Consider the following 53,417-nt stretch of genomic DNA (forward strand, 5'->3'; position numbering starts at 1 on the left):
TGGGCGTGCCCGGGCGCTCGGTGAGGAGGCACCCGACCCGGCCGACCGCCATCCCGAGCGCGATGGCGGGCGCGAAGAGGTCACCGGTGCGCGGGCGGTAGCCGCTCAGCCGCTTGCCGACGTGGACCCCGAGCCAAGCCCCGACGAGGCCGCCGAGGATGCTGCGGTTGCCGTAGGCCCACTGCTCGGCCAGTGAGGCGTTCTCGCGTAGGTCGACGTGCTGCAGCCACGTGCCGAGGCGCATGAACAGGGCGCCCCCCACGAGGGCGGCCGTGACGACGACGTAGAGCCGCTCGTCGGTGTGCCCCCGCCGGCGCGCCTCGAGGACGAAGACCACCGCCGCCACGAGCGCACCGAGGGCGACGAACGCGTCGTGGGTGGGGACCGGCCCCAGCAGCGGCAGCATGCGGCACAGCATGCCAGCCGCGGGCGCGACCTGCCGGGGGACGGGACGCGCGCCGGGCGCGCGTCAGAGCCGGATGCCGAGGAGTGCGTCGAGGGTGCGGGCGAGCAGGCCGGGGGCGCCGGGGTCCTCGCCCTCGCCGGCCAGGGTCCGCTCGCACCACGCGTCGACCGCCTCGAGCGCGCGCGGCGTCGACAGGTCGTCGGCGACCGCGGCCCGCACCGCCGCGACGGTGTCGGTGGCGTCGACCCCGCCGTTGGTCGACAGGGCGGCACGCCACCGGTCGAGGCGCGTCTGCGCCTGCGCGAGAAGGGAGTCGGTGTACTCCCAGTCCGTGCGGTAGTGCTGGGCGAGCAGGACGAGGCGGATGGCCATCGGGTCGACGCCGTCGGCACGAAGCCGGGAGACGAGCACGAGGTTGCCCTTGCTCTTGCTCATCTTCTCGCCATCGAAGCCGACCATCGCCTGGTGCACGTACAGGCGCGCGAAGACGGGGTCGCCGGTGAGGGCGGTGGCCTGCACGGCGGACATCTCGTGGTGCGGGAAGACGAGGTCGGTGCCGCCGCCCTGGACGTCGAACGGGTGGCCGAGGTGGTTCAGGGCGATGGCCGTGCACTCGACGTGCCATCCCGGGCGGCCCGCACCGAGCAGTGCGTCCTCCCAGGACGGCTCGCCGTCGCGGGCCGCGCGCCAGAGGAGCGGGTCGAGGGGGTCGCGCTTGCCGGCGCGGTCGGGGTCGCCGCCGCGATCGGCGAAGACGGCCGACATCTGCTCGCGGGTCCAGTGCGAGACCTCACCGAAGGAAGGTGTCGTGGCGAGGTCGAGGTAGACGTCCGCGCCGTCCCCCTCCCCCTCCGGGACCGGGACGCGGTACGCCGCACCGCAGTCCACGAGGCCGCGCACGGCCGTGACGATCTCGTCCATCGACTCCACGACACCGCGGAACGCGTCCGGGGGCAGGACGGCCAGGGCGGTCATGTCCTCGCGGAAGAGGTCGATCTCGGACGTGGCGAGCTCGCGCCAGTCGCGGCCGTCCCGGGCGGCCCGCTCGAGCAGCGGGTCGTCGACGTCGGTGACGTTCTGCACGTACTCGACCCGGTGGCCGGCGTCGCGCAGCGCGCGCTGGACGAGGTCGAAGGTGACGTAGGTGGCGGCGTGGCCGAGGTGCGTGGCGTCGTAGGGCGTGATGCCGCAGACGTAGAGGCGGGCGACCTCGCCGGCGTCGACGGGGACGACGGCGTCGCGGCTGGTGTCGTGGAGCCGGAGCGGCTCACCGTGACCGGGGACGGCAGGGACGAACGGGGTGGGCCACGACTTCACCGGGCAAGACTACGGGGCGGCACTCACAGCGCCGGCCACGGGATGGCGGGCCAGCCGCCGCGCGGTCGAGGGTGCTCCCGGCGGCGCAGCAGCGCGGCCACCCGACGGCCCAGGGCATCGACCTCGTCCTCGGTGAGCAGCGCCCCGAGCTCGTCGCGCAGGCGGCCCTCGAGGGCGCCGGCGAGGCGCTCGAGCCGGGCGAGGTCGGCCTCCGGGATCGGCTCGCCGGACCACCCCCAGAGCACCGTCCGCAGCTTCGGCTCGACGCCGAGGCTCACGCCGTGGTCGCAGCCGCGGACGGCGTCGCCGTCGCGCATCAGGTGGCTGCCCTTGCGGTCGGAGTTGTTGAGCGCGGCGTCGAGGACGGCGACGGTGCGCAGCGCGGGCTCGGCGCAGTGCGCCACCACGACGGCCTCGCCGAGGGGGGTCTCGCCCTCGAGGACGACGTGCCAGCCGTCGGGCACCTCGTGAGGGGCGACGACGTCGACGAGCGGGTCCTCCTCCCCCGTCGTCGGGCCGACCCACTGCTGCACCGACCCCGGACCGAGCGGTCCGTCGCGCAGGACCGTGGGCGGCACGACGCCGAAGCCGCCGGCCTCGCTGACCAGCCAGGCGGCCCGCTCGCGCTCGACGAGCGTGCCGTCCGGGTAGTCCCAGAGACGGCGCTCGGTGGCCTCGGGCTTGTGGATGACGAGGAGCTCGTCGGCCGGGTCGCCGACGAGGCAGAGCAGCGCACCGTTGCTGGACCCCGAGATGCGCCCCACGGGCGTGAGGTCCCCGCGGGTCAGCAGCTCCTCGAGCTCAGCGCCGGTATCCGTTGGCACGCGGGCAGATGTGGCCGGTGGGGTCGAGCGGCTGGCCGCAGAACGGGCACGCGGGCCGGCCGGCGGAGACGACCTTGCCGCAGCGCCGGGCGAACGCGCGCGCCGCGGCGGGGTCGAGGACCACGCGCATCGTGAGGAGCGAGGACTCCTCGACCTCCTCGGGGTCCTGGTCGTGGCACTCGATGACGAGGACGAGGCGCTCGGGGTCCCAGGCCAGGCTCAGGGTGTCGACGCGGAACTCGTCCTCGATCGGGGTGGTGAGCGGGGCGGTGTCGCCGTCCCCCAGCGGCTCGGTGGCGGTGCCCTCGGCGTGCGCGTCGAGGAGGTCGTTGACGCGGTCGGCGAGCACGCTGACCTGCACCTTCTCGAGCGAGACGGAGACGACCCGGCCGCCGCCGCTGGCCTGCAGGAAGAACGTGCGGCCGCCGGGCGGGCCCACGGTGCCGGCGACGAAGCGCTCGGGCGGGTCGAAGACGGTGGCTGGCATGGAACCCACCCTAGATCGAGAACCCCACGGGCAGCTCCAGGCGGTGGCGGGCCATGAACGCGCTGTCCGAGAGCAGGCCCCGCGTCTCGCCGTCGGCGACCACCGCGCCCTCGGAGAGGACGACCGAACGGGGGCACAGCTCGACGGCGTAGGGCAGGTCGTGGGTGACCATGAGGATGGTCACGTCGAGGGTGCGGAGGATGTCGGCCAGCTCGCGGCGCGAGGCCGGGTCGAGGTTCGAGGAGGGCTCGTCGAGGACGAGGATCTCGGGGCGCATCGCGAGCACCGTGGCGATGGCCACGCGCCGCCGTTGCCCGAAGCTCAGGTGGTGCGGCGCGCGGTCGGCGAGGTCGGCAACGCCCACGGCGTCGAGCGCCTCGACGACCCGGGCGTCGAGCTCCGGGCCGCGCAGGCCGAGGTTGGCCGGCCCGAAGGCGACGTCGTCGCGGACGGTCGGCATGAAGAGCTGGTCGTCGGGGTCCTGGAAGACGATGCCGACCCGCCGGCGCACCTCGAGCAGGTTCTCCTCGGAGACCGGCAGGCCGGAGACGGTGACCGAGCCGTGGCCCGGGGTGAGGACCCCGTTGAGGTGCAGGACGAGAGTGGTCTTGCCGGCGCCGTTCGGGCCGAGCAGCGCCACCCGCTCCCCCGGGTGCACGTGGAGGTCGACGCCGAAGAGCGCCTGGTGGCCGCCGGGGTAGGCGTACGCGACGTCGCGCAGGTCGAGGACGGGGGTGGTCACCCGACCATCCTCGCGCCCACGGAGACGAGGACGGCCACGAGGGCCGGGGCCAGCGCCAGGACCCACTGCCGCGAGGTGGCGCTCAGCGGTGAGGTCATCGGCATCGAGCCCGTCCAGCCGCGGCTGACCATCGCGAGGTGGACCCGCTCGCCGCGCTCGTAGCTGCGGATGAACAGGGCCCCGGTGCCGGCCGCGAGCACGGGCCAGGCGCGCACCGACCGGGCGTCGAACCCACGGGATGCGCGAGCCACCTTCATCCGGCGCAGCTGGTCGGCGACGACGTCGAGGTAGCGCACCATGAACGAGGCGATGAGGACGAGCGGGTCGGGCACCCGGAGGTGCTGGAGCGCCCGCACGAGGTCGCGGGGGCGGGTGGTGACGGCGAAGGCCACGGCCGTCACGACGCCCGTCGTGCCCTTGAGGAGCAGGGCGATGGCGGCGGTGAGCCCGGTCTGCGACACCGAGACCGGGCCGAGGCTGACCTGGGGGCCGACCGCGACGAAGGGCAGCACGACGGCGAAGACGGCGAACGGCGTCTCGACCGCCAGCCGCGGGAGGAGGTGCCGGGCCGGTACCCGGGTCGCCAGGAGCACGGCGACACCGATGGCGAGCAGCCCGCCGAGGGCGAGGTGGGCCTCGGACGGCACCGAGACCACGGCCAGCACGAACCCGAGGAGGCCGACGAGCTTGACGTGGGCCGGCAGGTCGTGGAGGACGGTGTGGCCCTCGACGTGCAGGTGGGCCCCGGGGCCCGAGCCCACCTCAGCCGCGCTCGGAGGGTCCGCGCCGGCGCACGACCCGCACGAGGCCGAACATCAGCAGACCGACCACGAGCGCCCCGACGATGCCCGCCAGGCCGCCGGAGAGCCGGCCGTCGGACACGCCCTTGACGGCGTAGTCGGCGAAGGGCGAGCCCGCGGTGGCCGATCCCTGTGCGGCGGTGTCGAAGCCGAGCGAGCCGGCGACGTACTCGAGGCCGTCGGGGTGGCCGGAGGCGTAGAACGAGACGACCCCGGCGATGACCAGGCAGACGGCCAGGCCGCCGCCGACCAGACGACGGGTGGACACGCGCGGGCGGTCGGTGGAGGTGCTCATGCGACGGGCTCCGGGGTGCGCAGCTCGAGGGCGGGGAGTCTGCCGCGGGCCGCGTGGACGAGGTCGGGACGGGCCGCGACGATGCTCGAGACCGCGAGGAAGGTGATGACCGCCTCGCCGAGGCCGATGAGGACGTGCCAGCCGACCATCGCGGTGACGAGCTGTCCGAGCGGGATGGGGGCCGCGCCACCGACCGAGTAGAGCCCGACGAACGCGAGCGCCGCGGCGGGGACGCTGACCAGCGCCCCGACACCGGCGGCCACCGGCACGCTGGAGACGCGACGCGGGAGGACGGCGAGCAGGCCCTTGGCGACGCCGTAGCCGACCCACACGCCGACGACCCCCATGAGGAGGACGTTCGTGCCGAGCGCGGTGACCCCGCCGTCGGCGAAGAGGAAGGCCTGCACGGCGAGGACGACGGTGAGGCAGAGGGTGGCGGTGGCCGGTCCGACGAGGACGGCCGCCAGGGCCGCCCCGAGCAGGTGTCCGGAGGTGCCGGCGCCGACCGGGAAGTTGACCATCTGGGCGGCGAAGACGAAGACCGCGACGAGCCCGGCCAGCGGGGCCGTGCGCTCGTCGAGCTCGCGGCGGGCGGCGCGCACGAGGGAGGCGCCGACGACGCCGGCGGCCACGACGCCGGTGGCGACCGAGGTCGGGGCGTCGAGGAACCCGTCTGGGACGTGCATGGCGGCCTCCGGGGGTCGATGGGCGTTGTTGCGAATACTTTGCAACAACTCCTGCACCCTAGGCGCCACTGCCGCAGGGATCAACAGTGGGTGCGCGATCCCCTCCGACCGGTCAGCCCGCTCCCCCACCCACCGTCGAGTCGCCGGCGGCGTGCGCCTTCGGGACCGCGACGAGCGGTGCGAGGTCGCCGGCGTGGGTGTTGCTGGCGAGCAGGACCATCCGGCTCTCGGTGACGAGGACGGCGGTGACCGACCCGGGGTCGACGCGGACCCGCTGGAGCCCGGCCACGCCGGCGCCCACCGCCTCGGCGACGACGGCCTTGATCGGGTCGCCGTGGCTGACCGCGACCCAGACCGCGTGCTTGCCGTGGGCGGCCTCGACCTCGGCGTCCAGCGCGCGCACCCCGCCGACGACGCGCTCGGCCATCTGCCCGAGCGACTCGGCCCGGTGCTCCGGGGACTCGGGGAAGGTGGCCGAGGCGGGGTCGTCCTGGATGACCCGCCACAGCGGGTCCTTGGCGGCCTCGCTGAGCCGGCGGCCGGTCCAGTCGCCGTAGTGGCACTCCCCCAGCCGCTCGTCCGTGCCGGCCTCGAGGTCGGGCAGCGCCAGGGCCACCGTCTCGCGGCAGCGCTGGAGCGGGCTCGTCACGGCGCGCACGACGTCGAGGGGCGCCAGCCGCTCGCGGGTCCGCTCCGCCTGCCCCCGACCGGTGTCCGTCAGGCCGACCCCCTCGGTCCAGCCGGCGAGCACCCCCTCGGCGTTCGCCGTGGAGTGCCCGTGCCGCAGGAGCAGGACGATGGCCACGAGAGGACATGCTAGGCGCACGGGGATGCGCCACCGCCGGGCCGACCTCGGGGATGATGACCGACGTGATCGTCGACCGCGCCATCTACGAGGACGGACACCGCCGGGCGTGCGGTGACCTGTCCGACGAGCTCGCGGGCCTGCGGGCCGGCAGCGACCCCACCGCCTTCCTCTGGATCGGTCTGAAGGACCCGACGCAGGAGGAGTTCGACGAGGTCAACGAGGAGCTCCAGCTGCACCCGCTGGCCGTCGAGGACGCCGTCAAGGGCCTCCAGCGCGCCAAGGTCGAGCTCTACGACGACACCGTCTTCGTCGTCCTCAAGCCGCTGCGCTACATCGACCGCACCTCGGACATCGAGACCGGCGAGGTGATGGTCTTCGTCGGCGACCGGTTCGTCGTCACCGTCCGGCGCGGCGAGCTGACGCCGCTGCACGGCATCCGCGCCGAGATCGAGGGTGACCCGGAGGCGTTGCGGCTGGGGCCGATCGGCGTCCTGCACCGGGTGCTGGACCGCGTCGTCGACGGCTACGTCGAGATCGACGCGGAGGTCGAGACCGACCTCGACGAGCTGGAGACGGCCGTCTTCTCCGACGAGCGCACCGACACCGGGTCCATCTACCGCCTCAAGCGCGAGGTGCTCGAGTTCCGCCGGGCCGCGATGCCGCTCTCCGAGCCGCTGAAGATGCTCCACGCCTCGCCCCGCAGCCCGGTGCCCGAGGGCGAGCTGCGGCTGCTGCTGCGCGACGTCTCGGACCACCTCCAGGGCGTCATCGACCACGTCGAGTCCTACGACGACCTGCTGTCCGGCATCCTCTCGGCGCACCTGGCCCAGGTGTCGGTGCAGCAGAACGACGACATGCGCAAGATCTCGGCCTGGGTGGCCATCGCCGCGGTCCCGACGATGATCGCCGGCGTCTACGGCATGAACTTCGACTACATGCCCGAGCTGACGTGGCACTACGGCTACTTCATCGTGCTCGCCGTGATGGCCGGGGCGTGCACGACGATGTTCCGGCTCTTCAAGCGCGCCGGCTGGCTCTGACGCCGGCGGGAGACGGTGGCCGCTGCGTCGACGGCCTCGGCGTCAGGTCGCGGTGATGAGGCCCGCGGCGAGGGCGCCGGCCAGGACGAGCCCGAGCGCCACGCGGTACCAGACGAAGGGACGCAACGAGTTGCTCGCGACGAACTTGAGCAGCCACGCGATGGACGCGTAGGCGGTGACGAAGGCCACGACGATGCCGACGAGCATCTGGCCGGGGCCGAGGATCTTCAGGTCGTCCCAGGCGTCGACGAGCTCGAAGAGCCCGGCGGCGGTGAGCGCCGGGATGGCCATGAAGAAGGACAGCTCGGTGGCGGTGACGCGGTCGATGCCGCGGGCCAGCCCGGCCGAGATGGTGGCGCCGGAGCGCGAGACGCCGGGGATGAGGCTGAAGCACTGGACGAGGCCGATGACGAGACCGTCCTTGAGCGTCAGCTCCTGCTCACCGCGCTGGGTGCCGGCCGCCTCGAGCCGGTCGTGGCGCGCCTCGGCCCACCAGATGACCGCGCTCCAGAGGACGAGCGCGGCGGCGACGACCCAGAGGCTGCGCAGCGGACCGCTGATGACGTCCTTGAGGGCGAACCCGACGAGGCCCACGGGGATCGAGCCGACGATGACGACCCAGGCGAGCCGGTAGTCGCGGTCGTCCCGTGCCGTGCTGTCGCCCAGTCCCCGCACCCAGGCGGCGAGGAGCCGGCCGATCTTGCGGGCGAAGTAGAGGAAGGTCGCCGCGATGGCGCCGATCTGGATGATCGCGGTGTAGGCGGTGACCGCGTTCGCGTCGACCGGCAGGCCGAGCAGGTGCTCGGCGATAGTCAGGTGTCCGGTGGAGGAGATCGGGAGGAACTCGGTGAGTCCCTCGACGATCCCGAGGACGACGGCCTGGAAGTAGCTCAGCTCGATGGGCACCGCCCGAGCCTAGGGCGTGACCACCTCGGCCATCAGACGCAGGGTGGCGAGCCGCTCCTCGGGGGTGCGGGCGTAGGGGGCGACCGACAGGGTGGTGACTCCCGCGTCGGCGTAGCGGCCGACGCGCTCGGCGATCCGCTCGGGCGGGCCGAGGAGCGCGGTGGCGTCGGCGAGCTCCATCGGGACGGCGGCGGCGGCGTCGCGGGGCCGACCGGCGAGGTAGAGGTCCTGGATGGTGTCAGCGGCCTCGTCGAAGCCCATCCGCCGGGCGAGGCGGTTGTAGAAGTTCTGCTCGCGGCTGCCCATCCCGCCGATGTAGAGCGCGGTGTACGGGGCGACGGCGGCGCGGGCGGCCTCGAGGTCGTCGGTGACGACGACGGGCACGGTGGCGACGGTGTCGAAGCCGGCCATCGGGTCCTCGGGGGTGCCGCGACCGGCGGCGGCGCGGGCCTCGCGGACCGAGGCGAGCTGGTCGGCGGAGTGCTCGGGCGAGAGGAAGATCGCGAGCCAGCCGTCGGCGACCTCGCCGGTCAGTCGCAGGTTGCGGGGGCCGACCGCGGCGAGGTAGATCGGCAGGTCCGGGCGCGGCGGGTGGATCGTGAGCCGCAACGACTTCCCGGGGCCGTCGGGCAGCGGCAGGGTGAAGTGCTCACCGTCGTGGGCGACGCTCTCGCGGCGCAGGGCGCTGCGGACGATGTCGACGTACTCGCGGGTGCGGCCCAGGGGGTCCTGGAAGCGCACGCCGTGCCAGCCCTCGCTCACCTGCGGGCCCGAGACGCCGAGGCCGAGCAGGAAGCGGCCGTTGCTCAGGGTGTCGAGGGTGGCCGCGGTCATCGCCGTCATCGCCGGGGTGCGGGCCGGGATCTGCATGACGCCCGCGCCGAGCCCGATCTGCTCGGTCTGGGCGGCGAGCCAGGCCAGGACGGTCGGGCTGTCCGAGCCGTACGCCTCCGCCACCCACACCGACGCGTAGCCGAGCCGGTCGGCCTCCTGCACGAGCGGGAGGAGGTCCTCACCCATGCCCATCCCGGCGTACCCACCGGCCAGTCCCAGACGCATGGTCGAAGGCTAGCCCCTGCAGGTGCTGGCGGTCCGGTTCGCGTTCGTGCGGGGGCCACGTCATGGGATGGAGTGGTGGGTCTGATATGACGAAAGAGGTTGTCCATGAGCCGTATTCGAATGGTGTGATGCTTGCCGCTGTCGGTGGGTCGGAGTAGGATCGGGGGTACGAGGGGAGGGGGAGCCGATGGCCATCACAGCCGCACCGCAGGACGTGCTCGACGCCGTGCGCGTCGCGCGCGAGGCGCTGGGTTCGCTCCCCTCCCCCGGTGTCGCCCGTGGCTCACAGGACGCGTGGTGCGATGTGCTGCGGGCACTGCAGGGGTTGGTGAACGAGGCCACCGCCGTGCAGGACGAGGCGATCGTGGCGCTGGCGGCGGTGGAGACCGAGTGGTGCGAGGACGGGACGTTCGTGGAGGTGCGGCGGGCCGCGGGGCACGTCGCGCTCGATGCTCCGGCGCTCGTGTCGGGGGTGCTGAACGTGTCCGCGGTGCACGCCGAGCGCCGGGTGCGCGACGCGGTGCGCCGCGCTGCCGACGGGCCCAACGGGTCCGCGTTGTGCACCGGGCTGGGTGGGCTGCACGCCGCGATGCGGGCTGGACGGGTACCGGGCGCAGGTCGTGGCGTACGAGCTGGAGGAGGTCCCCGCCCCGGTGGCCGAGACGGTGGTGGCCTCGCTGCAGGAGTGGTTCGAGGTCGAGGACGGCAGCCACCTGCGCCGCCGGGCCCGGCGCCTGCTCGCGAGGATCAGCCCGGACCTGCTGCGCCAGCGGGCCGTCCGGGCACGGGAGGCCTCCGGGTTGCGGCGGTGGGTCGACGAGCCGGGCGTGGACACGTGGCTCGGCACCTTCCCGTCGGAGGAGGCCTGTGCCGCCTGGGCGGCGATCGACGCCCTGGCCCAGCAGTACCTCGCCGACGGGAGGTGCCCGCGGATCGACCGGGCCCGGGCCAAGGCCCTGACCGACCTGGTGACGAGCAACGCCACCATCGACCTCCAGGTCGTGCTCACCACCCCGGCCGGCGCCACGGACACCGAACCGCCACCCGCGACCGCTGCGGCCACCGACCTGGTCGAAGTTCGAGGGCCCGCTGCTGGTGACCCGCTGCTCGTGGAGCGTGGCTGGCTCGAGCGGGCCGTGGCCGCCACCGCCGTCACCGGGCACGACCGGCTCGGCCGACCGTGGATCCAGGCCTGCGACAACGGCACCGGCGCACCCGTCGACCCCGACGAGGACCTCACCACCAGCGCCTACCGGCCCAGTGCGCGCCTTGCCGCGTTCGTGCGGGCCCGGGACCGGCACTGCCGCTTCCCCGGCTGCACCGTCGCCGCCCGCTACTGCGACCTCGACCACGTTCGACCGTTCCCGGCCGGCCCGACCAGCGCCGCGAACCTGGCTTGCCTGTGCCGGCGCCACCACCGCATCAAGCAACGCCCCGGCTGGCGAGCCGTCCTCCACCCCGACGCCACGATGACCTGGACCGACCCCACCGGACGCACCCGCACGAGCCACCCACCCGACCAGCTCCACCCGATCCAGTTGCCCGACACCGGGACCGACCCACCACCGCCACCACCCGGCAACCCCTCCCTCGTCCTGCCCGACGGCCCCCACTCCGCCCTCGAGCACCACCTCGAACACGCCGCCCCCACCGACCGGCCCCCCACCGCCTGCCGCGTCGAGATCCACCGACCCCTCCTGCGGGCCGGCACCTACGACCCGCCGCGGCACCACCGTCGCCCCCGCCTCCCGCGGTGGCCGGACACCCCACCCTTCTGACCGCGCCGTTCGTCCGTCGCGGGCTTGCCCCTCACGTGGCGTGAGGTCGTAGCGTCACCGCATGGGGTCATCGCGGACGACCGGGCCGGGCATCGGCGAGGTGGCGGCGCGCACCGGTCTCACCGAGCGCAGCCTGCGCTACTACGAGGAGCTGGGTCTGGTCCGTCCCGACCGGGACGGTGCGGGCCGCCGCCGCTACGGCCCGGCGAGCATCGACCGGCTCTACCGGGTCCGCGTGCAACGGGAGATGGGCACCGCCCTCGCGGACGTCGACCCCGAGGCCGACGACCTCGCCGCGCTCGTGTCACGGCACGTCACGGACCTCGACTCCCGCATCGCCGCCCTCGGCCGGCGGCGGGAACGCGCCCGTGCGGCCGAGGACCGCCTCGCGGCCGGGCAGGCGCCGTCGGCCGAGGAGCTGCTCGGGCTCCTCGTCGGCTCGGCACCGGACGAGCCCGAGGTCGTCCGACGCGTCAGCCTCCTCGTCCACCGCGACGTCGCGGCGGCGCACGCGTGGCTGACGTCGGTCTTCGGGTTCGCCGCCGGTCCCGTGCACCGCGCCGACGACGGGCACGCGCACCTCGCGGTGCTCCGCGTCGGGGACGGTGAGGTCTGGCTCCACGAGGAGCACCCCGCCGCCGGGATGCTCTCGCCGCTCAGCACCGGCGGCCGCACCACCGCCTCGCTCGCCGTCCAGGTCTACGACGTCGACGCGCACCACGCGATGGTCGCCGAGGCCGGAGCCGTGGTCGAGTACCCGCCGACCGACCAGCCGTACGGGTACCGCGAGTACGGCGCCCGTGACCCCGAGGGCCACCTGTGGTCCTTCCAGCACCCTCTCGAGGAGCAGCCCGATGAGTGAGATCACCCCCTACATCTGCGTCGCCGACGCACGCGCCGCGATCCGTTGGTACACAGAGACGTTCGGCGCCGAGGTGGTCGTCGAGCCGATCATGATGGACGACGACCGCGTCGGCCACGTCGAGCTGGCGGTCGACGGCGCCCGCTGGATGATGAGCGACGAGTTCGACGCGGCCGGCGTCGCAGCTCCCCCGGCCGGGCGCGGCGCCGCCGTCACGCTGCACCTGACCCACGCCGACGTCGACGGCCTGAGCCGGCGAGCATCCGAGGCCGGCGCGCACGTCGACCGTCAGCCGGAGGACACCCCGCACGGCCGCATCGCCGTCCTCACCGACCCGTTCGGACACCGATGGATGCTCAACACCCCCACCGGGTAATCGAGTGGTCGTCCGCGGCCGGGGACGGCACGGTAGGTGGATGACGAGCAGCAGCGACCTGTGGGACCGCGCCACCGCCGAGCGCTACGACACCGCATCGGCGGCGATGTTCGCCCCGGACGTCCTCGATCCCGCCGTCGACGCCCTGGCCACCCTGGCGGACGGCGGCCCCGTCCTCGAGCTGGCGATCGGCACCGGGCGCGTCGCGATCCCCCTGGCGGACAGGGGACTCGAGGTCCAGGGCCTCGAGCTGTCCGCGCCGATGGTCGAGGTGCTCCACCGGAAGCGGCCGGCCCTGCCGGTCACGATCGGCGACATGGCCACGGAGACCGCACCGGGGGCCGGGACCTACCGCCTCGTCCTCCTCGTCTTCAACACGCTGGGCAACGTCCGCACCCAGGACGAGCAGGTCGCCGTCTTCGTCAACGCCGCCCGCCACCTCGCACCCGGCGGCCGGTTCGTCGTCGAGATCGGGATCCCGTGCCTGCGCCGCCTCCCCCCGGGCCAGGCCGCCGTCCCGTTCGAGGTGACCGACCACCACGTCGGGTTCGACACCTACGACCCGGCCACGCAGCAGGCCGTCTCGCACCACTACACCCGCGAGACCGACGGCTCGTACCGGTACGGGCGGCACAACTTCCGCTACGTCTGGCCCTCCGAGCTCGACCTCATGGCCCGACTGGCCGGGATGTCCCTCGAGCGGCGCACGGCGGACTGGCGCGGCACCCCGTTCACCGGCGACAGCGAGGGCCACGTCTCGGTGTGGCGCAAGCCGGTCGACGCGTGAGCGGCCGGGCCCGACGGTAGGGTCGCCCGCATGCTGACCCGCCGCCTCGGCGCCACCGGGCTCACCGTGTCGCGGCTCGGCCTCGGCACCATGGCCTGGGGCACCCGCACCTCCCCGGAGGACGCCCGCGACCTCCTCACCACCTTCCGCGATGCCGGCGGCACCCTCCTCGACACCGCCCACGGCTACGCCGGCGGCGTGGCCGAGGACCTGCTCGGCGACCTCCTCGAGGGACCCGACCGCGACGACGTCGTCCTCGTCACGAAGTCCGGCATCAGCCGGGCGTCCGGCGAGCGCGTCGTCGACTGCTCCCGCCGCACGATGCTCCACCAGCTCGACCTCTCGTTGCGCCGGATGCGCACCGACCACGTCGACGTCTGGCTGGCCCACACCTGGGACGCCGACACCCCCCTCGAGGAGACGGTGAGCGCCCTCGTCCACGCCTGGGAGAGCGGGCGTGCGCGGTACGTCGGGGTCTCCAACCACGTCGGTTGGCAGGCCGCGCGCACGATGTCGCTCCTGCAGTCCGCCGGTGTCCCGCTCGCCGCGAACTCGGTCGAGTACTCGCTCGTCGAGCGCCGTCCCGAGCGCGAGCTCGTCGACGCGGCGACCTCGCTGGGCTTCGGGCTGCTGCCCTGGTCACCGCTCGGCCGGGGTGTCCTCGCCGGCCGCTACCGGGGTGGCATCGCCGCGGACAGCCGCCTGGCCTCCGAGGAGTTCTCGCGCTTCGCCGGCCGGCACGTCGGCGACCACACGCGCGGCGTCGTGGAGGCACTGCGTACGGCGGCCGAGGGCCTCGGCGTCCCCCAGGCCGTGGTCGCCCTCGCGTGGGTCCGGGACCGGCCGGGGGTCACGGCGCCGGTGGTCGGGGCCCGCACGACCCAGCAGCTGTCGACGCTCCTGCAGAGCGAGGAGGTCGAGCTGCCGGCGCAGATCGTCGAGGCCCTCGACGAGGTGTCGGCCGACCACACCTGAGTCGTCCGGCTCAGTCGTCCTCGTCGTCGTAGTCGTCGTCGAGCCCGGAGTAGATCCGGCTCCCGTCGCCGTCCTCGTCGTCGTGGTCGCCCAGGCCCTCGTCGGAGCCGTTCGCGGGCTCGTCACCGTCCTCGTCGTCGTCCTCGTCGTCGGTGTAGAGGTCGAGCGGGGTCATCTCGCCGTAGGCGTCGTAGAGCGCGCCGTCGTACTCCTCGAAGGCATCAGCGAGGTCCTCGTACGCGGCGACGACCGCCGGGTCCTCCTCCCCGCGGCGCGTGCTGCTCACCTCGAGGTGCCGCTCGAAAGCGGTGACGAGCCGGGCGAGGGCGGCACGCGGGTCAGCGGTCATGGCTCGAACCGTACCGGTCCTTGGGCAGAATGTGTCAGTGGCCGACTACGAGTACCTCGTCCTGAGCTTCGGGCGCGACGTCCGGCGCCAGGACATCCGCCGCACCCTCACCGAGCACGCCGAGTACGGGCACTGGGAGCTCGCACGCACCCGCACCTACGTCGGCGGGCTCACCCGGACCTGGCTGCGCCGCCGCATCATCCGCGCCCGACGCACCATCGGCGCCTGAGGCCGCTGCGGCTCAGCAGGTCTCGACGAGACGCCCGAGCACCCGCGCGCCGAAGCGCAGCGACTCGGTGGGCACCCGCTCGTCGATGCCGTGGAACATCGGCGCGAAGTCGAGGTCGGCCGGCAGCCGCAGCGGCGCGAACCCGTAGCCGGTGATGCCGAGCAGCGAGAGCGCCTTGTTGTCGGTGCCGCCGGACAGGCAGTAGGGCAGCACCTCGGCCTCCGGGTCCTCGGTGCGCAGGGCAGCCACCATCGCCTCCACGAGGTCGCCCTCGAACGGCGCGTCCAGGGCGATGTCCCGGTGCAGCACCTCGACGTCGACGTGCTCGCCCGCGAGCTCGCGGATGGTGTCCATCAGCGCCTCCTCGTGGCCGGGCAGGAACCGGCAGTCGACGTTGGCCGACGCGTGCTGCGGGATGACGTTGTGCTTGTACCCGGCGTCGAGCATCGTGACGTTGCTGGTGTCCTGCAACGTTCCTCGCACGAACCCCTGTGCCCCGCCGAGGTGGGCCAGCAGCTCCTCGAGGTCCTCGTCGGACCATCCGGTCCCGGTGAGCTCGGAGAGCCCGTCGAGCAGCGTGCGCACCGACGGGATGTACTCGCGTGGCCACTTGTGCTCGGCGATGCGCGCGATCGCCTCGGCGAGCCGGACGATGGCGTTCTCGTCGTTGGGGACCGACCCGTGGCCCGCGCGGCCGTTCGCGGTGAGCCGCAGCCAGGCGATGCCCTTCTCGGCGGTCTGGAGCAGGTAGGTACGCTGCTCCTCGCCGTCGCGCCCGGTGAAGGTGACGCTGTAGCCGCCGACCTCGCTGATGGCCTCCGTGACGCCCTCGAAGACATCGGGGTGGTGCTCGACCATGAAATGCGAGCCCTGCACTCCCCCGGCCTCCTCGTCGGCGAAGAAGACGACGACCAGGTCGCGCGGCGGCACCACGCCGCGCCGGGCGATGTCGCGGACGACGGCGAGCATCATCGCGTCCATGTCCTTCATGTCGACGGCGCCGCGGCCCCAGACGCAGCCGTCCTGCTCGACGCCCGCGAACGGGTCGACCGACCAGTCGGCGGCGTTGGCGGGCACGACGTCGAGGTGCCCGTGGACGCACAGCGCCCCGCGGTCGCGGTCGGCCCCGGGGATGCGCACGGCGACGCTGACCCGCCCCGGCTCGGACTCGTAGGTCTGCGGCTCCAGGCCGACCTCGCGCAGCTGCTCGACGACGTAGGCCGCCGCCGCGGCCTCCCCGGGCCCGCTCCCGTCGCCGTAGTTGCTCGTGTCGATCCGGATGAGCTCCTGGCAGATCCGGACGACCTCGTCCTCGGGGCGCAGCGTGTCGGTCATGCGCTCCACCGTAGACCGCGACCGGGACGACCGGGACGGCGCGCTCGGCCGGGCGGATTTCGGTTCCGGGGCACGGACCGTGTATCGTTCCGGGTCGTCGGACGGCCTCCCCAGGGCCGCTCGAAACCACTCGTCCGGGTGGCGGAATTGGCAGACGCGCTAGCTTGAGGTGCTAGTGCCCTTTATCGGGCATGGGGGTTCAAGTCCCCCCTCGGACACCGCGGTCGAAGGCCCCGAACCACTGGTTCGGGGCCTTCGTCGTGCTCGGGGACGATGCCGCCCCGGGCGGTCAGTCCTGGGCCTCGTCGTAGGCGTCCACGGCGTCGGCGAGGTCCTGCACCAGCGGATCGAGCCGGTCGGCCGCCTCCGGCGGGATGGCGCCGGAGGACACGTTGGTGCCGTACTCCTCGAGCATCGAGTTGCGCACGTCCACCAGGGTGCCGGCGTCGCCGTCCCGCAGTGCCTTGTCGATGTCGCGGATCTCCTGGTCGAGCGTCTTCGCCGCGTCCTTGTCGATGCCGTTGTCGCGCTCGAGCGCCTTGACCTCCTGCGAGAGGGCCCGCGAGGCGTCCTGCACGGCCTGTCCGGGGTCTGCGGACGTCGGGGTCTCCGAGGGGGTCGGCGTGGGCTCGGGCGCGGAGGTCGACGGGGACGGCGCCGGCTCGGTGGTCTGCTCCGCCGGCGCGGACGTGCTCGGGGTCGGGGTGCTCGAGGGCGTGGCGGCCGGGTCGTCCGTCCTCTTGCCCGGACCGAGGAAGAGGAACCAGCCGAGGACGGCCAGGGCGGCCACCGCGACGACGGTCATCACCCAGAACGGGGCGGAGGACCCGCGGCGCCCGGGTGCGTGGCCGGAGCGGGTCAGGGGCTCCTCGACCGGCGGCGGCGGGGGGACGGGCGGGACGGCCGCGGTGCGCGAGAGGCGCTGGGTGGGGTCGGCCCCGGACCCGGGGAGCACGGTCGTGGCGGCGGCGGCACCCGCGGCCCCGGCCACGGCAGCACCCGCCGCGGGTGCGGTGCGCGAGGCCAGGGCCTCGGCCACCGCACCCGCGCCCTCGGGCCGGTCCGCGGGGTCCTTGGCGAGCAGCGAGGTGACGAGGGTCGAGAGCCAGGCCGGGGTGTCGGGGCGCAGGGTCCGCACGTCCGGGACCGGGTCGGTGGTGTGCTGCATCATCGTCGCCACCGCGGTGCCGGCGCTGAACGGCGGCCGGCCGGCGAGCAGGGCGAAGAGCAGGCAGCCGAGGGCGTAGAGGTCGGCCCGTCCGTCGACGCGCCCGCCCATCGCCTGCTCGGGCGCCAGGTACTCGGCGGTGCCCATCACGGTGTGCGTGGCGGTCAGGGCCTGGCCGGCCGTGGCCTCTCCCAGCTGGGTGATGCCGAAGTCGACGACCCGCACCCGGCCGTCCTCGGCGTGCACGACGTTGCCGGGCTTGATGTCGCGGTGGACCAGCCCGCGGGCGTGCGCGGCCTCCAGCGCCGAGGCGACCTGCCGCCCCACCTCGACGACCTCGTCGACCGGCAGCGGCCCGTCGGCCACCTGCTCGGCCAGGCTCGGCCCGGGCAGCAGCTCCATCACGAGGTAGGCGGTGTCGCCCTCGACACCCGTGTCGTGGACCGTGACGACGTTCGGGTGGCTGATGCCGGCCGTCACGCGGGCCTCGCGCTCGAAGCGGGCCGCGCCGGCCTCGTCCGGCAGGCGGGTCAGGTCGATGGTCTTGACGGCCACCCGGCGTCCCAGCACGGTGTCGGTGGCCTGCCAGACCTCGCCCATCCCACCGCGCCCGATCGGGGCGTCGAGGACGTAGCGTCCGGCCAGTCGTCGTTCCTCGCTCATCCGCCAGAGCCTAGCCAGCGCTCCCGGGTCCCCGGCCGCCGACTAGCCTGAGGAGGTGCTCGAGCCCGTCACCGCCGTCCGGTACGTCGCGCCGCTCCGTGAGGGCGGCTCGCTGCCGGGGCTCGTCGAGGCCGACGACCTCGGCACCTACGTCGTGAAGTTCACCGGCGCCGGCCAGGGGCGCAAGGTGCTCGTCGCCGAGGTGCTCGTCGGGGAGATGGCCCGCCGCGTCGGTATCCCCACCCCGCGGCTCGCGGTCGTCGACCTGCCGCCCGCCATCGCCCGCTACGAGGCCGACGAGGAGGTCCAGGACCTGCTCAACGCCTCCCCCGGCCGCAACCTCGGGGTGGACTTCCTGCCCGGCGCCTTCGGGTACGACGGCTCGCGGCCACCGTCGGCCGAGGACGCCGCGGCGATCCTCTGGCTCGACGCCTACACCGCCAACGTCGACCGCACCTGGGCCAACCCGAACCTCCTCGTGTGGCACGGGCGCACCTGGGCCATCGACCACGGCGCCGCCCTCTGGTTCCACCACGGGTGGCCCAGCCGGCCCCCGGACGTCGGGCGGTTCGTGGCGCAGCCCTTCGACCCCTCCGGCCACGTCCTCGCGCCGGTCGCCGGGCCGGTGGCCGCGGCGCACGAGCGGCTCGCACCGCTGCTCACCGAGGACGTCCTGCGCGAGGTCGTCGCCGAGGTCCCGGACGAGTGGCTCGAGACCACCGCGAGCCTGCCCGACCTCACGGCCGTGCGCGCCGCCTACCTCGAGCACCTCTCCCGGCGCCTGGCCTCCCCCTCGGCGTGGCTGGGAGGTGCGGCGTGAGCCACCCCTACCAGTACGTCGTGCTGCGCTTCGTGCCCCGCGTCGACCGCGGTGAGTGCGTCAACGTCGGGGTCGTCCTGCACTCGCAGTCGGCCGGGGTCCTCGAGTGCGCCTGGCACGTCGAGGAGCCGCGGGTCCGGGCCCTGGCCCCCGACGCCGACCTCGACGCGCTGCGCGCCGCGCTCGAGGCGGTCGGGTCGATGTGTGCCCGTCCGCCCGCCGACGTCGATGCCGCGCTCACGACGCAGGGCAAGCGCTTCGGCTGGCTCAGTGCCCCCCGTTCGACCGTCCTCCAGCCCGGACCGGTCCACGGCGGGTCCGCCGCCGACCCCGCCGCGGAGGTCGACCGGCTGCTCGAGCGCCTCGTCCGCTGAGTGCGGCGCGGCCTCAGACCCCGACGACGCGCGGCGCCTCGAGGACGCGCTCGAGGTCGGCCAGGGTGTACGGCTTGCTGAGGTAGTCGTCCATCCCGGCCGCGAGCATCCGCTCCCGGTCGCCCTCGGCCGCGTTCGCGGTGAGCGCGACGACGTGCGGCTGGTACCCGTCCCGCTCCCGCACCTGCCGGGTCGCGGCGACACCGTCGAGGTTCGGCATGTTGACGTCCATGAGCACGACGTCGTAGTCGCGGTTCTCCGTCGCCGCGACCGCCTCGAGCCCGTCGGTCGCGACGTCGGCCTCGATGCCGAGCCGGCGCAGCATGTGCAGCGCCACCATCCGGTTCACCGGGTCGTCCTCGGCGAGGAGCACGGAGACCGATGCCGTGACCTGGTCGTTCGGGACCACCAGCACCGGGGTCTCCGGGGCCGCGAGACAGGTCTGCTCGGGGAGCGGGCAGTGGCGCACCGGGACGGTGACCGTGAAGACCGAGCCCTCACCCGGCGTCGAGGTCACCTCGAGGTGGCCACCGAGCCGGCTGGCGATGCGCGTGCAGATGGCCAGGCCGAGGCCGGTGCCGCCGTGCGTGCGGGTCGTCGAGGAGTCGGCCTGCTGGAAGGGGCTGAAGATGCGCTCGAGCCGGTCCGCGGGGATGCCCATCCCGGTGTCGTGGACCTCCACGACGAGCTCGCCGCCCAGCAGTCCCTCCCCGTCCGGGGCGCCGCCCACGGAGCGGTGGCGCGCGACCATCCGGACGCCCCCACGGTCGGTGAACTTCAGGCCGTTCCCGACGAGGTTGATGAGCACCTGGCGCAGGCGGACGACGTCGGTGCAGACCAGCCGGGGCACGTCCTCCCCCGCCTCCCAGCGCAGGTCCAGGCCCCGACGGTCGGCGGCCGGCTGGAGCATTGCGGCGACGTCGGCGAGCAGCGCGCGGACGTCCGCCGACGCCGACTCGGTCTCCAGGTTGCCGCTCTCGAGGGCGCTGAAGTCGAGGATGTCGTTGACGATCGCCAGCAGGTGCCGCCCGCTCTGGTGCGCGGTCTGCACGTACTCCCGCTGGTCCTCGCGCAGCTCGGTGTCGAGGAGCAGCTCGGTCAGCCCGAGGACGGCGTTGAGCGGCGTGCGGATCTCGTGGCTCATGCTCGCGAGGAAGCGCTGCTTGGCGGCCGCCGTCTCCTCGGCCGTCTCCTTGGCGGCGCGCAACGCGTCCTCGGTCGCGCGCCGCTTGGTGATGTCGGCCTGGACGGCGACGAAGCCGGTGACCGTCTCGCCCTCGAGGATGGGGCGCACCTCGATGGAGGCCCAGTACGGCTCGCCGGACCGGACGTAGTTGAGGACCTCGGCGCTGAACGGCTCGCGAGCCTCGATCTTGCGCCGCATGTAGGCCGTCGTCTCGGGACAGGTGTCCGGCCCCTGGAGCAGCCGCCCCGGGACCTGGCCCAGGGCCTCCTCCCGGCTCCAGCCGGTGTGCCGCACGAAGGCGTCGTTGACCCACTCGATCCGGCCCCGCTCGTCGGTGATGACGACGTGGTTGTCGGTCGCCTCCACGGCCACCGAGTGGCGCTGCAGCTGCGCCCGGGCGGCCCGCAGTCGCTCGGTCTGGGCGATCTGCGCGCGGCGCGCGCCGTAGAGCACGTACACCATGCCGGCGACCAGGCCGACGAGTGCGAAGAGGGTGAAGACGAGACCACCGAGCAGCCAGCGCGTGTCCTGGACCAGCGAGTCCGTCGCGGCGTTGGCCTCCGCGGCGTCGCGCTTGCGCACGTTCTCGGCCTGCGACACCAGAGCGTTGTACTGCAGCTCCAGGGTCCGGATCTCCGCGGAGAGCTGTGCCTGCCGGGCGGGCGTCAGGGTCGAGGGGTCGGCCACCGCCGACTGCACGGCGAGGTCGAGCCCGCCGCGCCAGCCGGCCGCGAGCGCCCGGGACCGCGCGAGCAGCGACTCGTCGCCCAGGGTGCGGCCCTGGTAGTCCAGGGTCCCCTCCTGGATGCGCTGGGCCGCGAGCGAGCGCGCCAGCTCGATGCGCTGTGGGTCGGGGGTGGCCGAGGCGACGGCGGCGTCCAGCCGGAGCAGCTCGCGCTGCACCTGGCTGAGCGTGCGGACGTTGCCGTCCACGAGGTCCTGGGTGAGCCGCACGTTGTCGCTCAGGGCGCCGGTGGAACCCACGGTCAGCGCGCCGAGGGCGATCGTCCCCGCGAGGGCGAGCAGGGCCGGCACGACGAGGGCCAGGAGCATCCGGCGCCGCGTGTGCTCCTCGACCCACAGCTGCTTCACGTCACTCGACCCCGATGCTCTTCAGCTGCCAGATCCAGCGGGGGTCGTAGACGACCGGGTCGAGGTCGAAGCTGTCGGTCGGGTAGATGACCCGCGTCGGGCCGTAGTGCTCGACCGACATGCGCTGCCCGTCGACCGAGGTCGCGAGCAGGACCGGGTACTTCCTGGCGTCGGCGGCGGGGATGTCGACCCCGTAGTCGTTGATCGCCATCGTGTGCAGGGTCGTCGCGTTGCCGGCGCCGACGTAGTCGAGCAGGCTCTGGAGGAGGACGCCGCGGAAGGTCGCGCGGTGGCCCTCGGCCTGCTTGTCGTCGACGGAGTACTCGACGAGGCCGAGCTTCTCGATGGCCGCGATGTCGAGCGAGACCGCCTTCTGCCCCGTGACGGCGCCCGAGACGGTGAGCACGACCGGGCCGGTCGGAGCCGGGACGGGGTCGCCGGGGCGCAGCGTGGGGGCGCTGACCACCGTGTAGCCCGTCGGGGCGGCGCTCGAGGCGGCGGGGGTCGCGGCGGCGTCCGCGCGGGCCGTCCCCTGCGCGCAGCCCGCGAGGGGCAGGAGGGCGAGCGCAGCGAGGGCGGCGGCGGCGGGGAGGAGCCGGTGGCGAGGGGTGGTGTTCATCGGTCTGTCTTCTTCTCGGGTGGGGTGGGGGTGGGGTGGGTCCGGAGCGCGTGCCCCGGGACGACCGGGCCCCTACGATGGGGGCCCGGTCGGGAGGAGAGGGGTCGAGCATGAGCGGAGCGGACGGGGGCGTGGCCCCGGACCTGTCCGGCCTGGTCGAGCAGATGGGGGACGAAGGCCTGGCCGCCGACGTCGTGGAGGTCTACCTCGAGGCGCTGCCCGAGCGGGTGGCGGCGATCCGCGCCGCGCGTGACGGGGGCGACGAGGAGGCGGTGCGGGCCGCGCACAGCCTGAAGTCCGCGAGCGCCCTGCTCGGGCTGCACGACCTGTCGGGCCGAGCCGCCGCGCTGGAGGCCGCCCTGCGCCAGGACCCCGCGGGCGACCCGGCACCGCTCGTCGAGGCGGTGCTGGAGCGAACCCCGGGTGCCGAGGCCGCGCTGCGCCAGTGGCTGGCGGGGCGTCGACCCACCGGCTGACCGCGCGCTCATCGCGCCAGTGCGGTGGCCGGCTCCTCGTCGGTCACCGGCTCGAAGCGGTAGCCGAAGCCGCGCACGGTCCGGATCCAGCCCTGGTTCGTGGCGCTCTCCCCGAGCTTGCGTCGCAGGTTGGCGAGGTGCACGACGATGACGTGGTCGTCGCCGACCCAGTCCCCGCCCCAGACCGCGTCCATCAGCTGGCCGCGGGTGAAGGTGCGCCGGGGGGCGCCGGTCAGGACCTCGAGGAGGTCGTACTCGATGCGGGTGAGCTCGACGGCCTCGCCGTCGACGAGGACCTCGTGCGCGACCGGGTCGACGCTGAGCCGGCCGAAGAGACGGACGTCCGGGGAGGCCGCGACGCGGGGGCGGCGGCGCATGGCCCGGATCCGGGCGGTCAGCTCGCGCGGGGAGAAGGGCTTGGTGACGTAGTCGTCGGCGCCCATCGTCAGGCCGAGGACGCGGTCCAGCTCATCCGTGCGCGCGGTCACCATCACGACGTAGCAGTCGGAGAACTCCCGGATCCGCCGGCACACCTCGATGCCGTCGATGCCGGGGAGGGTGATGTCGAGCAGCACCAGCTCGGGGCCGTACCGACGGGCGGCCTCGATGCCCTGCTCGCCGTTGCTCGCATGCACCACGCGGAACCCCTCGTTGCCGAGGAGGGTGGTCGCCACGCGGGTGAACTCCGGCGAGTCCTCGATGACGAGGGCGGTCTGCTGGGTCATGACGTCTCCTTCAGGTTCTCGTGACCGTATCGGCACAACTGACACCGTTGTCAGCACCTGGATCGAGAACTGGCCGGACGGGGGATGACCGTGTCGGTCGGGTGGCGCCGCGCCGTTCCGTCGGACGGCCGATACCCCCCGGGGTGGACGTCAGGAGGACGTGCGCAGCGCCCACGCGGCGACGGCGCCGGCGGCCGCGACGTTGAGCGAGTCGACGCCGCCGGCCATCGGGATGCGCACCACGGTGTCGACGGCGGCGAGCGTGCGACGGGTCAGCCCGTCGCCCTCGGTGCCGAGCACCAGCGCGAGCCGCTCGGGCGGGTCGGCGGCGAGCTCGTCGAGGCCGACCGAGTCCTCGGTCAGGGCCAGGGCCGCGACGTGGAACCCGAGGTCGTGGAGGTCGGCGACGGCGCCGGGCCAGGGGTCGACCCGGGTCCACGGCACCTGGAAGACGGTGCCCATCGAGACCCGGACCGAGCGCCGGTAGAGCGGGTCGGCGCAGCGCGGCGTGACCAGGACCGCGTCGGTGCCGAGCGCCGCGGCCGACCGGAAGACGGCACCGACGTTCGTGTGGTCGACGACGTCCTCCAGCACGAGGACCCTGCGCGCGCCCTCCAGCACGCTCGCCAGCGGGGGCAGCGCCGGGCGGTGCATCGAGGCCAGGGCCCCGCGGTGGAGGTGGAAGCCGGTGAGCCGCTCGACGACGTCGTGCTCGGCGACGTAGACCGGCACGCCGTCGCGCTCGGCGTCGGCGACGACGTCGGCGAGGTCGGTGAGCCAGCGCTGGGCCATGAGGAACGAGCGGGGCCGGTGCCCGGCGGCCAGCGCCCGGCGGATGACCTTCTCGGACTCCGCGACGTAGAGCCCGCCCTCGGGCTCGAGCCGCCGGCGCAGCGCGACGTCGGTGAGCCCGACGTAGTCCACGAGGCGGGGGTCGGTCTCGTCGGTGACGCGCACGACGCTCACGGGAAGACCACCAGCCGGGTGACGGCGACGAGGCCGACCACGACGATGACGGTCCGCAGGACGGGGCTGGGCAGCCGCCGCCCGACCGTGGAGCCGATGACCCCGCCGACCGTGGACCCGACGGCGATGAGGAGGACGACGAGCCAGTCCACCCGCTCGGGGGCGACGACGAGGAAGACGACGGAGGCGACGGCGTTGACGACCGTCGCCAGCACGTTCTTCAGCCCGTTGAGCCGCTGGAGGGACTCCCCCGACAGGGCCCCGAGGATCCCCATGAGGATGACGCCCTGTGCCGCACCGAAGTACCCGCCGTACACGCCCGCGCCGAGGACGCCGCCCTGCATGAGCAGCCGGTGCTCGCGCGCCTCTCCCCCGGCCGCCTCGCGGCGGCGGGTCGTGCGCGCGTTGATCCGCGGGCCGAAGGCGACCAGCAGGATGCCGACGACGATGAGCACGGGGACGACGGCCCGAAAGAGCTCGGGCGGGAGGACGAGGAGCAGGAGGGCCCCGGTGATGCCACCGAGCAGCGACATCGGCACGTACCGGCGCAGCTCGGGGCCCATCCCCCGCAGCTCGCGCCGGTACCCGACCGCTCCGGTGAGGCTGCCCGGGACGAGGCCGAGGTTGTTGGAGATGTTGGCCGTCACCGGCGGCACGCCGAGCAGCAGCAGGGTCGGGAAGGTGATGAGTGTGCCCGAGCCGACGATGGTGTTGATGGTGCCTGCGCCGACGCCCGCGAGGACGACGAGGAGGGCTTCACCGACGGGCACCCGGCCACCCTAGTGCGGGTGGCCGGGTGCCTCGGGACGGGTCCCGGTCTGCGGGAATGGGCCTCAGCGCTCGTCTGCGGGGGGTGCCGGCGGTGCCGGCGGCTGGGACCACGGCATCTGCGGCGGGGCCGGGGGCTCCGCGGTCGGCGGAGTCGCGGGCGCCTCCGGAGGCGTGGCCGGAGCGACGGGCTCGGCCGGCGGTGCCGGGGGCGGCGGGGTCTGGCGCGGCGGCACCGCGTCGGCACCCGGCCGGACCGGGGGCTGGACGCGCGAGGCCGGGGCGGCGTGCTCCTCGGCCTCCTTGCTCGACTGGGCGGCCTGCCCGCGGGCCCGCTCGAGCGCGGCCTTCGGGTCCTCGAGGGTGGTCTCCTCGAAGGCGTTGCCGAGCATCTCGCCCGGGTCGACCCACTCGTCGTCCCCGCCGTCGCCGGTGGGCTTCGTCGCGCCGAGCGCCCCGCCGATGCCGCGCAGGGCGTCGGTCAGCTCGCTCGGGATGATCCACATCTTGTTCGAGTCTCCGCGGGCGATCTGCGGCAGCACCTGGAGGTACTGGTAGGCGAGCAGCTTCTGGGTCGGCTTGCCGCGGTGGATGGCGTCGAAGACCTGCTGGATGGCACGGGCCTGGCCCTGGGCCTCGAGGATGCGGGCCTGGGCCGAGCCCTCGGCGCGCAGGATCTGGCTCTGCTTCTCGCCCTCGGCGGTGAGGATCTGGCTGGCCTTGGTGCCCTCGGCGTTGAGGATGGCGGCGCGGCGGTCGCGCTCGGCCTTCATCTGCTTCTCCATCGACTCCTGGATGGAGGCCGGCGGGTCGATCGCCTTGAGCTCGACGCGGTTGACGCGGATGCCCCACTTGCCGGTGGCCTCGTCGAGGACGCCGCGCAGCTGGCCGTTGATCTGGTCGCGGCTGGTCAGCGTCTGCTCGAGGTCGAGCGAGCCGATGACGTTGCGCAGCGTGGTGACGGTCAGCTGCTCGATGCCGGCGATGAAGTTGGCGATCTCGTAGACGGCCGACTTCGGGTCGATCACCTGGTAGTAGATGACGGTGTCGATCGAGACGACGAGGTTGTCGCTCGTGATGACCGGCTGCGGCGGGAACGAGACGACCTGCTCGCGCTGGTCGATGTTGGCCCGGACGATGTCGACGAACGGGACGAGGAAGTGCAGGCCGCCCTCGAGGGTGCGCGAGTAGCGGCCGAGCCGCTCGATGATCAGGGCCGTCTGCTGCGGCACGACGCGGACCGTACGCACGAGCACGATGACCGCGAACAGCGCGAGCAGCAGGATGACGATCAGTGGACCGATTCCGTCCATGGTGTACCTCTCCGTGGGCGCCGGGGTGCCGGCGTCAGGTGGTGGGGGTGGTGGGGGGCACGGGCACGACGATCGCCGTGGCGCCGTGGATGGCGATGACGCGCACCTGGTCACCGGGGCCGACGGGCTCGCCGCCCTCGGCGAGCCGGGCCGACCAGGTCTCGCCGGCGAGCTTGATGCGGCCGTCGCTCTCGGTGACGGCCTGGAGGACCCAGGCCTCGCGGCCGACGAGGCCGGCGGCGCCGATGTGGTGGTCGGTCACGGTGTCGGTGAACTTGCGCTTGAGCATCGGGCGCAGGAAGAACAGGAGCAGGAGGGCCGCGACGACCGCGACGACCACCTGGAAGAAGAACGGCGCCCCGAGCGCGGCGGCCACGGCGCCGGCCAGCGCCCCGCCCGCGAACATCACGAAGACGAAGTCGACGGTGGCGACCTCGATGGCCGCCAGCACCAGTGCGACCCCGAGCCATCCGAGCCACGCGTTCTCGGTCAGCCAGTCCATGGGGCTCCCCTTCCTGTCGTGCGTCGGACGCGGCGCGGGTGGCCCGCGTTCCCGGGCGGCTCAGCGGGCCCGGGCGGCATACCGGTTCCCCCGGGCCTCGAGCTCGAGCGGCATCCCGAAGGTGCGCTCGAGGTTCTCGGCGGTCAGCGTGATCTCGACCGGCCCCTGCGCAACGACGCGGCCGCCGCGCAGCAGGAGGACGTCGGTGAAGTGCGGCGGGATCTCCTCGACGTGGTGCGTGACGAGGACCAGGGCGGGGGCGGCGAGGTCCTCGGCGAGCAGGCCGAGGCGGCGCACGAGGTCCTCGCGGCCCCCGAGGTCGAGGCCGGCGGCCGGCTCGTCGAGGAGCATCAGCTCGGGGTCGGTCATCAGGGCCCGGGCGATCTGCACCCGCTTGCGCTCGCCCTCGGACAGCGTGCCGTAGAGGCGCTCGGCCAGGTGGCTGGCGCCGAGCGCCTCGAGCAGCTCGGTGGCGCGGCCCTCGTCCATCCGGTCGTAGGCCTCGCGCCAGCGCCCGACGACCCCGTAGGACGCGGTGACGACGACGTCGCGGACCCGCTCGCGGGGCGGGATGCGTTCGGCGAGTGCGGCGCTCGAGAGACCGATGCGCGGACGGAGCTCGAAGACGTCGACCGCCCCGAGGACCTCACCGAGCACGCCGACGACACCGGAGGTGGGGTGCATCCGCCCGGAGGCGAGCTGGAGGAGCGTGGTCTTGCCGGCGCCGTTGGGGCCCAGCACGACCCAGCGCTGACCCTCCTCGACCTCCCAGGAGACGTCGTCGAGGATCGTGGTGTCCCCGCGCACGACGCTGACGCCGGCGAGGGCCAGGACGTCGCTCATGCCCCGACCCTAGTCGACCGGGCCTGTGCCAAAAGGCAGCACGCGCTAGTGACCCCGCATCGGCCCGCCGGGGCGGCCGTGCGCGTCGGCCACCACCTCGGCCATGACCGACAGCGCGATCTCGCCGGCGCTGCTGCCGCCGATCGAGAGCCCGGCCGGCAGGTGCAGCCGGCCCAGTGCCTCGTCGGTCATGCCCCGGGAACGGAAGTCCTCCAGCACGGATGCCGACCGGCCGCGGCTGGCCATCATCGCGACGTAGCGGACCCCGGACGTGGCGGCGTCGGCGATGAGGTCGTAGGCGCCCGCGCCGTCGTGGTTGCACACGACGAGCGCGTCGACGTGGCCGAGCGACTCGGGGTCCGTGGGGGCCTCCTCGAGCAGCGCGGCGCTCCAGCCGGCCGCCTCGGCGATGGTGACCAGGGCCCGCGCGATGTGGTTGTCGAAGACGACGACCAGGCGCCCGAGGGGCCCCTCGACCGGGGTGGCGCCGCTGCCGCGGACCGGGTCGTGCCGGGTGTCGCTCACCGCGACAGCACCTGGCGGTAGACCTCCATCGTGCGGTCACCGATCGAGGCCCAGGAGAACGACTCCACCGCTCGACGTCGCCCGGCGACGCCCATCCGGGCCGCACGGTCGAGGTCGGACACGGCGTCGTTCAGGGCGGCCGCGAGGTCGGCGACGAAGCGGTCCTCGTCGACCGGGGTGCCGGTGCCGCCCTGCACCTGCTCGATGGGGACCAGCCAGCCGGTCTCGCCGTCGACGACGACCTCGGGGATGCCACCGGTGGCCGTCGCGACGACCGGCAGCTCGCAGGCCATCGCCTCGAGGTTGACGATGCCGAGCGGCTCGTACACCGACGGGCAGACGAAGACGGTGGCGCCGCTGAGCACGGCGACGACCTGGTCGCGCGGCAGCATCTCCGAGATCCAGACGACGCCGTCACGCTGCTCGCGCAGCCCGTCGACGAGCGACTCGACCTCGGCCTTGATCTCCGGGGTGTCGGGCGCGCCGGCGAGCAGGACCAGCTGGACCTCCGGCGGCAGCTCGGCGGCGGCGCGCAGGAGGTAGGGCAGGCCCTTCTGGCGGGTGATCCGGCCGACGAACACGACGCTCGGCCGGTCGGGGTCGATGCCGTGGCGGCGGACGGTGTCCTCGTCGGTGCGCTTCTGCCAGAGCTCGGAGTCGATCCCGTTGTGCACGACCGCGACCTTCGCCGGGTCGACCTGCGGGTAGGAGCGCAGGATGTCCTCGCGCATCCCGGCACTGACCGCGATGACGGCGGCGGCTCCCTCGTACGCCGTCCGCTCGACCCAGGACGACAGCCGGTAGCCCCCACCGAGCTGCTCGGCCTTCCACGGGCGCATCGGCTCGAGGCTGTGCGCGGACAGGACGTGCGGCACGCCCTCGAGGAGCCCGCCGACGAGGCCGGCGAAGTTGGCGTACCAGGTGTGCGAGTGGACGATGTCGCTCCCCGCGCAGGCGGCGGCCATCGTCAGGTCGACGCCGAGAGTGGTCAGCGCGGCATTGGCGCCGTCGAGCTGCGGCAGGTCGGGGTGGCTCGTCGTCCCCTCCTCGTCACGGGGGCCGCCAAAGGCGTGCACCCGCACGTCGGCGTCGCCGCGGGCCCGCAGCGCCCGGACCAGCTCGGCGACGTGCACCCCCGCTCCCCCGTAGATGGACGGCGGGTACTCCTTGGAGAGGATGTCGATGCGCACGGTTTTCACCGTAGTGGTGAACGGGGACTCCCGGCGAGGACGCGCACCCCATAGGTTGGGGCCATGGCGTACCGCAGCGGAGGTCCCAAGGTCCTGGCCATCGTCCTCGCTGGTGGGGAGGGCAAGCGCCTCATGCCGCTCACGCGCGACCGGGCGAAGCCGGCCGTGCCGTTCGGGGGCATCTACCGGCTCATCGACTTCGCGCTCTCGAACGTCGTCAACTCCGGCTACCTCAAGGTGGTCGTGCTGACGCAGTACAAGTCGCACAGCCTCGACCGGCACGTGACGAAGACGTGGCGGATGAGCACGATGCTCGGCAACTACGTGGCCCCGATCCCGGCCCAGCAGCGCATCGACAAGTCCTGGTACCAGGGCAGCGCCGACGCGATCTTCCAGTCGCTCAACACGATCACCGACGAGCGCCCGGACATCGTCGTCGTCGTGGGCGCGGACCACGTGTACCGGATGGACTTCTCGCAGATGGTCGACCAGCACATCGCGAGCGGTGCCGGGGTCACGGTCGCGGCCATCCGCCAGCCGCGCTCGACCTCCGACCAGTTCGGCGTCATCGACGTCGAGCCCGACGACCCGTCGCGCATCCGGGCCTTCCTCGAGAAGCCGGCCGACCCCGACGGCCTGCCCGACTCCCCCGACGAGATCCTCGCGAGCATGGGCAACTACGTGTTCTCGGCCGACGCGCTCATCGACGCCGTGACCGCCGACTCCACGCTCGAGGGCAGCAAGCACGACATGGGCGGAGACATCGTCCCGGCGCTCGTCGACCAGGGCGCCGCCTACGTCTACGACTTCAAGAACAACGTCGTGCCCGGCGGCACCGAGCGCGACATGGGCTACTGGCGCGACGTCGGGACCATGGACTCCTACTACGACGCCCACATGGACCTCGTCTCGATCCACCCGGTCTTCAACCTCTACAACTACGACTGGCCGATCTACACCACGTACGGGCCGTACCCGCCGGCGAAGTTCGTCCACGGCGCCAACGGCCGCTTCGGCGAGGCGCTGAACTCGGCCGTCTCGCCCGGCGTGGTCATCTCCGGCGCGCGGGTCAACGGCTCGGTCGTCTCCCCCGACGTGCACGTCCACAGCTACACCGAGATCGACGACTCGGTGCTGCTCGACGGGGTGCAGGTGGGGCGCAACTGCATCCTGCGCAAGGCGATCATCGACAAGAACGTCGTCGTCCCCGACGGCACCACGATCGGTGTCGACCGCGATGCCGACCTCGCCCGCGGGTTCTCGGTCACCGAGTCCGGCATCACCGTCGTCGGCAAGGGCCAGGAGATCACCGGATGAGCGCCGCCGACCGCCCCGTCCGCATCGGCGCCCAGCTGCAGCCGCAGCACGCCACCTACGCCGACCTCCGGCGCGCCTGCGCCGAGCTCGAGGAGGCCGGGGTCGACGTCATCTTCAACTGGGACCACTTCTTCCCGCTCTACGGCGAGGCCGACGGCGCGCACTTCGAGTGCTGGACGATGCTCGGCGCCTGGGCCGAGGCGACCGAGCGCGTCGAGATCGGCGCGCTCGTCACGTGCAACAGCTACCGCAACCCCCAGCTGCTCGCCGACATGGCCCGCACCGTCGACCACGTCAGCGCCCGCGACGGCGGCGAGGGGCGGCTCATCCTGGGCATCGGGTCCGGCTGGTTCGAGCGCGACTACGACGAGTACGGGTACGAGTTCGGCACTGCCGGAGGCCGTCTCGATGCCCTCGCTCGTGACCTGCCCCTCATCGAGGAGCGCTGGGCGAAGCTCAACCCCGCGCCGACGCGGAAGATCCCCGTCCTCATCGGCGGCGGGGGCGAGAAGAAGACGCTGCGGATCGTGGCGCAGCACGCCGACATCTGGCACGGCTTCGGCGACCCCGAGACGGTCGCGCACAAGCACGCCGTCCTCGACGAGTGGTGCGCGAAGGTCGGGCGCGACCCGGCCGAGATCGAGCGGTCGGCCGGCGTCTCCCCGAAGCCGGGTCGCCACCCCGAGGACGTCGGCGACTACGCGGCCGGCGCCCAGGCGCTGTACGACGTCGGGACGCGCCTGTTCACGGTCGGGCTCAACGGTCCCGACTACGACATCGGCCCGCTGCGCGACCTCGTCGCGTGGCGCGACGCCGAGCACCCACGCGCCTGACCCGCAGCCGCCGGTCCGGTGCGTGACACCGGGCCCGGGCAGCGGGACACTGACGCCATGGCCGGGCACCGGGCCCGGCGCGGCACCGGGAGGTTCCCATGCGCGTGGTCCAGTGGCAGGTGCTCGTCGTCCAGGGGGTCGTGGCCGCCCTCTTCGGGGTGCTCGCGATGGCCCGTCCGGTGACCACCGGGCTCAGCCTCGTCGTCCTCTGGGGACTCTTCGCCCTCGTCGACGGTGTCGCCGCCCTCGTCGGGGTCTTCTCGGCCGAGGGCGGGCTGCGGCGGACACTGCTCCTCGCGATGGGCGTCGTCTCCGTCCTCGCCGGGCTCGTCGCCGTGCTGAACCCGGTGTACGCGGCCGTCACGCTGACGTGGGTGCTCGGGCTCTGGCTCCTGGTGCGTGCCGGCCTCGAGGCCTACGCCGCGACCGCGCTCTCGACGGGGTCGACCCGCTGGCTGCGCCTGCTGGGTGCCGTGTTCCTCGTGGTCGCCGGCGTGCTGTTCGTCGCCCGACCGGGTGCGGCAGCGCTCGGCATCGCGCTCTGGCTCGGGGTCTTCGCCCTGCTGGCCGGGATCACGCTCGTCGTGGCCGGGCTCGCACTGCGCTCGGCGCCCGCGACGAGCCAGGGTCCGCTCGGCACCCCGGCCGCACCTCCCCCTCCCCCCGCGACCCCGGCCTGAGTCAGCGGGCCAGGTGGGCGCGGACGGCGGCAACCCGCTCGGCCGGGCCCCCGACCACCTCGAGGACGTCCACCGTGCCCGGCACCAGCTCGGCATCGCCCACGAGGTCGAGCAGGCAGCGGTCGGTCTCCGCACGCAGCTCGAGGTCCTCCTCGGCCGGCACGTACAGGTCGCGGACACCCTCGAGCGGGAGCACCACGAGGAGGTCGGCGTGTGCCGTCGCCCGGGCCGTCAGGGTGCGCAGGGTCCCCATCGCCGTCGGTGACGGTGCCGGCCTGCCGAGCGCGGTCAGGGCGACGAGGTAGGCGAGCAGGTCGAGCGGGCCGCGCTCGAGGACGACGTCGTCGCCGAGCGCCGGGTCGAGGAGCCGCTCCGCCGCGATGTGCAGCTGCTCGACGAACGAGGCGGCCGACGCCGGGTCGCTCTCGTCCTCGACGAGCTCCCACGGGTCGCCGAGCAGCGCGTGGCCCGGGAGGGCGGCGCACAGGTCGGCCGCCAGCGTGGACTTGCCCGTGGCGTGGGTGCCGGAGACGACGATGCGCACGAGCGCGACGGTACCGGTGGGCTGCGGTCCCGGTCCGCGGGCTCGGGCCGCCCCGGTGTCGGTGCGCGGTTAGCCTGCAGGAGTGCCCTCCCCCGAGACGCCGCCCCTCCCGCCGCAGCCCGACCCCCGGGCCCGCACCCTCCTCGTCTCGCTCTCCGGCCCGGACCGGCCGGGGGTGACCAAGGCCGTCTTCGAGGCCGCCTCCACGGTCGGCGCCGACGTCCTGGACGTCGAGCAGGTCGTCGTGCGGGGGCACCTCGCGCTCTCCGTGCTGCTCGCCCCCGTCCACGACGAGAACGTCCTCACCGACCGGCTGACCCGGGCCGGCCAGGCCATGGGCATGCACGTGACGCTCAGCGCCGGCCGGGGAGACAACCGGCCGCGGCGCACCGGGCGGGCCGCCGTCGTCGTCATGGGCGCCCCCCTGGAGACGCGTCACGTCGCGGCGGTCGCCGCCGAGGTCGCCGGCCACGGCGCCAACATCGACCGCATCCGCCGGCTGTCCCGGTGGCCGGTGACCACCGTCGAGCTCGACGTCAGCGGCGCCGACGTGCCGCGGCTGCGCCGCGAGCTGGCGCTGGTCTCCTCGGCCACGGGGTGCGACGTCGCGGTGGCCCCCGCCGGCCTGGCCCGCCGCGGTGGACGGCTCGTCGTCATGGACGTCGACTCCACGCTCATCCAGGACGAGGTCATCGAGCTCATCGCGCAGCACGCGGGGACCGCCGCCGAGGTCGCCGAGGTCACCGAGCGGGCGATGCGCGGCGAGCTCGACTTCGCCGAGAGCCTGCACGCCCGGGTCGCCACGCTCGCCGGGCTCCCGGTCTCGGTCCTCGACGAGGTGCGGGAGTCGGTGCGGCTCACCCCGGGTGCGCGCACCCTGGTCCGCACGCTGAAGTCGCTCGGCTTCACGGTGGCCCTGGTCTCGGGCGGGTTCGCCGAGGTCGTCGACCCCATCGGGGCCGACCTCGGTGTCGACCACGTGCGGGCCAACCGCCTCGAGGTCCGCGACGGGCTGCTCACCGGGCGGGTGGAGGGCGAGGTCGTCGACCGCGCCGCCAAGGCCTCGGCGCTGCGCGAGTTCGCCGCCCTCGAGGGCCTGCCCCTCGCGCGGACGGTGGCCATCGGGGACGGCGCCAACGACCTGGACATGCTCGGTGTCGCCGGGCTCGGGGTGGCCTTCAACGCCAAACCCGTCGTGCAGGCCCAGGCCGACACCGCCGTCAACGTGCCCTACCTCGACACCGTCCTCTTCCTCCTCGGCGTCAGCCGCGAGGAGATCGAGGACGCCGAGACCGGCGACCCCGCCGGCGTCTGAGCGTCAGGCGCCGATGGCGTGGTACCCGCCGTCGACGTGGATCATCTCGCCCGTGGTGGCCGGGAACCAGTCCGACAGCAGCGAGACGCAGGCCCGCGCGGTGGGCACGGCGTCGTTCACGTCCCAGCCGAGCGGCGCGCGGCTGCCCCAGGCCTCCTCGAACTGCTCGAAGCCCGGGATGGACTTCGCCGCGGTCGTGCGGATCGGGCCGGCGGCGACGATATTGCAGCGCACGCCCTTCGGCCCGAGGTCGCGGGCGAGGTAGCGGTTCGTGGACTCGAACGCCGCCTTGGCGACGCCCATCCAGTCGTAGACCGGCCACGCGAAGCGGGCGTCGAAGGTCAGGCCGACGACGCTGCCGCCCTCGGACATCAGCGGCAGGGCCCCCTTGGCCAGGGCCGCGAGCGAGTAGGCGGAGACGTGCACGGCGGTCGAGACGTCCTCCCAGGTGGCCTCGAGGAAGTTGAAGGCCCCCTGCGGCGCGAACCCGATGGAGTGCAGGACGCCGTCGAGGTGCGGGACGTGCTCCCGGACGCGGTCGGGCAGCGCGGCGAGGTCCTCCTCGCTCGTGACGTCGAGCTCGATGACCGGCGGCGTCTGCGGAAGGCGCCGGGCGATGGCCGTCGTGATCTTCGTCGTGCGACCGAAGGAGGTGAGCACGACCTCGGCCCCCTGTTCCTGGGCGAGCTTCGCGACGTGGAACGCGATCGAGGAGTCCATGAGGACACCGGTGATCAGGAGCTTCTTGCCCTCGAGCAGCATGTCTGGCCTTTCGGTGGTGGGTCGGACGTCAGGCGTCGGGTCAGTGGCCCATGCCGAGGCCGCCGTCGACCGGGATGACGGCGCCCGAGACGTACGCGGCCTCCGGGGAGGCGAGGAAGCGCACCACGCCGGCGACCTCCTCGGTGGTCGCGAAGCGCCCGGCGGGGATCGCGGACTTGTACGTCTTCTGGGTGTCCTCGGGCAGCGCGGCGGTCATGTCGGTCTCGATGAAGCCCGGCGCGACGACGTTGGCGGTGATGCCCCGCCCACCGAGCTCGCGGGTGACCGAGCGGGCCAGGCCGACGAGGCCGGCCTTGCTCGCAGCGTAGTTGGCCTGTCCCGGACCGCCGTACAGCCCGACGACGCTGGAGATGAGGATGATCCGCCCGCGGCGCAGCCGGATCATGCCCTTGCTCGCGCGGCGCACGCAGCGGAAGGCGCCGGTGAGGTTGGTCTCGAGGACGCTGTCGAAGTCCTCGTCGCTCATCCGCATGAGCAGGCCGTCCTTGGTGATGCCCGCGTTGGCGACGAGCACCTCGACCGGTCCCCCGAGCTTCTCCTCGGCCTCGGTGAACGCGGCGTCGACCGAGGCGGTGTCGGTGACGTCGCAGCGGACCCCCTCGAGGCCCTCCGGCGGCTCGCCGCTGCGGTGGGTGACGACGACGCGGTCGCCGGCCTGCGCGAACGAGCGGGCGATCGCCAGGCCGATGCCGCGGTTGCCGCCGGTGACGAGGACGGTGCGGGGGTCGCTCATGCTGTCGAACCTAGTGGACTACCCAGCGGTAGCCGGACAGCCGCGGACGTATGGTGGACGGGTGCCCACGACCCGCCACCGCGACACCGACGCCCAGTCGGTCACGACCGCGGCGGAGTCCCGGGAGGCCGACCAGCGGCACCGGATGCGGCAGTACCTCGGCACGATGACGCTGCGCACGGTCTGCTTCGTCCTGGCCGTCGTCATCGACGACTGGTACCGCTGGGTCTTCGCCCTCGGCGCGGTCGTCCTGCCGTTCATCGCCGTCGTGGCGGTCAACGCCGTCGCCCCCCGGGTCCGTGGCCGCCGGACCCCGGTGACACCGTCCGTCGACCCGACGCCGTTGCTCACCGACCGCGGGTACGTGCACGTGCCGAGCACCGTGCGCCACCCCGAGGACGAGCGCCGCGGCTGAGCTCAGCCGCCGATGGCCGACATCGGCCGGTCCGGCTGCTCGAAGTCCGGGCGGTCGATGCCGTGGCCGGGCTTCTTGGCCCACATCTCCCCGACCACGAGCTCGGCGAGCTCGGTGTCGGTGGCGCCCTCGCGCAGCGGGCCGCGCAGGTCGACCTCGGAGCGGGCGAAGAGGCAGTTGCGCAGCTGGCCGTCGGCGGTGAGCCGGACGCGGTCGCACGCCGCGCAGAACGGGGCGGTGACGCTGGCGATGACCCCGACGGTCTCGGGGCCGCCGTCGACGTGGAAGAGCTCGGCGGGTGCGCTGCCGCGCCCCTCGACCGGGGTGAGCCGGAACCGCTCGCCGAGCCGCTCGAGGATCTCGGCCTGCGACACCATCTGCGAGCGGTCCCAGGCGTGCTGGGCGTCCAGGGGCATCTGCTCGATGAACCGCAGCGCGTAGCCGCGGTCGAGGCACCACTGGAGGAGGTCGGCGACGCCGTCGTCGTTGACGCCGCGCATCGCGACCGCGTTGACCTTGACGGGGGTCAGCCCGGCGTCGGCGGCGGCCTTGAGCCCGGCCTCGACGTCCTCGAAGCGGTCGCGGCGGGTGAGGTCGCGGAACTGCTGCGGGTCGACGGTGTCGAGGCTGATGTTGACGCGGTCCAGGCCGGCCGCGGCGAGCGGTGCGGCGAGGCGGTCGAGGCCGACACCGTTGGTGGTCATCGCGATGCGCGGGCGCGGCTCGAGCGCGGCGATGCCCTGCACGACGTGCACGAGGCTGCGCCGCAGCAGGGGCTCACCGCCGGTGAGCCGGACGTTGGTGACGCCGAGCCCGACCATGATCCGCACGAGCCGCACGAGCTCGTCGTCGGTGAGCATCTCGGGCTTGGCCATCCAGTCCAGGCCCTCGGCGGGCATGCAGTAGGTGCAGCGCAGGTTGCACCGGTCGGTGACCGAGACACGCAGGTCCCGCCCGACGCGGCCGAAGCGGTCGAGGAGGCGAGGGGTGGGGAGGTCGGTCATATCGTCACAGCGTACGTCCCGTAGCGTGGAAGTGTGCTGCGCCGGATCGTCTCGCCCCGATGGCTCGGCGCCCTCCTCCTCGCCGCGCTGTTCGCCGTGGCGGCCTACCACCTCGGGTTCTGGCAGTACCACCGCCACGAGGCCAAGGTGGAGCGCAACGCCCTCCTCGACGAGCACTACCGCGCCACGCCCGTGCCCGTCACCGACGTCCTCGACGGCGGGGTCGCGCCGGGCGAGCTGTGGACCCGGGTGACGGTGACGGGCACGTACGTCGAGGGGCCGCTCTTCGTCCGGGGTCGCCCCAACGACGGCTCGGTCGGCCTCGAGGTGCTCTGGGCGCTGCGCCCGGACGGCGGGGGAACCGACGTGCTCGTCGACCGCGGGTGGGTCCCGGCGTCCGAGCGCGGCGCGAGCGTCCTGCCGGACGTGCCGGCCGCCCCGACCGGTCCGGTGACCGTGGTCGGCTGGGCGCGCACCGGCGAGGCATCCCGGGACAAGGCGCCGGCGCCGGGGCAGATCGCCAACCTCTCGGTGCGCGACGCCGCCCGCGCGCTCGGCACGACCCTGCTGCCGGGGTACGTGCTGCTGGAGTCCGAGCGGCTGCCGGACGGTTCGCAGCCCGCGCGCCCGCAGGCCCTCGCTCCCCCGGACCGCAGCCTCGGCCCGCACCTCGCCTACGCCTACCAGTGGTGGATGTCGACCGTGCTCGGGTTCGTCCTCGTCGGCTTCGGGGTGCGGCGCGAGGAGCGGCTCAGCGACCCGGCGAAGTACCCCCCGAAGCCCAAGAAGGTCCGCATCTGGGACGAGGAGGACGGCTGAGCCCGGCCTGTCGACCCCGCGCACCGTTCCCGGCGCGCGCCCAGCCGGCTGTGGCAGGGTCCGGGCATGACCGATGCGCCCTCCCCCCAGGACCGGCCGGATGACCGCGGCACGCTGATCGTCGGCTCCCTCCTGACGGCCTTCGAACCCCTGATGGAGGCCGACCCGCACGGCTTCCGCACGAAGTTCCGCAAGATGGCCCGCGACCCGTTCGCGTTCTACCGCGGCTCGGCGTGCCTGTTCTACGCCGACGTCGGCAAGGGCGGCCGGTACGCCGACTTCGACGAGCGCTGGGTCGACGAGGAGTCGGCGCGCGTGTGGATCCAGGGTGACCTGCACGCCGAGAACTTCGGCACCTACCTCGACGCCGACGGCCGGCTCGTCTTCGACGTCAACGACTTCGACGAGGCCTACCTCGGCCACTGGACGTGGGACCTCGCCCGGTTCTGCGCCAGCCTGAACCTCCTGTGCTGGCAGAAGGCGCTCCCCGACGAGGTCGTCGACGACCTCGTCGCCGCGTACGTGCGCGCCTACGCCGACCAGGTCGAGCACTACCGGCAGGTCGCGGACGACACCGAGTGGGCGCTGACCCTCGACACCGCCGAGGGGGCCGCCCTCGACGCGCTGCACCGCGCCAAGCTCTCGACCCGCGTCGAGCTGCTGGAGTCGATGACCGTCGTCGAGGACTTCCGGCGCCGCTTCGCCGACGGGCCCGGCGTGCGCCGGCTCGAGGAGGACGAGGAGCAGGCCGTCAGGGCGGCGTTCGCCGAGTACCGGCACACCCTCCCGACGCTGCGCCAGGACGCCGTGACCTTCGACGTGCTCGACGTCGTGGGCCGCTCGGGCTTCGGCATCGGCAGCGCCGGCCTGCCCGCCTACAGCGTCCTCATCGAGGGCTTCACGCAAGCGCTCGACAACGACGTCGTGCTCTCGATGAAGCAGGGCAACATCGCCGCCCCGAGCCGGGTCGTACGCGACGAGCAGGGCGAGGGGTACTTCGACCACCACGGCCACCGGACGGCGATCTCGCAGCGGGCGCTGCAGGCCCACGCCGACCGCTTCCTCGGCTGGACCTCGCTGCCCGGCGCGGACGGCCCGGTCGGCTACGTCGTCAGCGAGGTCTCTCCGTACGAGGCGGACCTGTCGTGGGACGACGTCACCGAGCCCGACGACCTCGGCGTCCTCGTGCCCCAGCTCGGCCGGGCCACGGCCAAGATCCACTGCGTCGCGGACAGCGAGTCCGACCAGGACCTCGTGACGGTCAGCGTCGAGGAGGCGGTCGGGCGCGCGGTGGGTGGCGACGTCGACGGGCTCGTGGAGACGATGGTCGGCTTCGCGCGCGAGTACTCGGAGCGGGCCCGCGAGGACCACCGGCTCTTCGTCGACGCGTTCCGGGGCGGCGCCTTCGAGCACGTCGCCCCGGCCTGAGCCGGGTCGCTCAGCGCAGGTCGGCCGCCGGGGTGTCGAGGACCTCGCCGAGCTCGTCGTCGAACTGGGTGCGGTAGAGCTCGGCGTACAGGCCGTCGGCGGCGACGAGCTCGGCGTGCGTGCCGCGCTCGACGATGCGGCCGTCGTCGACCACGAGGATCTGGTCGGCGTGCCGGACCGTGGAGAGCCGGTGGGCGATGACGAGGGCCGACCGGTCGCGCAGGGCCTCGTCGAGGGCGCGCTGGAGCGCCTGCTCGGACTCGCTGTCGAGGTGGGCCGTCGCCTCGTCGAGGACGATGAGGCCCGGCCCCTTGAGCAGCAGCCGGGCGATGGCCAGCCGCTGCTTCTCGCCACCGGAGAGCCGGTGGCCGCGGTCGCCGACCACCGTGTCGAGGCCGGCGGGCAGGGAGTCGACGAGGGGCCAGACCTGCGCAGCCCGCAGGGCGGCGACCATCTGCTCCTCGGTGGCTCCCGGGGCCGCGTAGTCGAGGTTGGCGCGGATGGTGTCGTGGAAGAGGTGGGCGTCCTGGGTGACGACCCCGACGGCGTCGTGCAGCGACTCGGTGGCGGCCTGTCGCAGGTCGACCCCGTTGATCCGGATGGCCCCGGTGGTGGGGTCGTAGAGCCGGGCGACGAGCGAGGTGATGGTGGTCTTGCCGGCGCCGCTGGGGCCGACCAGGGCGACCAGCGAGCCGGGCTCGACGGTGAACGAGACGTCGCGCAGGACCGGGCCGCTGCCCCGCCGGTCGCCGGTGGCGGTGCTCTCGAGGGAGGCCAGCGACACCTCGTCGGCCGAGGGGTAGGCGAACCCGACGCCGTCGACCTCGACCCGCACCGGACCGTCCGGCACGGGGACGGCGTCCTCGGCCTCGGCGACGAGGGGCTCGAGGTCGAGGACCTCGAAGACCCGCTCGAAGGAGACCAGCGCGGTCATGATGTCGACGCGCACGTTGGAGATGGCGGTGAGCGGCCCGTAGAGGCGGGCCAGAAGTGCGGTGAGGGCGATGAGCGTGCCGACCGTGAGCCCGCCCCCGACCGCCATGACGCCGCCGACGCCGTAGACCATCGCCGTCGCGAGCGAGGCGACGAGGGTGAGGGCGACGAAGAACACCGACCGGTTGACGGCGATGCGGACCCCGATGTCGCGCACCCGCGCGGCCCGCGTGGCGTACTCGGTGTCCTCGACGGCCGGACGGCCGAACAGCTTGACGAGGAGGGCACCGGCGACGTTGAAGCGCTCGGTCATCCGGGTGCCCATGTCCGCGTTCTGCACCATCTGCTCGTGCGCGAGGCTCGCGAGCCGGCGCCCCATGAAGCGCGCGGGCAGCAGGAAGAACGGCACGAGGAGCAGCGCGGCCAGGGTGAGCTGCCAGGACAGCAGGGCCATCGCCCCGACGATGAGCACGAGGGTGATGGCGTTGCTGACGACGCTGGAGAGCACCGAGGTGAAGGCCTGCTGAGCCCCGATGACGTCGTTGCCGAGCCGGGTGACCAGGGCGCCGGTCTGGGCGCGGGTGAAGAAGGCGACGGGCTGGCGCAGCACGTGCGAGAAGACCTCGGTGCGCAGGTCGTAGATGAGCCCCTCACCGATCCGGGCGGAGAACCAGCGCTCGACGAGGGTGAGCACCCCGCCCACGACGGCGATGGCCGCGACGAGCAGCGAGAGGCGCACGACGACGCCGGAGTCCTTGGGGTAGATGCCGTCGTCGATGATCGCCTTGAGCAGCAGCGGGGTCGTGACGACGAGCGCCGACTCGACGACCACGAGGCCGAGGAACCAGGCGATGGCCCTCTTGTAGGGGCGCGCGTAGCCGAGGACTCGCCGCGTGGTGCCGGGGGTCAGCCGCCGCTCCTTGACGCTGGAGTCGCGGCTCAGGCTGTGCAGCGCCTGCCACCCTTGCATGCTCATCGGTCCGGCTCCTCCTCGTCGTCGCTCGTCAGTCAACCACCCGGCGCCGACAGGTGTTCCACGTCCGGTGGGAAGGGCCTTGTGCGGCGGGTCGCCCGCCCGCAGGATGACGGCACCACCCACCGACGTGCTGGAGGAACCGTGCCCGAGCCGCTGCGCCACAAGGTCCTGCTCGACGAGGACGAGATGCCGACGCGCTGGTACAACATCCTCCACGACCTCCCGACCCCTCCCCCGCCGCCGCTGCACCCCGGCACCGGTCAGCCCGTCGGCCCGGACGACCTCTCGGCCATCTTCCCGATGGACCTCATCGCCCAGGAGGTCACGACCGAGCAGTACGTCGACATCCCCGCCGAGGTCCAGGACGTCTACCGGCTCTGGCGGCCCTCCCCGCTGTTCCGCGCCCACCGCCTCGAGAAGGCGCTCGGCACGCCGGCGCGCATCTACTACAAGTACGAGGGCGTCTCACCGGCTGGGTCGCACAAGCCGAACACGGCTGTGCCGCAGGCGTACTACAACAAGAAGGCCGGCATCCGGAAGCTGACCACCGAGACCGGCGCCGGCCAGTGGGGCACCTCGTTGGCCTTCGCGTGCGCCCAGTTCGACCTCGAGTGCGAGATCTGGCAGGTGCGGGCCTCCTACGACGCCAAGCCCTACCGCAAGATCATGATGGAGACCTTCGGCGGCACGGTGCACCCGAGCCCCTCCGACCTCACCGAGGCGGGCCGCACGATGCTGGCCGCCGACCCCGGCTCCCCCGGCTCGCTCGGCCTGGCCATCAGCGAGGCCGTCGAGGTCGCCGCGCAGGACCCCACCGCCAACTACGCGCTCGGCTCGGTGCTGAACCACGTGCTGCTGCACCAGACGGTGATCGGCGAGGAGGCGCTGCTCCAGCTCGCGAAGATCGGCGAGAGCGTCGACCTCATCGTCGGGTGCACCGGCGGCGGCTCGAACTTCGGCGGGCTGACCTTCCCGTTCATCCGCGAGAAGCTCGCCGCCGGTGGATCGGGCCCGGTCATCCGCGCCGTGGAGCCGGCATCCTGCCCGAGCCTCACCCAGGGCACCTACGCCTACGACTTCGGCGACGTCGCCGGGCTGACGCCGCTGCTCAAGATGCACACCCTCGGCCACGACTTCATCCCCGACCCCATCCACGCCGGCGGACTCCGGTACCACGGCATGAGCCCGCTCATCAGCCACCTCTACGAGGAGGGGCTGATCGAGGCGACCGCCAAGACGCAGAAGGACTGCTTCGCGGCCGGGGTCCTCTTCGCGCGCACGGAGGGGATCGTGCCGGCGCCCGAGCCCACGCACGCCCTCGCGGCCGCCGTCGAGGAGGCCATCCGCTGCGTCGACACCGGCGAGGAGAAGGTCATCCTCACGGCGCTCTGCGGCCACGGCCACCTCGACCTGCCCGCCTACGACGCCTACCTGCGCGGCGACCTCGTCGACCACACGTGGGAGGACACCGAGCTGCAGGAGTCGGTGGCCCGGGCGCTGACCCGGCTGCCGGCCATCCCCGGCTGACCGGCGTGACGAGCTGGCAGACCCGGGCGGTCCGGCTCTACCTGCGGGCCACCCGCAAGAAGCGCTACCGCACGGTGGAGGCCGGGCGGCGCAGCCTCGTGCACGCCCTCCCGGCCGCGCCCGTCCCGGAGGAGCTCGCCGGGCGGGTGCGCAGCGACCCGGTCGGCGGCGGCGAGGTCGTGACCGTGCGTCCCGCGGACGGGGCGGACCTCGCCCCCGACGGCGGGGTGCTCGTCCACCTCCACGGCGGCGCCTTCGTGAACGGGATCATGCCGCAGCACTGGTCGTTCGTCGGCGGCCTCGCGGACCGCACCGGGCGCGTCGTCCACGTCGCCCGCTACCCGCTCGCCCCGGCCCACAGCGTCGACGACGCGCACGCCTTCCTCGCCGCTCTCGTCGACCACCTCGGCGGGACGCCGGTGCACGTGCTCGGTGACTCGGCCGGTGGGAACCTGGCCCTCCTCCTCGCCCAGCGGCACCCGGACGCGCACGTCGTCGGGCTCACGCTGGTGGCGCCCTGGGTCGACCTGGCGATGGACAACCCCGCGATGGACGCCGTCGAGCGCCGGGACCCGTGGCTCACCCGCGTCGGGATGCGGCCGATCGCGGCGCACTGGCTTGCGGGCCGCGACGCCAAGGACCCGGACGCCAGCCCGCTCCACGGTGACCTGTCCGGGCTACCGCCCACGCTCGTCCTCGTCGGCGACCGGGACATCTGCCGGCCCGACTGCGACCGCCTCGCGACCCTGGCGCGCGACGCGGGGTCGGACGTCGAGCTGCACGTCGAGGCCGGCTCGCCCCACGTGTACCCGCTCCTCCCGACCCCCGAGGGGGCCCGGGCGCGCGAGCAGGTCGTCCGGCACGTGCGCCGGTCCTTCGAGGCCCCCGTCAGCGGGTGAGGCGGACCTCGTCGGTGAACGTCGACCCGGCCGCCGGCTCGAACCGCGCGACGAGGTGGCGGTCGGTGACGTCGACGGCGAGGAACCCGAACGCCGCGTCGCGGTCCCGCGCGCTCACGGCCGCGAAGTAGCGCGCCTCGGGGTCCGCGGGGTTGCGGTCGCGCAGCTCGTGGCCGCCGGTGCCGACGGTCACGACCGTCGTCCCGCCCGAGGCCACCACGCATCCGGCGTCGTAGCGGCCGGGCACGACGACGGGGCAGGCCGACCCGAGCCCCAGGCGATGGGTGCGCTGGTACATGTGCTCGTGCCCCGTGACGACGAGGTCGACCCGCTCCCGGACGAGCAGGTTCAGCAGGTCGGCGCCGGGCTCGCATGCGTACACGCCGACCGACAGGCACGGCATGTGCATGCCGGCGACCACCCACGGGATGCCGGCCCTGCGTGCCCCTCGCAGGGCGGCCTCGGTCCAGCGGTAGTGCTCGGTCCCGGAGGCGTACGACCACGGGCCGTGCCCGAAGTCGAGCGCCGGCGAGATCATCACGACGCGGACGAGCGGGTCCTCGGCCGGGAGGTCGACGTACCACTCGCGCCCGTAACGCCCGACGAGGCCGGGAAGGCGGTTCGGCAGGCAGGCCTCGAAGGCGGCGATGGAGCCGTCGGGCCCGTCGTCCTCGTGGTTGCCGGAGACGATCTCGATCGGGTGCGTGGACCCGAGGGCGCGGGTCACCGAGCGGCACCACCTGGCCTCGCTGCCGGGCGCGGCGTAGGAGAGGTCGCCCACGACGAGCGTGGCGTCGTCCCCCCGGGCACCGACGGCGGCGAGCACCCTGGCCGACTCGGTCGTGGCGCCGACGTCACCGAGGACCGACAGCCGGAGGGGGTTCGGAGGACGGGTCGGGGTGGCGGGGGTGCGGGTCGGCAGCGTCCCCGGTGTGGGGGTGGCGTGGGTCGCACTCGGTGTGGTGGAGAGCGCCGCGGGTTCCGGGTCGACGGGAGAGGCTGATGCGCAGCCGGCGGCGCCGAGCACGGCGGTCAGCGCCATGGCGACGACCCGACCCCTCATGCCAGGAGTATGCGCCGCGCCGGAACCCTGGGTCCGCCCACGGGTTCACGCCGCGGTTCGGTGGTCGAGGGGGCCGCCGCGGACGCAGGGCTTCCGAGTGACGTCCGTGTGCTCCAGCCCCCGGACCACCCGCTCGCCGGCCGGCTCCCCCATGCGGAGCACCCGTCCGTGTCCTCCCCCGTCCGACTGCTCCGGGGGCGGGTTCCCGCAGGGTGCGTGGCCCAGCATCCGGAGCACATGGACGTCATGGGCACGCCACCGGTCGACACCTGACCCCGCCCGGGAGCCCCACGGGCCCACCCGGAAGATCGCGGTCAGGCGAGGGTGACGAGCTCGCGGTAGTCCGCGCTGAACAGGTCCTCGACGCCATCCGGGAGCAGGAGGATGCGCTCGGGCTCGAGGGCGTCGACCGCGCCCTCGTCGTGCGTCACGAGGACGACGGCGCCCTCGTACGTGCTGAGGGCCCCGAGGATCTCGTCGCGGCTGGCGGGGTCGAGGTTGTTCGTGGGCTCGTCGAGCAGGAGAACGTTGGCCGAGGAGACCACGAGCAGCGCCAGCGAGAGCCGCGTCTTCTCACCGCCGGAGAGGACCCCGGCCGGCTTGAGGACGTCGTCGCCGCTGAAGAGGAAGGAGCCGAGCACCTTGCGGACCTCGGTCTCCCCCAGGTCCGGCGCCGCGGACTTCATGTTCTCGAGGACCGTGCGCGAGACGTCGAGGTTCTCGTGCTCCTGCGCGTAGTAGCCGAGCTTGAGACCGTGCCCGGGCTCGACCTGGCCCGTGTCGGGGGTGTCGACCCCGGCGAGGAGCCGCAGCAGGGTGGTCTTGCCGGCGCCGTTGAGCCCGAGCACGACCACGCGCGAGCCGCGGTCGATGGCGAGGTCGACATCGGTGAAGACCTCTGCCGAGCCGTAGGAGCGCGAGAGGCCGGAGGCGCGCAGCGGCGTCTTCCCGCACGGTGAGGGCTTCGGGAAGCGCAGCTTCGCGACCTTGTCGTGCGCGCGCTCGGCCTCCAGCCCGCCGAGGAGCCGTTCGGCGCGGCGCTGCATGTTCTGCGCCGCAACGGTCTTCGTCGCCTTGGCGCGCATCTTGTCGGCCTGGGCCATCAGCACCGAGGCCTTCTTCTCGGCGTTGGCGCGCTCGCGCTTGCGGCGGCGCTCGTCGGTCTCGCGCTGCTGGAGGTAGGGCTTCCAGCCGAGGTTGTACTGGTCGAGCTCGGCGCGGTTGGCATCGAGGTGGAAGACCTTGTTGACGACGACGTCGAGCAGCTCGACGTCGTGGCTGATGACGACGAGGCCGCCGCGGTAGCCCTTGAGGTGGTCGCGCAGCCAGCCGATCGAGTCGGCGTCGAGGTGGTTGGTGGGCTCGTCGAGGAGCAGGGTCTCGGCACCGGAGAAGAGGATGCGGGTCAGCTCGACGCGGCGGCGCTGGCCGCCCGAGAGCGTCCCGATCTCCTGCTCGAGCAGGCGCTCCTCGAGGCCGAGCGCGGCGGCGATCTGCGCGGCCTCGGACTCGGCGGCGTACCCGCCGGCCGCGGTGAACTCGGCGTCGAGGCGGGCGTAGCGGCGCATCGCCTTCTCCTGCTTGTCCCCGGTCTCGACGGCCATCGCGTGCTCGGCGGCCCGCAGGTCGCGGACGATGGTGTCGAGCCCACGCGCCGAGAGCACGCGGTCGCGGGCGGAGACGTGGAGGTCGCCGGTGCGGGGGTCCTGCGGCAGGTAGCCGACCTCGCCCGAGCGGGTGATGGTGCCGGCCGCCGGCTGGGTGACGCCGGCCAGGGTCTTGGTGAGCGTCGTCTTGCCGGCGCCGTTGCGGCCGACGAGGCCGATCCGGTCACCGGGGGCCACGCGGAAGGTGGCACCATCGAGGAGCAGGCGGGAGCCCGCGCGCAGCTCGACGGCGGCAGCGGTGATCACGAGGGGTCCTTCGGTCGGGGGCGACGCGCGCGATGGGGTGCGACGGCAGTGTCCGGCGGCGCGTGGTCACCCCTAGTCTAAGGCGGGCCGGAGACCGCTCCGGCACCGCGCGAGTCCGGAGGCTGCCCATGAGCTTCAACGACAACGTCACGCTCGACACCTCGCAGGTCCGCTCCGGCGGGAGCGGGGGGTCCGGTGGACCGGGCCCGATCGTCGCCGGAGGTGGCGTGCTCGGCCTGATCATCACGTTGGTCGTCATGTTCCTGGGGGGCGACCCCGGGTCACTGCCCGGCGGCGGCGGTCAGCTCGACCCGGGGCAGGTGCAGGCGGGGGGCGGGCAGGACGACGCGGCCTTCGAGCGGTGCAAGACTGGCGCCGACGCCGACGCGGACACCGAGTGCCGGGTCATCGGCACGGTGAACTCGGTGCAGGCGTTCTGGGGTGACGAGCTCACCCGCTTCAAGCGCGAGTGGCAGCCGACCCAGACCGTGCTCTACCAGGGTGCGACGCAGTCGGCGTGCGGCACGGCGAGCAACCAGGTCGGGCCGTTCTACTGCCCGCTCGACAAGCTGGTCTACATCGACGCGAGCTTCTTCGATGTCCTCACCAGCCAGTTCGGCGCCGACGACGGGGCCCTGGCGCAGGAGTACGTCGTCGCCCACGAGTACGGGCACGCCCTGCAGGACCAGCTGGGCCTGCTCGGGCGGGCACAGCAGGACCCGCAGGGTCCCGAGTCCGGTGGGGTGAAGACCGAGCTGATGGCCGACTGCCTCGCCGGGGTCTGGGCCAAGCACGCCAGCTCGGTGCCCGACGAGGACACCGGCACACCGTTCCTCGAGCCGCTCACCGACGCCGACATCAGCTCGGCCCTCTCGGCCGCCGCCGCGGTCGGGGACGACCGCATCCAGGAGGCGGCCAGCGGCCGGGTCACCCCCGAGACGTGGACGCACGGGTCGGCCGCGGCCCGGCAGCGCTGGTTCCTCCAGGGCTACCGGACCGGCGACCTCAACCGGTGCGACACGTTCACCGGGGCGCCCGTCGACCAGTGAGCGGTCGGGCCGGTCTCGGCCGGCTCAGCCCACGGCACGACACACGAGCGCCGCGACGTCCTTCTCGCCGGCCTTGGTCAGTGTCGTGACCGCCCACGCGACCGGCCACATCGAGCCGTCGTCGAGCTGCGCGACGTCCTGGAACTCCAGGCTCGTGTAGCGCTGCCCGAACTTGCCAGAGTTCTTCACCGCCAGCAGCACCTTGCCGTCCTTGGCGTAGGCAGGCATCCCGTACCAGGTGCGCGGCGCGAGATCCGGTGCGGCCGTGGTGATCACCTCGTGCAGGCGGGTGCACAAAGCCCGGTCGCCCACGTCCATCCTCGCGATGGCGTCCAGGACGGCCTGGACGTCGTCCTCGGCCTTGGCGCCCTTCGCGGCCGCGCGGCGCTCCGCGGCGGTGGCCTTGACCGCCGCCTTCTCGGCGTCGCTGAACGTGCTGGTCCCGGACTTCTTCGCGGCGCTCATGGCGCTCCCTCCCTCTGTCGTGGATCGTGCCGTGGACCATCGTGCTCCCCGGAGACCGTGCGTGCTTCTCCGTTCCTGACCGACCGGCCGGGGCGTAGCCTGCGAGTCCGAGCATCGGAGGACGGATGACCCATGCGGACGCCCTGCGCGCCATCGGCGACGAGCAGTTCGTCGAGCTGACCACGTTCCGCCGCAACGGGACCCCCGTCGCCACACCCGTGTGGGTTGCCCGTGGCGCGGGCGACTCGCTCGTCGTGACGACACCGACCGGCAGCGGCAAGGTCAAACGACTACGGCACACCCCACGGGTCGAGCTGCGTCCCTGCTCGCGCCGCGGGACCGTCCCCGACGGGGCCCCGGTCGTCATGGCGCGCGGCGAGGTGGACCGATCCGATACGGCGGTCGCTGCGGCGCATCGGGTGCTCGCGGAGAAGTACCGGTTCCAGTTCCGCGTCGTCATGGCCATCGAGCGGGTGCTGCGCCGTGGTCGCATCGACCGCGTCATCGTCCGCCTCTCCCCCGAGACACCCTGAGGAGCACCGCATGCACGTCGTCGGCGTGACCCCGAACCTGGCCGTCCCGTCCATCGAGGAGGCCGGGGCCTTCTGGTCCGGGGTGATGGGCCTCACGACCGAGGAGATGAACCTCGGCTGGGTCGCGCGGTACACCTCGCCGGACACGGGAGCGCACGTGCAGCTGGTCACCGGGGACGCCACGGCGCCGGAGGACTCGGCGCTCACGGTGAAGGTCGACGACGTCGACGCGGCCTACGCGGAGGTGCTCGCCGCCGGGGTCGAGGTGGTCCACCCGCTCGTCACCGAGGAGTGGGCGTGCGGCGTTTCTTCGTCCGGGCGCCCGGTGGGATCGTCGTCAACATCGCGCAGCACCGCGAGTGAGCGCCTGCGGACGGTCGGCAGCGGCCTAGTCTGCGGGGATGGCCACGGCAGCGCGCAGCACCTACCTCCTCGTCGACGGCGAGAACATCGACGCGACACTGGGGACCTCGATCCTCGGGCGCCGCCCCCGCCCCGAGGAGCGGCCGCGCTGGGAGCGGCTGCTGCAGTTCGCCGAGGACCGGTGGGAGCAGCCGGCGGTCGGGCTGTTCTTCCTCGCGGCGAACACCGAGCTGCCGATGACCTTCGTCCAGGCGCTGCTCGCCATCGGCTACCGCCCGGTGCCGCTGTCCGGCGGGCCCGGCGAGAAGGTCGTCGACATTGCCATCCAGCGCACGCTGGCCGAGCTGCGCCGGCGTGAGGCCGACGTCCTCCTCGTGAGCAACGACGGGGACTTCGCCGAGCAGGTCGAGGACCTCCTCGACGGGCGGCGGGTCGGGGTGGTCGGGTTCAGCGAGTTCCGCAGCAGCGCCTTCGCGGGGATGCCCGAGCGCGGGCTGGAGTTCCTCGACCTCGAGTACGACGTCGCCGCGTTCAACGAGCGGCTGCCGCGGGTTCGGATCATCCCCATCGCGGAGTTCGACCCGGCCCAGTTCCTCTGAGCCGTCGGGTCGCTGCTCGGCCCGAATCGCGCTGCGAGGCAGCCCATTCGGCGCCGATGACCCTTCCCTTTCGAACGCCTGTCCGGTAGGATCGGAGGTACGAGGGGAGGGGGAGCCGATGGCCACAACAGCCGCACCGCAGGACCTGCTCGATGCCGTGCGCGTCGCGCGCGAGGCGCTGGGTTCGCTCCCCTCCCCCGGTGTCGCCTGCGGCTCACAGGACGAGTGGTGCGATGTGCTGCGGGCGCTGCAGGGGTTGGTGAACGAGGCCACCGCCGCGCAGGACGAGGCGGTCGTGGCGCTGGCGGCGATCGAGGACGAGTGGGCCGAGGACGGCACCGTCGTCGAGGTGCACCGGGCGGCAGGTCACGTGTCGCTCGACGCCCCTGCGATCGTCTCGGGAGTGCTGAACGTGTCCGCCGTGCACGCCGAGCGGCGAGTGCGGGATGCGGTCCGCCGGGCCGCCGACGGGCCCAACGGGTCCGCGTCGTGCACCGGGCTGGGCGGGCTTCACGCCGCGATGCGTCAGGGTCGGTTGGACGGGTACCGGGCGCAGGTCGTGGCGTACGAGCTCGAAGAGGTCCCCGCCCGCCGAGACCGTGGTCGCCTCGCTGCAGGAGTGGTTCGACGTCGAGGACAGCAGCCACCTGCGGCGGCGGACCCGGCGGCTGCTCGCGAGGATCTCTCCGGACCTGCTGCGCCAGCGGGCGGTCCGCGCCCGCGAGGCCAGCGGGTTGCGGCGGTGGGTCGACGAGCCCGGTGTCGACACGTGGCTCGGCACCTTCCCCTCCGAGGAGGCGTGCACCGCGTGGGCCGCGATCGACGCCCTGGCCCAGCAGTACCTCGCCGACGGGGTGTGCCCGCGGATCGACCGGGCGCGGGCCAAGGCGCTGACCGACCTGGTGACGAGCAACGCGACCATCGACGTCCAGGTCGTGCTCACCACCCCGGCCGGGACCCCGGACAGCCCGCCGACACCGTCGACCGGGGCGCCCACCGACCTGGTCGAGGTTCGAGGGCCCGCTGCTGGTGACCCGCTGCTCGTGGAGCGTGGCTGGCTCGAGCGGGCCGTGGCCGCCACCGCCGTCACCGGGCACGACCGGCTCGGCCGACCGTGGATCCTGGCCTGCGACACCGACACCGGCGCCCCCCTTGACCCCGACGGCGACCTCACCACCAGCGCCTACCGACCTAGCGCCAAGCTCGCCGCGTTCGTCCGCGCCCGGGACCGGCACTGCCGCTTCCCCGGCTGCACCGTCGCCGCCCGCTACTGCGACCTCGACCACGTCCGCCCCTTCCCGGCCGGACCCACCAGCGCCGCCAACCTCGCCTGCCTCTGCCGGCGCCACCACCGCATCAAGCAACGCCCCGGCTGGCGAGCCGTCCTCCACCCCGACGCCACGATGACCTGGACCGACCCCACCGGACGCACCCGCACCAGCCACCCACCCGACCAGCTCCACCCGATCGCCCTCCCCGACACCGGGACCGACCCACCCCCGCCCGAACCCGGCAACCCCTCCCTCGTCCTGCCCGACGGCCCCCACTCCGCCCTCGAGCACCACCTCGAACATGCAGACCCCACCACGGCCTGGAGCTGCCGCGTCCACATCACCCGACCCCGCGTGCCGATGACCCTGACCGCTCTCCCCCGCCATGCCCGCCGCCACGCCCGGGTGACCGGCACGCCCCCGTTCTGACCGAAGCCGCTCGGGCTGTCAGGTGGCGTGCGAGGCTGTCGCCATGGGCGTACGCACCAGGCTGACGAGCGCGCTCGACGACCGGTCCTTCGTCCGCCTCGTCCGTTCGCCGAAGCACGCCGACCCCCTCGACGGTTTCGTCGTCGCCGTCGGCGAGGCGTGGGGCGTCATGCACGCGACCACGGAGGGTGGGTACTTCGACGGGTACTCGGCCTTCCGCCTGCGGGACGTGAAGAAGGTCCGGGTGCTGACCGACGTCTTCGCTGCGGAGTTCGCGCGCACCTTGTCCACCTGGCCACCCGAGAGCCCGCCCGGGCTGCGGCTGGACTCGACGGTGGGCGTCATCGAGAGCATGGCGGCGGCCAGCCCCCTCATCGGCATCGAGCAGGAGAACCGCCGGTCGGCCCTCTGGATCGGTCGTCTCGACGAGGCCCGACGCAAGTGGACCTGGCTGCTGGAGGTCCGTCCGGACGCCACCTGGAAACCTGAGCCACTGGGCTACCGGACCAAGCACATCAGCCGGGTGACCATCGAGTCGATGTACCAACGCGCGCTCCACCGGGTGACCGAGCCGCCCCCGCTCTGACCGACCCCCGATCGGTCAGGCGTCGTGGTCCGTCTCGTGGCCGGGTGCCGCGGAGGCGGGGTCCGGGCCACCGACCTCCACGGTGTACGAGGTGATGGTCACGACGAGCCCCTCGGCGTCGAGCTCGTAGACGTCCGCGGACGAGACGAACGACTCGTTGCCCTCGGCGTCGACGTACCGGCCGACGGCATCCACCGCGGCGACCGACCCGTCCCCGGCGGCCACGAAGCGCACGAAGTCGTGGGCCGCGAGGGACTCCATCTGCGCGGCCGACTCCCGGCAGGCCGCGGCCACCGCCTCGCGCCCCTCGATGGCGCCCTGTCCGGGCAGTACCCAACGCACGCCCGGGGCGAGGTGCGGGATCGCCTCCTCGAACCGGTGGCCCGAGAACGCCTCGGCGATCTCCCGTGCGTCCATGGGTCCTCCGTCCCGCTCAGAGCAGCTCGACGCGGTCGGCCTGCGGGCCCCGGTCGCTCTGCCGCACCTGGTAGCGCACCCGGTCACCGGCGTACAGGTCGTCGGTGCCGCGGACGACCGACACGTGCACGAAGAGGTCCGCACCGCCGGCATCCGGGGTGATGAAGCCGAAGCCGCGATCGGGGTCGAAGCGCGCGATGGTGCCCTCGCCGCCGCGGGCCGGAGCGCTCGAGCCCTTCTGGTGACCCGACCGGGCACGCTGCGGAGCCCGCGCCGGGGCGCTGCGCCGGGCCGGTGCGCCCGCCAGGCGTACGTCGCGGGCCTGCGGGCCCTTCTCGCTCATGACGACGTCGTACGTGACGCGGTCGCCCTCCTCCAGCCCGTCGAGCCCGCCGCCGAGGTCCCGGACGTGGGCGAAGACGTCGGCGCCGCCGTCGTCGGGGGTGACGAAGCCGAAGCCCTTGTCCGCGTCGTACCAGGACACGGTGCCGTCGGCGCCGTCGGACACCGACGCCGGGCCGGCAGCCCCGGCCCCCAGCGGGAGGAGATGATCGGCCTGCGGCCCCTTCTCGCCGTCGACGACGAGGAACGCGACCCGCTGGCCCTCCGAGACCACTCCGCCGCCGACGATGGCCGAGCTGTGCACGAAGACCTCGGCGCCGCCGTCGTCCGGCGTGACGAAGCCGTAGCCCTTGGCCGGCTCGTACCAGTCGACCGTCCCGAGGACCCCCAGCGGGGCGTCGGCCGGGCGGTCGGCGGTGACCCGCACCCGGCGGGCCAGCGGGCCGCGGTCGCCCTCCCCGACCTCGAACTCCACGACCTGTCCCTCCCGCAGCGATGTCGTGCGCTGGTCGCCCAGCACGTCGGACGCATGGACGTACAGGTCCTCGGCGCCTTCCCCCAGGGCGATGAACCCGAACCCCCGGTCGGCGTCGAACCAGCGGACGGTTCCCTCGGTCACGGCGGACTCCTTCTCGGTGCGGCGGTCGGTGCTCGTCCCAGTGTCCCCGACGAGCGCCCGTCCTGCGGACGCCGGTGGCCCCCGGGGCGTAGCATCGGCGCACGCGACACGGAGGGGGACGGCATGGGACCCGGCGACACCAGGTGGCGGCGCGTGCTCGCCCTGACACTCACCCTCGTCGTGGGCGCGGCCGGGGTGGGCGTCGGCATCGCCCGCGGCGACGTCCTGACCGCCGTCGCGGGCATCGTCTTCGTCGTCGTGATGCTGGTGA

60 protein-coding genes, 1 tRNA gene and 1 pseudogene (2 of these 62 running past the window's edge) are annotated in these 53,417 nt (G+C 73.6%); 27 read left to right on the plus strand and 35 right to left on the minus strand.

Translation table 11 applies throughout. The features are described from left to right. The 9 genes from ACQZ2A_RS00565 to ACQZ2A_RS00605 form a co-directional block, all read right to left on the minus strand. Positions 1-406, minus strand: partial view of a prolipoprotein diacylglyceryl transferase gene (locus ACQZ2A_RS00565; protein WP_430206544.1) — the 5' portion only. 392 nt of this gene lie to the left of the window's left edge; 406 of the gene's 798 nt are visible here — the first part of the coding sequence; the start codon lies at positions 404-406; its stop codon lies beyond the left edge, outside the window. 63 nt (positions 407-469) lie between these two features. Beyond that, on the minus strand, positions 470-1,723 hold the full coding sequence (gene mshC / locus ACQZ2A_RS00570; RefSeq protein WP_430206545.1) for a cysteine--1-D-myo-inosityl 2-amino-2-deoxy-alpha-D-glucopyranoside ligase: 1,254 nt from the start codon (positions 1,721-1,723) through the stop codon (positions 470-472). 23 nt (positions 1,724-1,746) lie between these two features. Then, entirely contained in the window at positions 1,747-2,547 is an 801-nt protein-coding gene (locus ACQZ2A_RS00575) for an SCO1664 family protein (RefSeq protein WP_430206546.1), read from the minus strand. Beyond that, positions 2,525-3,034, minus strand: a complete 510-nt coding sequence (locus ACQZ2A_RS00580) for a DUF3090 domain-containing protein (protein ID WP_430206547.1) — start codon at positions 3,032-3,034, stop codon at positions 2,525-2,527. Before ACQZ2A_RS00580 ends, ACQZ2A_RS00575 begins: the two co-directional genes overlap by 23 nt. 10 nt (positions 3,035-3,044) lie before the next feature. Continuing rightward, positions 3,045-3,776 carry an energy-coupling factor ABC transporter ATP-binding protein gene (locus tag ACQZ2A_RS00585; protein ID WP_430206548.1) on the minus strand — a complete coding sequence of 244 codons (732 nt, stop codon included), beginning with the start codon at positions 3,774-3,776 and terminating at the stop codon, positions 3,045-3,047. After that, the gene (cbiQ, locus tag ACQZ2A_RS00590) at positions 3,773-4,537 is read right to left on the minus strand and encodes a cobalt ECF transporter T component CbiQ (protein WP_430206549.1); all 765 of its coding nucleotides are present in this window, start codon (positions 4,535-4,537) and stop codon (positions 3,773-3,775) included. Before cbiQ ends, ACQZ2A_RS00585 begins: the two co-directional genes overlap by 4 nt. A 1-nt stretch (position 4,538) precedes the next feature. Next, the gene (locus tag ACQZ2A_RS00595; RefSeq protein WP_430206550.1) at positions 4,539-4,871 is read right to left on the minus strand and encodes a PDGLE domain-containing protein; all 333 of its coding nucleotides are present in this window, start codon (positions 4,869-4,871) and stop codon (positions 4,539-4,541) included. After that, positions 4,868-5,557, minus strand: coding sequence for an energy-coupling factor ABC transporter permease (locus ACQZ2A_RS00600; RefSeq protein ID WP_430206551.1), 690 nt, complete (start codon positions 5,555-5,557; stop codon positions 4,868-4,870). Before ACQZ2A_RS00600 ends, ACQZ2A_RS00595 begins: the two co-directional genes overlap by 4 nt. A 112-nt stretch (positions 5,558-5,669) precedes the next feature. Continuing rightward, positions 5,670-6,362 (minus strand): MSMEG_4193 family putative phosphomutase, encoded by a 693-nt coding sequence (locus ACQZ2A_RS00605; RefSeq protein ID WP_430206552.1) that lies wholly within the window; start codon positions 6,360-6,362, stop codon positions 5,670-5,672. Between the two features lie 65 nt (positions 6,363-6,427). Between ACQZ2A_RS00605 and corA the strand changes: the two genes are divergently transcribed. Beyond that, positions 6,428-7,405, plus strand: a complete 978-nt coding sequence (corA, locus tag ACQZ2A_RS00610; protein ID WP_430206553.1) for a magnesium/cobalt transporter CorA — start codon at positions 6,428-6,430, stop codon at positions 7,403-7,405. Positions 7,406-7,447: 42 nt separating this feature from the next. Here corA and ACQZ2A_RS00615 read toward each other — a convergent pair whose 3' ends face one another. Then, on the minus strand, positions 7,448-8,311 hold the full coding sequence (locus ACQZ2A_RS00615; RefSeq protein WP_430206554.1) for an undecaprenyl-diphosphate phosphatase: 864 nt from the start codon (positions 8,309-8,311) through the stop codon (positions 7,448-7,450). A gap of 9 nt (positions 8,312-8,320) precedes the next feature. Then, positions 8,321-9,370, minus strand: coding sequence for an LLM class F420-dependent oxidoreductase (locus ACQZ2A_RS00620; RefSeq protein WP_430206555.1), 1,050 nt, complete (start codon positions 9,368-9,370; stop codon positions 8,321-8,323). A gap of 620 nt (positions 9,371-9,990) precedes the next feature. On the opposite strand from ACQZ2A_RS00620, the gene ACQZ2A_RS00625 reads away from it, so the two are divergent. From ACQZ2A_RS00625 to ACQZ2A_RS00645, 5 genes are all read left to right on the plus strand, one after another. Beyond that, the gene (locus ACQZ2A_RS00625) at positions 9,991-11,148 is read left to right on the plus strand and encodes an HNH endonuclease signature motif containing protein (RefSeq protein WP_430206556.1); all 1,158 of its coding nucleotides are present in this window, start codon (positions 9,991-9,993) and stop codon (positions 11,146-11,148) included. Positions 11,149-11,209: 61 nt separating this feature from the next. After that, positions 11,210-12,010 carry a MerR family transcriptional regulator gene (locus ACQZ2A_RS00630; RefSeq protein WP_430206557.1) on the plus strand — a complete coding sequence of 267 codons (801 nt, stop codon included), beginning with the start codon at positions 11,210-11,212 and terminating at the stop codon, positions 12,008-12,010. Further along, a complete protein-coding gene (locus ACQZ2A_RS00635) occupies positions 12,003-12,386 on the plus strand; it encodes a VOC family protein (protein ID WP_430206558.1) in 384 nt (127 codons plus the stop codon). Before ACQZ2A_RS00630 ends, ACQZ2A_RS00635 begins: the two co-directional genes overlap by 8 nt. 40 nt (positions 12,387-12,426) lie before the next feature. Next, complete coding sequence (locus ACQZ2A_RS00640; protein ID WP_430206559.1) at positions 12,427-13,173, plus strand: class I SAM-dependent DNA methyltransferase; 747 nt, start codon at positions 12,427-12,429, stop codon at positions 13,171-13,173. 30 nt (positions 13,174-13,203) lie between these two features. Further along, positions 13,204-14,148, plus strand: a complete 945-nt coding sequence (locus tag ACQZ2A_RS00645) for an aldo/keto reductase (RefSeq protein WP_430206560.1) — start codon at positions 13,204-13,206, stop codon at positions 14,146-14,148. A 10-nt stretch (positions 14,149-14,158) separates the two neighbouring features. Here the strand turns inward: ACQZ2A_RS00645 and ACQZ2A_RS00650 are convergent, their stop codons facing one another. Next, positions 14,159-14,497 (minus strand): hypothetical protein, encoded by a 339-nt coding sequence (locus ACQZ2A_RS00650; protein ID WP_430206561.1) that lies wholly within the window; start codon positions 14,495-14,497, stop codon positions 14,159-14,161. 37 nt (positions 14,498-14,534) lie between these two features. On the opposite strand from ACQZ2A_RS00650, the gene ACQZ2A_RS00655 reads away from it, so the two are divergent. Beyond that, positions 14,535-14,726: a DUF5703 family protein gene (locus ACQZ2A_RS00655; RefSeq protein ID WP_430206562.1), complete on the plus strand. Its 192-nt coding sequence runs from the start codon at positions 14,535-14,537 to the stop codon at positions 14,724-14,726. A 12-nt stretch (positions 14,727-14,738) separates the two neighbouring features. Here the strand turns inward: ACQZ2A_RS00655 and ACQZ2A_RS00660 are convergent, their stop codons facing one another. Further along, a complete protein-coding gene (locus ACQZ2A_RS00660; protein ID WP_430206563.1) occupies positions 14,739-16,061 on the minus strand; it encodes a M20/M25/M40 family metallo-hydrolase in 1,323 nt (440 codons plus the stop codon). Between the two features lie 132 nt (positions 16,062-16,193). Between ACQZ2A_RS00660 and ACQZ2A_RS00665 the strand changes: the two genes are divergently transcribed. Further along, a tRNA-Leu gene (locus tag ACQZ2A_RS00665) sits at positions 16,194-16,279 on the plus strand. Positions 16,280-16,350: 71 nt separating this feature from the next. Here the strand turns inward: ACQZ2A_RS00665 and ACQZ2A_RS00670 are convergent. Further along, on the minus strand, positions 16,351-17,892 hold the full coding sequence (locus ACQZ2A_RS00670) for a protein kinase domain-containing protein (protein WP_430206564.1): 1,542 nt from the start codon (positions 17,890-17,892) through the stop codon (positions 16,351-16,353). Positions 17,893-17,947: 55 nt separating this feature from the next. On the opposite strand from ACQZ2A_RS00670, the gene ACQZ2A_RS00675 reads away from it, so the two are divergent. Together ACQZ2A_RS00675 and ACQZ2A_RS00680 are read left to right on the plus strand one after the other, a co-directional pair. Continuing rightward, entirely contained in the window at positions 17,948-18,712 is a 765-nt protein-coding gene (locus ACQZ2A_RS00675; RefSeq protein WP_430206565.1) for a HipA family kinase, read from the plus strand. Further along, the gene (locus ACQZ2A_RS00680) at positions 18,709-19,086 is read left to right on the plus strand and encodes a DUF3037 domain-containing protein (protein ID WP_430206566.1); all 378 of its coding nucleotides are present in this window, start codon (positions 18,709-18,711) and stop codon (positions 19,084-19,086) included. Before ACQZ2A_RS00675 ends, ACQZ2A_RS00680 begins: the two co-directional genes overlap by 4 nt. Positions 19,087-19,099: 13 nt before the next feature. On the opposite strand, the gene ACQZ2A_RS00685 is transcribed toward ACQZ2A_RS00680, so the two are convergent. Beyond that, complete coding sequence (locus ACQZ2A_RS00685; protein WP_430206567.1) at positions 19,100-21,364, minus strand: ATP-binding protein; 2,265 nt, start codon at positions 21,362-21,364, stop codon at positions 19,100-19,102. 1 nt (position 21,365) lies between these two features. Beyond that, positions 21,366-21,983, minus strand: a complete 618-nt coding sequence (locus ACQZ2A_RS00690) for a molybdopterin-dependent oxidoreductase (protein ID WP_430206568.1) — start codon at positions 21,981-21,983, stop codon at positions 21,366-21,368. Positions 21,984-22,093: 110 nt separating this feature from the next. Here ACQZ2A_RS00690 and ACQZ2A_RS00695 point away from each other — a divergent pair, with 110 nt between their 5' ends. Further along, positions 22,094-22,459, plus strand: a complete 366-nt coding sequence (locus tag ACQZ2A_RS00695) for an Hpt domain-containing protein (protein WP_430206569.1) — start codon at positions 22,094-22,096, stop codon at positions 22,457-22,459. An 8-nt stretch (positions 22,460-22,467) separates the two neighbouring features. Here ACQZ2A_RS00695 and ACQZ2A_RS00700 read toward each other — a convergent pair whose 3' ends face one another. The 8 genes from ACQZ2A_RS00700 to glgA form a co-directional block, all read right to left on the minus strand. After that, positions 22,468-23,184, minus strand: a complete 717-nt coding sequence (locus ACQZ2A_RS00700; protein WP_430206570.1) for a response regulator transcription factor — start codon at positions 23,182-23,184, stop codon at positions 22,468-22,470. Between the two features lie 150 nt (positions 23,185-23,334). Next, the gene (locus ACQZ2A_RS00705; protein ID WP_430206571.1) at positions 23,335-24,150 is read right to left on the minus strand and encodes a TrmH family RNA methyltransferase; all 816 of its coding nucleotides are present in this window, start codon (positions 24,148-24,150) and stop codon (positions 23,335-23,337) included. Continuing rightward, the gene (locus ACQZ2A_RS00710) at positions 24,147-24,920 is read right to left on the minus strand and encodes a sulfite exporter TauE/SafE family protein (protein ID WP_430206572.1); all 774 of its coding nucleotides are present in this window, start codon (positions 24,918-24,920) and stop codon (positions 24,147-24,149) included. The genes ACQZ2A_RS00705 and ACQZ2A_RS00710 overlap by 4 nt, the downstream gene beginning before the upstream one ends. A 63-nt stretch (positions 24,921-24,983) precedes the next feature. Beyond that, positions 24,984-26,231 (minus strand): SPFH domain-containing protein, encoded by a 1,248-nt coding sequence (locus tag ACQZ2A_RS00715; RefSeq protein WP_430206573.1) that lies wholly within the window; start codon positions 26,229-26,231, stop codon positions 24,984-24,986. Positions 26,232-26,265: 34 nt separating this feature from the next. Then, positions 26,266-26,733, minus strand: coding sequence for an NfeD family protein (locus tag ACQZ2A_RS00720; RefSeq protein WP_430206574.1), 468 nt, complete (start codon positions 26,731-26,733; stop codon positions 26,266-26,268). Positions 26,734-26,793: 60 nt separating this feature from the next. After that, positions 26,794-27,576 (minus strand): ABC transporter ATP-binding protein, encoded by a 783-nt coding sequence (locus tag ACQZ2A_RS00725; RefSeq protein ID WP_430206575.1) that lies wholly within the window; start codon positions 27,574-27,576, stop codon positions 26,794-26,796. A 45-nt stretch (positions 27,577-27,621) separates the two neighbouring features. Next, on the minus strand, positions 27,622-28,101 hold the full coding sequence (locus ACQZ2A_RS00730) for an XdhC family protein (protein ID WP_430206576.1): 480 nt from the start codon (positions 28,099-28,101) through the stop codon (positions 27,622-27,624). Further along, positions 28,098-29,291 carry a glycogen synthase gene (glgA, locus tag ACQZ2A_RS00735; protein WP_430206577.1) on the minus strand — a complete coding sequence of 398 codons (1,194 nt, stop codon included), beginning with the start codon at positions 29,289-29,291 and terminating at the stop codon, positions 28,098-28,100. Before glgA ends, ACQZ2A_RS00730 begins: the two co-directional genes overlap by 4 nt. Before the next feature lie 63 nt (positions 29,292-29,354). On the opposite strand from glgA, the gene glgC reads away from it, so the two are divergent. The 3 genes from glgC to ACQZ2A_RS00750 all read left to right on the plus strand — a co-directional run bounded on the left by glgC (position 29,355) and on the right by ACQZ2A_RS00750 (position 32,121). Further along, the gene (gene glgC / locus ACQZ2A_RS00740; RefSeq protein ID WP_430206578.1) at positions 29,355-30,608 is read left to right on the plus strand and encodes a glucose-1-phosphate adenylyltransferase; all 1,254 of its coding nucleotides are present in this window, start codon (positions 29,355-29,357) and stop codon (positions 30,606-30,608) included. Next, positions 30,605-31,441, plus strand: a complete 837-nt coding sequence (locus ACQZ2A_RS00745; protein ID WP_430206579.1) for an LLM class F420-dependent oxidoreductase — start codon at positions 30,605-30,607, stop codon at positions 31,439-31,441. The genes glgC and ACQZ2A_RS00745 overlap by 4 nt, the downstream gene beginning before the upstream one ends. Before the next feature lie 98 nt (positions 31,442-31,539). After that, complete coding sequence (locus tag ACQZ2A_RS00750) at positions 31,540-32,121, plus strand: HdeD family acid-resistance protein (RefSeq protein ID WP_430206580.1); 582 nt, start codon at positions 31,540-31,542, stop codon at positions 32,119-32,121. A gap of 1 nt (position 32,122) precedes the next feature. Here ACQZ2A_RS00750 and ACQZ2A_RS00755 read toward each other — a convergent pair whose 3' ends face one another. Then, a complete protein-coding gene (locus ACQZ2A_RS00755) occupies positions 32,123-32,665 on the minus strand; it encodes an AAA family ATPase (protein ID WP_430206581.1) in 543 nt (180 codons plus the stop codon). Positions 32,666-32,747: 82 nt separating this feature from the next. Here ACQZ2A_RS00755 and serB point away from each other — a divergent pair, with 82 nt between their 5' ends. Beyond that, positions 32,748-33,980 carry a phosphoserine phosphatase SerB gene (serB, locus tag ACQZ2A_RS00760; RefSeq protein ID WP_430206582.1) on the plus strand — a complete coding sequence of 411 codons (1,233 nt, stop codon included), beginning with the start codon at positions 32,748-32,750 and terminating at the stop codon, positions 33,978-33,980. Positions 33,981-33,983: 3 nt separating this feature from the next. On the opposite strand, the gene fabI is transcribed toward serB, so the two are convergent. Beyond that, on the minus strand, positions 33,984-34,742 hold the full coding sequence (gene fabI / locus ACQZ2A_RS00765; protein WP_430206583.1) for an enoyl-ACP reductase FabI: 759 nt from the start codon (positions 34,740-34,742) through the stop codon (positions 33,984-33,986). A 40-nt stretch (positions 34,743-34,782) separates the two neighbouring features. Further along, positions 34,783-35,496, minus strand: coding sequence for a 3-oxoacyl-ACP reductase FabG (gene fabG / locus ACQZ2A_RS00770; RefSeq protein ID WP_430206584.1), 714 nt, complete (start codon positions 35,494-35,496; stop codon positions 34,783-34,785). 61 nt (positions 35,497-35,557) lie between these two features. On the opposite strand from fabG, the gene ACQZ2A_RS00775 reads away from it, so the two are divergent. Then, positions 35,558-35,911 carry a DUF3099 domain-containing protein gene (locus ACQZ2A_RS00775; RefSeq protein ID WP_430206585.1) on the plus strand — a complete coding sequence of 118 codons (354 nt, stop codon included), beginning with the start codon at positions 35,558-35,560 and terminating at the stop codon, positions 35,909-35,911. A gap of 2 nt (positions 35,912-35,913) precedes the next feature. Here the strand turns inward: ACQZ2A_RS00775 and moaA are convergent, their stop codons facing one another. Further along, positions 35,914-36,915: a GTP 3',8-cyclase MoaA gene (moaA, locus tag ACQZ2A_RS00780; protein WP_430206586.1), complete on the minus strand. Its 1,002-nt coding sequence runs from the start codon at positions 36,913-36,915 to the stop codon at positions 35,914-35,916. A 33-nt stretch (positions 36,916-36,948) separates the two neighbouring features. Between moaA and ACQZ2A_RS00785 the strand changes: the two genes are divergently transcribed. Beyond that, positions 36,949-37,734 (plus strand): SURF1 family cytochrome oxidase biogenesis protein, encoded by a 786-nt coding sequence (locus tag ACQZ2A_RS00785; RefSeq protein WP_430206587.1) that lies wholly within the window; start codon positions 36,949-36,951, stop codon positions 37,732-37,734. Positions 37,735-37,800: 66 nt separating this feature from the next. Further along, positions 37,801-39,162: a DUF2252 domain-containing protein gene (locus tag ACQZ2A_RS00790; protein WP_430206588.1), complete on the plus strand. Its 1,362-nt coding sequence runs from the start codon at positions 37,801-37,803 to the stop codon at positions 39,160-39,162. Between the two features lie 10 nt (positions 39,163-39,172). Here the strand turns inward: ACQZ2A_RS00790 and ACQZ2A_RS00795 are convergent, their stop codons facing one another. Beyond that, positions 39,173-41,071 carry an ABC transporter ATP-binding protein gene (locus tag ACQZ2A_RS00795; protein WP_430206589.1) on the minus strand — a complete coding sequence of 633 codons (1,899 nt, stop codon included), beginning with the start codon at positions 41,069-41,071 and terminating at the stop codon, positions 39,173-39,175. Between the two features lie 141 nt (positions 41,072-41,212). On the opposite strand from ACQZ2A_RS00795, the gene ACQZ2A_RS00800 reads away from it, so the two are divergent. Further along, positions 41,213-42,598, plus strand: a complete 1,386-nt coding sequence (locus ACQZ2A_RS00800) for a TrpB-like pyridoxal phosphate-dependent enzyme (RefSeq protein ID WP_430206590.1) — start codon at positions 41,213-41,215, stop codon at positions 42,596-42,598. A gap of 5 nt (positions 42,599-42,603) precedes the next feature. Next, the gene (locus ACQZ2A_RS00805) at positions 42,604-43,497 is read left to right on the plus strand and encodes an alpha/beta fold hydrolase (protein ID WP_430206591.1); all 894 of its coding nucleotides are present in this window, start codon (positions 42,604-42,606) and stop codon (positions 43,495-43,497) included. Here the strand turns inward: ACQZ2A_RS00805 and ACQZ2A_RS00810 are convergent. Next, positions 43,487-44,560 (minus strand): metallophosphoesterase, encoded by a 1,074-nt coding sequence (locus tag ACQZ2A_RS00810; RefSeq protein WP_430206592.1) that lies wholly within the window; start codon positions 44,558-44,560, stop codon positions 43,487-43,489. The two genes, ACQZ2A_RS00805 and ACQZ2A_RS00810, sit on opposite strands and share 11 nt — an antisense overlap. A gap of 314 nt (positions 44,561-44,874) precedes the next feature. Beyond that, positions 44,875-46,473 carry an ABC-F family ATP-binding cassette domain-containing protein gene (locus ACQZ2A_RS00815; protein WP_430206593.1) on the minus strand — a complete coding sequence of 533 codons (1,599 nt, stop codon included), beginning with the start codon at positions 46,471-46,473 and terminating at the stop codon, positions 44,875-44,877. Between the two features lie 128 nt (positions 46,474-46,601). On the opposite strand from ACQZ2A_RS00815, the gene ypfJ reads away from it, so the two are divergent. Then, on the plus strand, positions 46,602-47,522 hold the full coding sequence (ypfJ, locus tag ACQZ2A_RS00820) for a KPN_02809 family neutral zinc metallopeptidase (protein ID WP_430206594.1): 921 nt from the start codon (positions 46,602-46,604) through the stop codon (positions 47,520-47,522). Positions 47,523-47,546: 24 nt separating this feature from the next. On the opposite strand, the gene ACQZ2A_RS00825 is transcribed toward ypfJ, so the two are convergent. Next, positions 47,547-47,987: a hypothetical protein gene (locus ACQZ2A_RS00825; protein ID WP_430206595.1), complete on the minus strand. Its 441-nt coding sequence runs from the start codon at positions 47,985-47,987 to the stop codon at positions 47,547-47,549. Positions 47,988-48,112: 125 nt separating this feature from the next. On the opposite strand from ACQZ2A_RS00825, the gene ACQZ2A_RS00830 reads away from it, so the two are divergent. From ACQZ2A_RS00830 to ACQZ2A_RS00840, 3 genes and pseudogenes are all read left to right on the plus strand, one after another. After that, positions 48,113-48,520, plus strand: a complete 408-nt coding sequence (locus ACQZ2A_RS00830; RefSeq protein ID WP_430206596.1) for a PPOX class F420-dependent oxidoreductase — start codon at positions 48,113-48,115, stop codon at positions 48,518-48,520. Between the two features lie 85 nt (positions 48,521-48,605). Beyond that, positions 48,606-48,767: pseudogene (locus ACQZ2A_RS00835) on the plus strand (glyoxalase); the annotation flags it as partial. 154 nt (positions 48,768-48,921) lie between these two features. Further along, a complete protein-coding gene (locus tag ACQZ2A_RS00840) occupies positions 48,922-49,482 on the plus strand; it encodes an NYN domain-containing protein (protein ID WP_430206597.1) in 561 nt (186 codons plus the stop codon). A gap of 214 nt (positions 49,483-49,696) precedes the next feature. On the opposite strand, the gene ACQZ2A_RS00845 is transcribed toward ACQZ2A_RS00840, so the two are convergent. Further along, a complete protein-coding gene (locus tag ACQZ2A_RS00845) occupies positions 49,697-49,852 on the minus strand; it encodes a hypothetical protein (protein WP_430206598.1) in 156 nt (51 codons plus the stop codon). A 229-nt stretch (positions 49,853-50,081) separates the two neighbouring features. On the opposite strand from ACQZ2A_RS00845, the gene ACQZ2A_RS00850 reads away from it, so the two are divergent. Beyond that, positions 50,082-51,182 carry an HNH endonuclease signature motif containing protein gene (locus ACQZ2A_RS00850; protein ID WP_430206599.1) on the plus strand — a complete coding sequence of 367 codons (1,101 nt, stop codon included), beginning with the start codon at positions 50,082-50,084 and terminating at the stop codon, positions 51,180-51,182. Between the two features lie 43 nt (positions 51,183-51,225). Then, a complete protein-coding gene (locus ACQZ2A_RS00855; protein WP_430206600.1) occupies positions 51,226-51,768 on the plus strand; it encodes a hypothetical protein in 543 nt (180 codons plus the stop codon). A 15-nt stretch (positions 51,769-51,783) separates the two neighbouring features. Here ACQZ2A_RS00855 and ACQZ2A_RS00860 read toward each other — a convergent pair whose 3' ends face one another. Both ACQZ2A_RS00860 and ACQZ2A_RS00865 read right to left on the minus strand, forming a co-directional pair. Next, positions 51,784-52,185 (minus strand): nuclear transport factor 2 family protein, encoded by a 402-nt coding sequence (locus tag ACQZ2A_RS00860; protein WP_430206601.1) that lies wholly within the window; start codon positions 52,183-52,185, stop codon positions 51,784-51,786. Between the two features lie 16 nt (positions 52,186-52,201). Then, positions 52,202-53,146: a cold-shock protein gene (locus ACQZ2A_RS00865; RefSeq protein ID WP_430206602.1), complete on the minus strand. Its 945-nt coding sequence runs from the start codon at positions 53,144-53,146 to the stop codon at positions 52,202-52,204. Between the two features lie 123 nt (positions 53,147-53,269). Between ACQZ2A_RS00865 and ACQZ2A_RS00870 the strand changes: the two genes are divergently transcribed. Beyond that, a protein-coding gene (locus ACQZ2A_RS00870) for a hypothetical protein (protein ID WP_430206603.1) crosses the window boundary here: on the plus strand, positions 53,270-53,417 show its 5' portion. It continues 128 nt past the right edge of the window; 148 of the gene's 276 nt are visible here — the first part of the coding sequence; its start codon is at positions 53,270-53,272; its stop codon lies beyond the right edge, outside the window.

The organism is Phycicoccus avicenniae (assembly GCF_050496545.1).
Classification (GTDB): Bacteria; Actinomycetota; Actinomycetes; order Actinomycetales; family Dermatophilaceae; genus Phycicoccus; species Phycicoccus avicenniae_A.

What these genes read in the sequence shown, in the direction of transcription:
- ACQZ2A_RS00745 (WP_430206579.1), top strand. Translation starts at nt 30,605, where the DNA reads ATGAGCGCCGCCGACCGCCCCGTCCGCATCGGCGCCCAGCTGCAGCCG.
- ACQZ2A_RS00690 (WP_430206568.1), bottom strand. Translation starts at nt 21,983, where the DNA reads ATGAACACCACCCCTCGCCACCGGCTCCTCCCCGCCGCCGCCGCCCTC.
- fabG (WP_430206584.1), bottom strand. Translation starts at nt 35,496, where the DNA reads ATGAGCGACCCCCGCACCGTCCTCGTCACCGGCGGCAACCGCGGCATC.
- ACQZ2A_RS00750 (WP_430206580.1), top strand. Translation starts at nt 31,540, where the DNA reads ATGCGCGTGGTCCAGTGGCAGGTGCTCGTCGTCCAGGGGGTCGTGGCC.
- ACQZ2A_RS00640 (WP_430206559.1), top strand. Translation starts at nt 12,427, where the DNA reads ATGACGAGCAGCAGCGACCTGTGGGACCGCGCCACCGCCGAGCGCTAC.
- ACQZ2A_RS00825 (WP_430206595.1), bottom strand. Translation starts at nt 47,987, where the DNA reads ATGAGCGCCGCGAAGAAGTCCGGGACCAGCACGTTCAGCGACGCCGAG.
- ACQZ2A_RS00725 (WP_430206575.1), bottom strand. Translation starts at nt 27,576, where the DNA reads ATGAGCGACGTCCTGGCCCTCGCCGGCGTCAGCGTCGTGCGCGGGGAC.
- ACQZ2A_RS00855 (WP_430206600.1), top strand. Translation starts at nt 51,226, where the DNA reads ATGGGCGTACGCACCAGGCTGACGAGCGCGCTCGACGACCGGTCCTTC.
- ACQZ2A_RS00700 (WP_430206570.1), bottom strand. Translation starts at nt 23,184, where the DNA reads ATGACCCAGCAGACCGCCCTCGTCATCGAGGACTCGCCGGAGTTCACC.
- ACQZ2A_RS00790 (WP_430206588.1), top strand. Translation starts at nt 37,801, where the DNA reads ATGACCGATGCGCCCTCCCCCCAGGACCGGCCGGATGACCGCGGCACG.
- ACQZ2A_RS00580 (WP_430206547.1), bottom strand. Translation starts at nt 3,034, where the DNA reads ATGCCAGCCACCGTCTTCGACCCGCCCGAGCGCTTCGTCGCCGGCACC.
- ACQZ2A_RS00795 (WP_430206589.1), bottom strand. Translation starts at nt 41,071, where the DNA reads ATGAGCATGCAAGGGTGGCAGGCGCTGCACAGCCTGAGCCGCGACTCC.
- ACQZ2A_RS00600 (WP_430206551.1), bottom strand. Translation starts at nt 5,557, where the DNA reads ATGCACGTCCCAGACGGGTTCCTCGACGCCCCGACCTCGGTCGCCACC.
- ACQZ2A_RS00860 (WP_430206601.1), bottom strand. Translation starts at nt 52,185, where the DNA reads ATGGACGCACGGGAGATCGCCGAGGCGTTCTCGGGCCACCGGTTCGAG.
- ACQZ2A_RS00670 (WP_430206564.1), bottom strand. Translation starts at nt 17,892, where the DNA reads ATGAGCGAGGAACGACGACTGGCCGGACGCTACGTCCTCGACGCCCCG.
- moaA (WP_430206586.1), bottom strand. Translation starts at nt 36,915, where the DNA reads ATGACCGACCTCCCCACCCCTCGCCTCCTCGACCGCTTCGGCCGCGTC.
- ACQZ2A_RS00715 (WP_430206573.1), bottom strand. Translation starts at nt 26,231, where the DNA reads ATGGACGGAATCGGTCCACTGATCGTCATCCTGCTGCTCGCGCTGTTC.
- ACQZ2A_RS00620 (WP_430206555.1), bottom strand. Translation starts at nt 9,370, where the DNA reads ATGCGTCTGGGACTGGCCGGTGGGTACGCCGGGATGGGCATGGGTGAG.
- ACQZ2A_RS00695 (WP_430206569.1), top strand. Translation starts at nt 22,094, where the DNA reads ATGAGCGGAGCGGACGGGGGCGTGGCCCCGGACCTGTCCGGCCTGGTC.
- ACQZ2A_RS00830 (WP_430206596.1), top strand. Translation starts at nt 48,113, where the DNA reads ATGACCCATGCGGACGCCCTGCGCGCCATCGGCGACGAGCAGTTCGTC.
- ACQZ2A_RS00595 (WP_430206550.1), bottom strand. Translation starts at nt 4,871, where the DNA reads ATGAGCACCTCCACCGACCGCCCGCGCGTGTCCACCCGTCGTCTGGTC.
- ACQZ2A_RS00645 (WP_430206560.1), top strand. Translation starts at nt 13,204, where the DNA reads ATGCTGACCCGCCGCCTCGGCGCCACCGGGCTCACCGTGTCGCGGCTC.
- ACQZ2A_RS00635 (WP_430206558.1), top strand. Translation starts at nt 12,003, where the DNA reads ATGAGTGAGATCACCCCCTACATCTGCGTCGCCGACGCACGCGCCGCG.
- ACQZ2A_RS00630 (WP_430206557.1), top strand. Translation starts at nt 11,210, where the DNA reads ATGGGGTCATCGCGGACGACCGGGCCGGGCATCGGCGAGGTGGCGGCG.
- ACQZ2A_RS00660 (WP_430206563.1), bottom strand. Translation starts at nt 16,061, where the DNA reads ATGACCGACACGCTGCGCCCCGAGGACGAGGTCGTCCGGATCTGCCAG.
- glgC (WP_430206578.1), top strand. Translation starts at nt 29,355, where the DNA reads ATGGCGTACCGCAGCGGAGGTCCCAAGGTCCTGGCCATCGTCCTCGCT.
- ACQZ2A_RS00840 (WP_430206597.1), top strand. Translation starts at nt 48,922, where the DNA reads ATGGCCACGGCAGCGCGCAGCACCTACCTCCTCGTCGACGGCGAGAAC.
- ACQZ2A_RS00810 (WP_430206592.1), bottom strand. Translation starts at nt 44,560, where the DNA reads ATGAGGGGTCGGGTCGTCGCCATGGCGCTGACCGCCGTGCTCGGCGCC.
- fabI (WP_430206583.1), bottom strand. Translation starts at nt 34,742, where the DNA reads ATGCTGCTCGAGGGCAAGAAGCTCCTGATCACCGGTGTCCTCATGGAC.
- ACQZ2A_RS00650 (WP_430206561.1), bottom strand. Translation starts at nt 14,497, where the DNA reads ATGACCGCTGACCCGCGTGCCGCCCTCGCCCGGCTCGTCACCGCTTTC.
- ypfJ (WP_430206594.1), top strand. Translation starts at nt 46,602, where the DNA reads ATGAGCTTCAACGACAACGTCACGCTCGACACCTCGCAGGTCCGCTCC.
- ACQZ2A_RS00720 (WP_430206574.1), bottom strand. Translation starts at nt 26,733, where the DNA reads ATGGACTGGCTGACCGAGAACGCGTGGCTCGGATGGCTCGGGGTCGCA.